General features: G+C 65.4%; 64 protein-coding genes and 1 tRNA gene (1 of these 65 cut by a window edge). 24 read left to right on the forward strand and 41 right to left on the reverse strand.

Annotated features, from left to right (window positions below; genetic code table 11):
* Positions 1-230 (reverse strand): hypothetical protein (locus VGV37_RS05820; RefSeq protein ID WP_326878693.1); only part of this gene is annotated, 230 nt, incomplete at its 3' end.
* 170 nt (positions 231-400) lie between these two features.
* Positions 401-1,387 (reverse strand): aspartyl protease family protein, encoded by a 987-nt coding sequence (locus tag VGV37_RS05825; RefSeq protein ID WP_326878694.1) that lies wholly within the window; start codon positions 1,385-1,387, stop codon positions 401-403.
* 107 nt (positions 1,388-1,494) lie between these two features.
* Between VGV37_RS05825 and VGV37_RS05830 the strand changes: the two genes are divergently transcribed.
* Entirely contained in the window at positions 1,495-2,394 is a 900-nt protein-coding gene (locus VGV37_RS05830; protein ID WP_326878695.1) for a LysR family transcriptional regulator, read from the forward strand.
* Between the two features lie 7 nt (positions 2,395-2,401).
* Here the strand turns inward: VGV37_RS05830 and VGV37_RS05835 are convergent, their stop codons facing one another.
* The gene (locus tag VGV37_RS05835; protein ID WP_326878696.1) at positions 2,402-3,358 is read right to left on the reverse strand and encodes a complex I NDUFA9 subunit family protein; all 957 of its coding nucleotides are present in this window, start codon (positions 3,356-3,358) and stop codon (positions 2,402-2,404) included.
* Positions 3,359-3,548: 190 nt separating this feature from the next.
* On the opposite strand from VGV37_RS05835, the gene VGV37_RS05840 reads away from it, so the two are divergent.
* The 8 genes from VGV37_RS05840 to argB all read left to right on the forward strand — a co-directional run bounded on the left by VGV37_RS05840 (position 3,549) and on the right by argB (position 8,680).
* Positions 3,549-3,635 (forward strand) — tRNA-Leu (locus tag VGV37_RS05840).
* Positions 3,636-3,674: 39 nt separating this feature from the next.
* Positions 3,675-4,325: a ribonuclease D gene (locus tag VGV37_RS05845; RefSeq protein WP_414637931.1), complete on the forward strand. Its 651-nt coding sequence runs from the start codon at positions 3,675-3,677 to the stop codon at positions 4,323-4,325.
* A 149-nt stretch (positions 4,326-4,474) separates the two neighbouring features.
* Positions 4,475-4,609 (forward strand): 50S ribosomal protein L34, encoded by a 135-nt coding sequence (rpmH, locus tag VGV37_RS05850; RefSeq protein ID WP_189043784.1) that lies wholly within the window; start codon positions 4,475-4,477, stop codon positions 4,607-4,609.
* Between the two features lie 22 nt (positions 4,610-4,631).
* Positions 4,632-5,030, forward strand: coding sequence for a ribonuclease P protein component (gene rnpA / locus VGV37_RS05855; protein ID WP_326878698.1), 399 nt, complete (start codon positions 4,632-4,634; stop codon positions 5,028-5,030).
* Between the two features lie 10 nt (positions 5,031-5,040).
* Positions 5,041-5,313: a membrane protein insertion efficiency factor YidD gene (gene yidD / locus VGV37_RS05860; protein ID WP_326878699.1), complete on the forward strand. Its 273-nt coding sequence runs from the start codon at positions 5,041-5,043 to the stop codon at positions 5,311-5,313.
* Between the two features lie 32 nt (positions 5,314-5,345).
* The gene (yidC, locus tag VGV37_RS05865) at positions 5,346-7,082 is read left to right on the forward strand and encodes a membrane protein insertase YidC (RefSeq protein WP_326878700.1); all 1,737 of its coding nucleotides are present in this window, start codon (positions 5,346-5,348) and stop codon (positions 7,080-7,082) included.
* Position 7,083: 1 nt separating this feature from the next.
* The gene (gene yihA, locus VGV37_RS05870) at positions 7,084-7,740 is read left to right on the forward strand and encodes a ribosome biogenesis GTP-binding protein YihA/YsxC (RefSeq protein ID WP_326878701.1); all 657 of its coding nucleotides are present in this window, start codon (positions 7,084-7,086) and stop codon (positions 7,738-7,740) included.
* A 46-nt stretch (positions 7,741-7,786) separates the two neighbouring features.
* A complete protein-coding gene (argB, locus tag VGV37_RS05875) occupies positions 7,787-8,680 on the forward strand; it encodes an acetylglutamate kinase (RefSeq protein ID WP_326878702.1) in 894 nt (297 codons plus the stop codon).
* Between the two features lie 43 nt (positions 8,681-8,723).
* Here argB and VGV37_RS05880 read toward each other — a convergent pair whose 3' ends face one another.
* The 17 genes from VGV37_RS05880 to VGV37_RS05960 form a co-directional block, all read right to left on the reverse strand.
* Positions 8,724-9,635: a class I SAM-dependent methyltransferase gene (locus VGV37_RS05880; RefSeq protein ID WP_326878703.1), complete on the reverse strand. Its 912-nt coding sequence runs from the start codon at positions 9,633-9,635 to the stop codon at positions 8,724-8,726.
* A 134-nt stretch (positions 9,636-9,769) separates the two neighbouring features.
* Entirely contained in the window at positions 9,770-11,539 is a 1,770-nt protein-coding gene (locus VGV37_RS05885; RefSeq protein ID WP_326878704.1) for a hypothetical protein, read from the reverse strand.
* A gap of 24 nt (positions 11,540-11,563) precedes the next feature.
* Positions 11,564-12,358 carry a MinD/ParA family protein gene (locus VGV37_RS05890; protein WP_326878705.1) on the reverse strand — a complete coding sequence of 265 codons (795 nt, stop codon included), beginning with the start codon at positions 12,356-12,358 and terminating at the stop codon, positions 11,564-11,566.
* Complete coding sequence (locus tag VGV37_RS05895) at positions 12,355-13,356, reverse strand: hypothetical protein (RefSeq protein WP_326878706.1); 1,002 nt, start codon at positions 13,354-13,356, stop codon at positions 12,355-12,357. The genes VGV37_RS05890 and VGV37_RS05895 overlap by 4 nt, the downstream gene beginning before the upstream one ends.
* Positions 13,357-13,395: 39 nt before the next feature.
* Positions 13,396-15,567, reverse strand: a complete 2,172-nt coding sequence (gene flhA, locus VGV37_RS05900; RefSeq protein WP_414637932.1) for a flagellar biosynthesis protein FlhA — start codon at positions 15,565-15,567, stop codon at positions 13,396-13,398.
* A gap of 43 nt (positions 15,568-15,610) precedes the next feature.
* The gene (locus VGV37_RS05905; RefSeq protein WP_326878707.1) at positions 15,611-17,032 is read right to left on the reverse strand and encodes a sigma-54 dependent transcriptional regulator; all 1,422 of its coding nucleotides are present in this window, start codon (positions 17,030-17,032) and stop codon (positions 15,611-15,613) included.
* Between the two features lie 10 nt (positions 17,033-17,042).
* Positions 17,043-17,891: a motility protein A gene (locus VGV37_RS05910; RefSeq protein ID WP_326878708.1), complete on the reverse strand. Its 849-nt coding sequence runs from the start codon at positions 17,889-17,891 to the stop codon at positions 17,043-17,045.
* Between the two features lie 22 nt (positions 17,892-17,913).
* Positions 17,914-18,192 carry a flagellar motor switch protein FliN gene (fliN, locus tag VGV37_RS05915; RefSeq protein WP_326878835.1) on the reverse strand — a complete coding sequence of 93 codons (279 nt, stop codon included), beginning with the start codon at positions 18,190-18,192 and terminating at the stop codon, positions 17,914-17,916.
* 47 nt (positions 18,193-18,239) lie between these two features.
* On the reverse strand, positions 18,240-18,980 hold the full coding sequence (locus VGV37_RS05920; RefSeq protein WP_326878709.1) for a FliH/SctL family protein: 741 nt from the start codon (positions 18,978-18,980) through the stop codon (positions 18,240-18,242).
* On the reverse strand, positions 18,980-19,996 hold the full coding sequence (gene fliG, locus VGV37_RS05925; protein ID WP_326878710.1) for a flagellar motor switch protein FliG: 1,017 nt from the start codon (positions 19,994-19,996) through the stop codon (positions 18,980-18,982). The genes VGV37_RS05920 and fliG overlap by 1 nt, the downstream gene beginning before the upstream one ends.
* Before the next feature lie 47 nt (positions 19,997-20,043).
* Positions 20,044-21,726, reverse strand: coding sequence for a flagellar basal-body MS-ring/collar protein FliF (gene fliF / locus VGV37_RS05930; RefSeq protein ID WP_326878711.1), 1,683 nt, complete (start codon positions 21,724-21,726; stop codon positions 20,044-20,046).
* 166 nt (positions 21,727-21,892) lie between these two features.
* Positions 21,893-22,171 (reverse strand): DUF1153 domain-containing protein, encoded by a 279-nt coding sequence (locus tag VGV37_RS05935; protein WP_326878712.1) that lies wholly within the window; start codon positions 22,169-22,171, stop codon positions 21,893-21,895.
* Between the two features lie 147 nt (positions 22,172-22,318).
* On the reverse strand, positions 22,319-23,011 hold the full coding sequence (locus VGV37_RS05940) for a flagellar hook assembly protein FlgD (protein ID WP_326878713.1): 693 nt from the start codon (positions 23,009-23,011) through the stop codon (positions 22,319-22,321).
* Positions 23,012-23,022: 11 nt separating this feature from the next.
* On the reverse strand, positions 23,023-24,567 hold the full coding sequence (locus VGV37_RS05945; protein ID WP_326878714.1) for a flagellar hook-length control protein FliK: 1,545 nt from the start codon (positions 24,565-24,567) through the stop codon (positions 23,023-23,025).
* A gap of 138 nt (positions 24,568-24,705) precedes the next feature.
* Positions 24,706-25,191 (reverse strand): hypothetical protein, encoded by a 486-nt coding sequence (locus tag VGV37_RS05950; RefSeq protein WP_326878715.1) that lies wholly within the window; start codon positions 25,189-25,191, stop codon positions 24,706-24,708.
* Positions 25,191-25,529: a rod-binding protein gene (locus tag VGV37_RS05955; RefSeq protein ID WP_326878716.1), complete on the reverse strand. Its 339-nt coding sequence runs from the start codon at positions 25,527-25,529 to the stop codon at positions 25,191-25,193. The genes VGV37_RS05950 and VGV37_RS05955 overlap by 1 nt, the downstream gene beginning before the upstream one ends.
* Positions 25,529-26,653 (reverse strand): flagellar basal body P-ring protein FlgI, encoded by a 1,125-nt coding sequence (locus VGV37_RS05960; protein WP_326878717.1) that lies wholly within the window; start codon positions 26,651-26,653, stop codon positions 25,529-25,531. The genes VGV37_RS05955 and VGV37_RS05960 overlap by 1 nt, the downstream gene beginning before the upstream one ends.
* A 222-nt stretch (positions 26,654-26,875) precedes the next feature.
* On the opposite strand from VGV37_RS05960, the gene VGV37_RS05965 reads away from it, so the two are divergent.
* The 3 genes from VGV37_RS05965 to VGV37_RS05975 all read left to right on the forward strand — a co-directional run bounded on the left by VGV37_RS05965 (position 26,876) and on the right by VGV37_RS05975 (position 29,247).
* Positions 26,876-27,295, forward strand: a complete 420-nt coding sequence (locus VGV37_RS05965) for a flagellar assembly protein FliX (RefSeq protein WP_326878718.1) — start codon at positions 26,876-26,878, stop codon at positions 27,293-27,295.
* A gap of 209 nt (positions 27,296-27,504) precedes the next feature.
* A complete protein-coding gene (dksA, locus tag VGV37_RS05970) occupies positions 27,505-27,921 on the forward strand; it encodes an RNA polymerase-binding protein DksA (RefSeq protein ID WP_326878836.1) in 417 nt (138 codons plus the stop codon).
* A gap of 105 nt (positions 27,922-28,026) precedes the next feature.
* Complete coding sequence (locus VGV37_RS05975; protein ID WP_326878719.1) at positions 28,027-29,247, forward strand: ABC transporter substrate-binding protein; 1,221 nt, start codon at positions 28,027-28,029, stop codon at positions 29,245-29,247.
* Between the two features lie 39 nt (positions 29,248-29,286).
* Here VGV37_RS05975 and VGV37_RS05980 read toward each other — a convergent pair whose 3' ends face one another.
* The 5 genes from VGV37_RS05980 to flgF are packed head-to-tail and all read right to left on the reverse strand — an operon-like array spanning position 29,287 to position 33,109.
* Positions 29,287-29,766, reverse strand: a complete 480-nt coding sequence (locus tag VGV37_RS05980; RefSeq protein ID WP_326878720.1) for a hypothetical protein — start codon at positions 29,764-29,766, stop codon at positions 29,287-29,289.
* 25 nt (positions 29,767-29,791) lie between these two features.
* Entirely contained in the window at positions 29,792-30,553 is a 762-nt protein-coding gene (gene flgH, locus VGV37_RS05985) for a flagellar basal body L-ring protein FlgH (protein ID WP_326878721.1), read from the reverse strand.
* 26 nt (positions 30,554-30,579) lie between these two features.
* Positions 30,580-31,557: a flagellar basal body P-ring formation chaperone FlgA gene (gene flgA / locus VGV37_RS05990; RefSeq protein WP_326878722.1), complete on the reverse strand. Its 978-nt coding sequence runs from the start codon at positions 31,555-31,557 to the stop codon at positions 30,580-30,582.
* A gap of 25 nt (positions 31,558-31,582) precedes the next feature.
* Positions 31,583-32,368 (reverse strand): flagellar basal-body rod protein FlgG, encoded by a 786-nt coding sequence (gene flgG / locus VGV37_RS05995; protein ID WP_326878723.1) that lies wholly within the window; start codon positions 32,366-32,368, stop codon positions 31,583-31,585.
* Positions 32,369-32,386: 18 nt separating this feature from the next.
* Positions 32,387-33,109 carry a flagellar basal-body rod protein FlgF gene (gene flgF / locus VGV37_RS06000; RefSeq protein ID WP_326878724.1) on the reverse strand — a complete coding sequence of 241 codons (723 nt, stop codon included), beginning with the start codon at positions 33,107-33,109 and terminating at the stop codon, positions 32,387-32,389.
* Between the two features lie 261 nt (positions 33,110-33,370).
* Between flgF and VGV37_RS06005 the strand changes: the two genes are divergently transcribed.
* The 9 genes from VGV37_RS06005 to VGV37_RS06045 all read left to right on the forward strand — a co-directional run bounded on the left by VGV37_RS06005 (position 33,371) and on the right by VGV37_RS06045 (position 42,618).
* On the forward strand, positions 33,371-33,850 hold the full coding sequence (locus VGV37_RS06005) for a flagellar basal body-associated FliL family protein (RefSeq protein ID WP_326878725.1): 480 nt from the start codon (positions 33,371-33,373) through the stop codon (positions 33,848-33,850).
* Positions 33,851-33,959: 109 nt separating this feature from the next.
* Complete coding sequence (locus tag VGV37_RS06010; RefSeq protein WP_326878726.1) at positions 33,960-34,472, forward strand: flagellar basal body-associated FliL family protein; 513 nt, start codon at positions 33,960-33,962, stop codon at positions 34,470-34,472.
* Between the two features lie 58 nt (positions 34,473-34,530).
* Positions 34,531-35,640 carry a flagellar motor switch protein FliM gene (gene fliM, locus VGV37_RS06015; RefSeq protein ID WP_326878727.1) on the forward strand — a complete coding sequence of 370 codons (1,110 nt, stop codon included), beginning with the start codon at positions 34,531-34,533 and terminating at the stop codon, positions 35,638-35,640.
* 4 nt (positions 35,641-35,644) lie between these two features.
* A complete protein-coding gene (locus VGV37_RS06020) occupies positions 35,645-36,286 on the forward strand; it encodes a DUF6468 domain-containing protein (protein ID WP_326878728.1) in 642 nt (213 codons plus the stop codon).
* The gene (locus VGV37_RS06025) at positions 36,283-36,999 is read left to right on the forward strand and encodes a MotE family protein (protein WP_326878729.1); all 717 of its coding nucleotides are present in this window, start codon (positions 36,283-36,285) and stop codon (positions 36,997-36,999) included. The genes VGV37_RS06020 and VGV37_RS06025 overlap by 4 nt, the downstream gene beginning before the upstream one ends.
* Before the next feature lie 144 nt (positions 37,000-37,143).
* Positions 37,144-37,794, forward strand: a complete 651-nt coding sequence (locus tag VGV37_RS06030) for a protein phosphatase CheZ (RefSeq protein ID WP_326878730.1) — start codon at positions 37,144-37,146, stop codon at positions 37,792-37,794.
* Between the two features lie 87 nt (positions 37,795-37,881).
* On the forward strand, positions 37,882-38,556 hold the full coding sequence (locus VGV37_RS06035; RefSeq protein ID WP_326878731.1) for a hypothetical protein: 675 nt from the start codon (positions 37,882-37,884) through the stop codon (positions 38,554-38,556).
* Positions 38,553-39,233, forward strand: a complete 681-nt coding sequence (locus tag VGV37_RS06040; protein WP_326878732.1) for a flagellar motor protein MotB — start codon at positions 38,553-38,555, stop codon at positions 39,231-39,233. Before VGV37_RS06035 ends, VGV37_RS06040 begins: the two co-directional genes overlap by 4 nt.
* A gap of 4 nt (positions 39,234-39,237) precedes the next feature.
* Positions 39,238-42,618: a hypothetical protein gene (locus tag VGV37_RS06045; RefSeq protein WP_326878733.1), complete on the forward strand. Its 3,381-nt coding sequence runs from the start codon at positions 39,238-39,240 to the stop codon at positions 42,616-42,618.
* 110 nt (positions 42,619-42,728) lie between these two features.
* Here the strand turns inward: VGV37_RS06045 and VGV37_RS06050 are convergent, their stop codons facing one another.
* Positions 42,729-42,857 (reverse strand): hypothetical protein, encoded by a 129-nt coding sequence (locus VGV37_RS06050; RefSeq protein ID WP_326878734.1) that lies wholly within the window; start codon positions 42,855-42,857, stop codon positions 42,729-42,731.
* A gap of 21 nt (positions 42,858-42,878) precedes the next feature.
* Here VGV37_RS06050 and VGV37_RS06055 point away from each other — a divergent pair, with 21 nt between their 5' ends.
* Together VGV37_RS06055 and VGV37_RS06060 are read left to right on the forward strand one after the other, a co-directional pair.
* On the forward strand, positions 42,879-43,340 hold the full coding sequence (locus tag VGV37_RS06055) for a PadR family transcriptional regulator (protein WP_326878735.1): 462 nt from the start codon (positions 42,879-42,881) through the stop codon (positions 43,338-43,340).
* Between the two features lie 11 nt (positions 43,341-43,351).
* Complete coding sequence (locus tag VGV37_RS06060) at positions 43,352-43,771, forward strand: hypothetical protein (protein ID WP_326878736.1); 420 nt, start codon at positions 43,352-43,354, stop codon at positions 43,769-43,771.
* Here the strand turns inward: VGV37_RS06060 and fliP are convergent.
* The 13 genes from fliP to VGV37_RS06125 form a co-directional block, all read right to left on the reverse strand.
* Positions 43,750-44,493 carry a flagellar type III secretion system pore protein FliP gene (gene fliP / locus VGV37_RS06065; protein ID WP_326878737.1) on the reverse strand — a complete coding sequence of 248 codons (744 nt, stop codon included), beginning with the start codon at positions 44,491-44,493 and terminating at the stop codon, positions 43,750-43,752. The genes VGV37_RS06060 and fliP overlap by 22 nt on opposite strands.
* The gene (locus tag VGV37_RS06070) at positions 44,490-44,807 is read right to left on the reverse strand and encodes a flagellar biosynthetic protein FliO (RefSeq protein WP_326878738.1); all 318 of its coding nucleotides are present in this window, start codon (positions 44,805-44,807) and stop codon (positions 44,490-44,492) included. The genes fliP and VGV37_RS06070 overlap by 4 nt, the downstream gene beginning before the upstream one ends.
* The gene (locus VGV37_RS06075) at positions 44,804-45,127 is read right to left on the reverse strand and encodes a hypothetical protein (protein WP_326878739.1); all 324 of its coding nucleotides are present in this window, start codon (positions 45,125-45,127) and stop codon (positions 44,804-44,806) included. The genes VGV37_RS06070 and VGV37_RS06075 overlap by 4 nt, the downstream gene beginning before the upstream one ends.
* Positions 45,124-45,276, reverse strand: coding sequence for a hypothetical protein (locus tag VGV37_RS06080; RefSeq protein WP_326878740.1), 153 nt, complete (start codon positions 45,274-45,276; stop codon positions 45,124-45,126). The genes VGV37_RS06075 and VGV37_RS06080 overlap by 4 nt, the downstream gene beginning before the upstream one ends.
* Positions 45,258-46,409, reverse strand: a complete 1,152-nt coding sequence (locus VGV37_RS06085) for a site-specific integrase (protein ID WP_326878837.1) — start codon at positions 46,407-46,409, stop codon at positions 45,258-45,260. The genes VGV37_RS06080 and VGV37_RS06085 overlap by 19 nt, the downstream gene beginning before the upstream one ends.
* Complete coding sequence (locus VGV37_RS06090; RefSeq protein ID WP_326878741.1) at positions 46,315-46,611, reverse strand: hypothetical protein; 297 nt, start codon at positions 46,609-46,611, stop codon at positions 46,315-46,317. The genes VGV37_RS06085 and VGV37_RS06090 overlap by 95 nt, the downstream gene beginning before the upstream one ends.
* Complete coding sequence (locus VGV37_RS06095) at positions 46,611-47,039, reverse strand: hypothetical protein (protein WP_326878742.1); 429 nt, start codon at positions 47,037-47,039, stop codon at positions 46,611-46,613. The genes VGV37_RS06090 and VGV37_RS06095 overlap by 1 nt, the downstream gene beginning before the upstream one ends.
* Positions 47,040-47,086: 47 nt before the next feature.
* Positions 47,087-47,755 (reverse strand): hypothetical protein, encoded by a 669-nt coding sequence (locus VGV37_RS06100; RefSeq protein ID WP_326878743.1) that lies wholly within the window; start codon positions 47,753-47,755, stop codon positions 47,087-47,089.
* Positions 47,748-48,077 carry a hypothetical protein gene (locus VGV37_RS06105; protein WP_326878744.1) on the reverse strand — a complete coding sequence of 110 codons (330 nt, stop codon included), beginning with the start codon at positions 48,075-48,077 and terminating at the stop codon, positions 47,748-47,750. The genes VGV37_RS06100 and VGV37_RS06105 overlap by 8 nt, the downstream gene beginning before the upstream one ends.
* A gap of 687 nt (positions 48,078-48,764) precedes the next feature.
* Positions 48,765-49,448 carry a hypothetical protein gene (locus tag VGV37_RS06110; RefSeq protein WP_326878745.1) on the reverse strand — a complete coding sequence of 228 codons (684 nt, stop codon included), beginning with the start codon at positions 49,446-49,448 and terminating at the stop codon, positions 48,765-48,767.
* A gap of 2 nt (positions 49,449-49,450) precedes the next feature.
* Positions 49,451-49,780, reverse strand: coding sequence for a hypothetical protein (locus tag VGV37_RS06115; protein WP_326878746.1), 330 nt, complete (start codon positions 49,778-49,780; stop codon positions 49,451-49,453).
* Positions 49,777-50,352 carry a hypothetical protein gene (locus VGV37_RS06120; RefSeq protein WP_326878747.1) on the reverse strand — a complete coding sequence of 192 codons (576 nt, stop codon included), beginning with the start codon at positions 50,350-50,352 and terminating at the stop codon, positions 49,777-49,779. The genes VGV37_RS06115 and VGV37_RS06120 overlap by 4 nt, the downstream gene beginning before the upstream one ends.
* A gap of 151 nt (positions 50,353-50,503) precedes the next feature.
* Positions 50,504-50,686, reverse strand: coding sequence for a hypothetical protein (locus tag VGV37_RS06125; protein WP_326878748.1), 183 nt, complete (start codon positions 50,684-50,686; stop codon positions 50,504-50,506).
* A gap of 14 nt (positions 50,687-50,700) precedes the next feature.
* Between VGV37_RS06125 and VGV37_RS06130 the strand changes: the two genes are divergently transcribed.
* Positions 50,701-51,000, forward strand: coding sequence for a hypothetical protein (locus VGV37_RS06130; protein ID WP_326878749.1), 300 nt, complete (start codon positions 50,701-50,703; stop codon positions 50,998-51,000).
* Between the two features lie 62 nt (positions 51,001-51,062).
* On the opposite strand, the gene VGV37_RS06135 is transcribed toward VGV37_RS06130, so the two are convergent.
* Positions 51,063-51,503, reverse strand: coding sequence for a DUF1367 family protein (locus VGV37_RS06135; protein ID WP_326878750.1), 441 nt, complete (start codon positions 51,501-51,503; stop codon positions 51,063-51,065).
* A 2-nt stretch (positions 51,504-51,505) separates the two neighbouring features.
* On the reverse strand, positions 51,506-52,408 hold the 3' portion of the coding sequence (locus tag VGV37_RS06140) for a RecT family recombinase (RefSeq protein WP_326878751.1). The gene runs 210 nt beyond the window's last position; 903 of the gene's 1,113 nt are visible here — the last part of the coding sequence; its start codon lies off the right edge, out of view; its stop codon occupies positions 51,506-51,508.

Below are 52,408 nucleotides of genomic sequence, written 5' to 3' on the forward strand. Positions count from 1 at the left end.
GGATTGGCCTGATCGATCTTGGTGAACTGCAACAGCTTCTGCGCCATGAGGCCGCTCCGATACGCGGTCGAGGAACGCCCGGATGAACCAGGCTCGATCGGATATACGGGAGCAAACCGGCGGTTTCCAAGGAGAAAGGAATGGTAATACCCGGATCGGACCTTATTTCTGCAATGCGGGATGGGAATGTCGGAGCCGTTCCATCGAAATCGCGTGAAACGATCTTTCATTTGTTCCGATTCGGATTTATCGACCTAAAGCGTCCGAGGTGGATGGCGGCTCGAAACTTTTCTCCGTTAGTAGCTTCTTGGACGGTTTGAAAATGTCGTAAGAAACACGACGAAAAAGGGGCCGGAAACGTGCCGGCCCCCCCCGCTTCACCAATGATGTCAGCCGCAGATTATTTAGGCGGCGCTATCGTATAGTAAATCGCGTTCTCGCTGTACGAAATGAACAGATGCAACTTCGTCAGAAAATTCATGCCGACATACACATCCGGCTCGTCTTCGGGACTTTCTTTCAAATGACTCCCGATTTTTTCGACATGCGCTGCCGAGTTGATCGGAGCGATCTCAATTTTGGTATTATGCAGAGTGAGATCACCGAACGTCATGCTTTGAAAGACATGCTCGTATCTATCGAGCTTTACTCCCTCGATGCCGTACGCCTTCCCGACCTTAGGCGTGTCGATGGAACCAAAAGAGAGATCAAACCGGTCCTCGGCCGAGGCCATCCGCATCATGTTTGAGGGAGCCCCGGTGTCGATGATGCCAAGCATATTCTTGCCGTCGATGGCGATATTGATCAGCGGAGTATGGAGGATGCCGCCCACCTGGTAGCGTATCTTGGTCTTGAAGAATTCAGGTGCCCAATAGACGACGCGGTCCGCGCAATGCTCCGGCGAAAAGAGGTTCATCTTGCCGCCGGCGAAGTCGAATTCGACGTCGTAATTCTGGAGATAGTCCGTACCGAACAGCCCGACCGGCTCGCCGTCGGTACCATCGCCGCCACTCGGCATCACGGCGAAATCGGCATTCCGACTGACCGCCTCACCCATCTTCAGCGTAGTCACCCGCGTTTTCTGGTTTATCGCCTTGCCGGTCAGACCGAACAGGACGCTCGGCATTTCTTCGATCGGCATGCCCAGGCGCTCGGCGAATTTTTTGCTCACCATGGAGGCCACACCCCCGGTGTCGACCCGTATCTTGACTGGAACGTCATTGATTTTGACGTCGACAACCAATGTGTTGTAGCGAGTGACCTCAGCCGGAATCGATGCGAGAAGCTTCAAGGTGCAGTCGGTGGCGGCATGACTCGCATCGATCCAAAGACCAGCAACAGAGATCAATGCGCAGCCGAGAATTCTAAAGGTGCAGGGTAAGGTCATGTTCGCGCTCAGGATGATTCCGATGAATATTTTCTAGCATCGAAATCGGCGGCATGCCACAGGGAGCGAGGGCCCGGCGGAACGCGGGCTGAAGGGCGTCGCCAAGAATGAAAGGCCCGGGCTTGGAATGGAACGACATAAGGCTGTTCCTGGCGGTAGCCCAGGCCGGTAGCCTGTCGGCGGCGGCGCGTCAGGAGCGGGTCGGCATCGCTACGGTCGGGCGACGGGTGCATGCGCTCGAACAGGCGCTTGGCCTGCGGCTGTTCGACCGCCTGCCCGAGGGCTATGCGCTGACGGCCGAGGGACGCGATTTCGTGCCGCTGGCCGAGGACATGCGTGGGGCGGCCGAATCGATCCGGCGCCGGTCCGAAGCGACCGAGATCGACGGCGGAACCGTGCGGCTGACCGCGAACGACTGGGATACCCGGTTCCTCTCGTCGCGCTGGGCTCGGCTCGTGGGGGCGCTGCCGGGAATCACGCTCGAATTGGGCCAATCCCACATGCCGACCAATCTCGCCCGGCGCGACGCGGACCTGGCGATCACCACGGCGCTGCCCGCTGCGGGCGACCTGGTAGCACGCAAGCTGAAGCCGTTCGGCTATGGCATCTATGGCGCCCGAAGCTTTCTGGAGGCGCGGCCCGAGGCCCGGGCCTGCCCGCCCGATCCGGCGCTCTGGGTCGGGCTCGACGGGCCGCATCAGTATTTTCCGGTCGCCCGCTGGCTGGCCCGGCACCTTGGCGGGCCGGCACAGGCCAGCCGGACGAGCAACCATCTGGTCATGCAGGACCTGGTCGCGAGCGGTGCCGGCCTCGGATTGCTCGCCTGCTTCTCCGGTGACGCGGATCCCCGGCTGGAGCGGCTGGGCGCGCCGCTCGCGGAATTGATCGAGGATCGCTGGCTGCTGGTCCACGCCGACTTGAAACGTGTACCGCGCATCCGCCGGTCGATCGAGGCGCTCGCCCGATTGTTCCTCGACGAGGCGCCGTCCCTCGCCGGTCGCGGCTGAGCGGCCGTCAGGCCGGCTTGTGCGGGGCGAAGCGCCCACCGATGCGGAACCGCTCCAGGTAGCTCTGCAGGATCACCTCGGGCGCCGTCGGCGTAATCCCGAGGTCGACCAGCGTCTTGGCGCCGGGCGAGACGACATTGTCGCTCTTCAGCAGCAGGACCTGGTCGCGCGTCAGCAACCGGCCGGGCAGATGCTCGAGGATGGCCGCCTGGAAGGTGGCGAGGCCGAAGGGGATCGAGACGAGCGGGAAATTGGGCCGGTCGATCTCGCGCAGCATGATCCGCATCAACTCGGCGAAGCTATAGACGTGCGGGCCGCCCAATTCATAGGTCTGGCCGGCGGTGTCGGGCCGGTCGAGCACCACCATCGCCGCATTGGCGACGTCGCCGACATAGACCGGCTGGAACCGGGTCTCGCCGCCGCCGATCAGGGGCAGGAACGGCGAAAGTCGCGTCATGGCGGCGAACCGGTTGAAGAACTGATCCTCCGGCCCGAACACGATCGAGGGGCGCAGGATGGTTGCGCTCGGAAAAGCCGAGCGGACCGCGATTTCACCCTCGGCCTTGGATTTGGCATAGAGCGAGGCCGACGCCGCATCGGCGCCGATGGCCGAGAATTGGATGAAGCGGTCGACGCCGGCCGACGCAGAGGCGCGGGCGATGCGATGGGCGCCCTCGTGCTGCAGGGCGTCGAAGCGTTGCCGGCCGCTTTGCGCCAGGATGCCCACGAGGTTGACGACCAGCTCCGACCCGCCGACCGCTGCCATGACCAGTTCCTCGTCGCGGATGTCGCCATTCACCAGGACGATCTGGCCGACGTCGCCCATCGGCTGCAGATAGTTGCCGCGTCGCGCATGCCGGCCGACCACCGCGACCGTCACGCCGCGCTGGGCCAGCCGCTTCACGATGTAGCGTCCGATGAAGCCGGTGCCTCCGAAGACCGTCGCGCGGCGAATGGGAGCCATGTTCAGACCTCTCAAAGCGTTTCCGATCAACGAAAACACTAACACGTAAAAAGGCTTGGCGCTCCCAAGGCTCGGCCAATCTTTTGCGGGGCCGCGCGGCGCCCGCCCGGACCGGGCGGTCCGGATGGCGACGTGAAAAGTCTGGTTGACAAGGCCTGCGGGCTCCCTTATCACCCGGCTCCTCACCTAAGCCCAGGTGGCGGAATTGGTAGACGCGCTGGTTTCAGGTATCAGTGGGGGCAACCTCGTGAAAGTTCGAGTCTTTTCCTGGGCACCATAGTGATCCTCCCGTCCGTCTGATCTTGCAGAAGATCGGATGGACGGGGAGGGACCTCTTCTCCGCAGGACACCGCCCGTGACCGTTACTTATCACCGCGGCGATCTGCCCGCCGGCCTTTCCTTCGGAAATTCAGTCGCCATCGATAGCGAGACCATGGGCCTCAACCCGTGGCGCGATCGTTTGTGCGTTGTGCAGCTGTCGGCCGGCGACGGCACGGCCCATATCGTCCAGCTGCCGCTCGGCGAGTATGACGCGCCCAACCTCAAGGCGCTCCTGACCGATCCGGCCGTCACCAAGCTGTTCCATTTCGGCCGATTCGACATCGCCGTGATGAAGCAGTACCTGGGCGTGGTCACGGCGCCGGTCTATTGCACCAAGATCGCTTCCAAGCTCGTACGCACCTTCACCGACCGCCATGGCCTGAAGGACCTGTGCAAGGAGCTGCTGAACATCGAGCTGTCGAAGCAGCAGCAGTCTTCCGACTGGGGCGCCGATGAGCTGACCGAAGAACAGCTGAAATACGCCGCGTCCGACGTGCTGTATCTTCACCAGATGAAGGAAAAGCTCGACGTGATGCTGGCGCGCGAGGGCCGGACCGAACTCGCCCAGGCCTGTTTCGACTTCCTGCCGGCGCGCGCGCTGCTGGATCTGGCCGGCTGGCCGGAGAGCGACATCTTCGCCCATTGAGGGCGGGATGGGCCCCCGGCCTTGGAGCCCTGCGCTCCGGTGCCGGAAGGTCTGTGTGTTTGCCGCGCCGCGGTGAATTGACTTAAGCCGAGGGCTCCTCTATAGACGGGCGCTCGAATTTTGATGCCTAAGCGTTTGGAGTTTTCGTCGTGAAGCGCACCTATCAGCCCAGCAAGATCGTCCGTAAGCGGCGCCACGGCTTCCGCGCCCGCCTCGCCACGGTCGGCGGACGTAAGGTGCTGGCCGCCCGTCGCAGCCGCGGCCGCAAGCGTCTGTCGGCCTAACGGCCGCTTCAAGCGGCCTCCCATGCCCCGTACTCTCGGCCGGATGACAGAGCGCAAGGATTTCTTGCGCGTCGCGGGCGGGAGACGCAAATGGGTGGCCCCCGGCCTGATTCTGCAGGTTGCGCTCAGCGACGCACCTGAGATGGCCGGGCCCCATGCCGAGGGGCGCCGCATCGGTTTTACCGCATCGAAGAAAGTCGGCAACGCCGTCGCCCGCAACCGCGCCAAGCGCCGTCTGCGCGCGGCGGCGCGTGCTTTGGTGGCGGACAACGGCCTGCCCGAACACGACTTCGTGCTGATCGCGCGGCAGGAAACCGGCGGTGTGCGCTACGCGCAATTGCTGGCAGAACTTGAAAAAGCCTTGCGACGGCTCAAAGTCTGGCGCGATGGTCCGGCCGCTTTCTCGGCATCGGCCGAGTAGCGAGGCGATCATGGCGCGTGTGTTGCGGGGGCTAATCTGGCTCTACCGGATGCTGGTCTCGCCATTGCTGGGACCGAAATGCCGATTCGAACCGAGCTGTTCGGCCTATGCCATGGAGGCGATCGGCCGCCACGGCGCCTGGTCCGGCAGCTGGATGTCGCTATGCCGGCTCGGCCGCTGCCACCCCTGGGGCGGTAGCGGCTACGATCCGGTTCCCGAGAATATCGCGCCTGCGCCGGCCGACGGTCGCGCGCATCATACTGGATGTCGGCACGCCCGTTAGGGTGGCGTGCCCTGAGAGGACCCATGCAGGGAATGGAGCAACGCAATCTCGTCGTCTTTATCGCGCTCGCCATCGCGATTCTGCTCGGCTCCCAGTATCTCCTACCGCATCCGCAGCGGCCGGTGCAGACCGCCGAACAGGCGGCTCAGAACAATGCCGCCAACGTTTCGCCGGCCGGACCGAACGCGCCCACCGGCACGCAATTGCCGAACGCCGCTACCGAGGCGGCCGCGACCGAGACGCGCGACCAGGTGTTGGCCGAAACGCAACGCATTGCCATCGATACGCCGAACCTGAAGGGCTCGATCAATCTGAAGGGCGCGCGATTCGACGACCTGACGTTGACGCGCTATCGCGAGACCATCGATCCGGCGAGCCCGGCCATCGTGCTGCTGTCGCCCTCTGGCGCCCCCAATGCCTATCGCGCCTCGCAGGGCTGGATCGCCAAGGACCCGTCGGTCAAGCTGCCGAACGATGACACGGTCTGGCAATCCTCCGGCGGCACGCTGTCGCCCAAGACCCCGGTCGCCCTGACCTGGGACAACGGCGCCGGCCTGACCTTCAAGCGCGAAGTCTCGGTCGACGACAATTTCCTGTTCACGATCAAAGACACGGTCGCGAACGCGGGAACGGCCCCCGTCGCCCTCTATCCCTATGCCTCGGTCGCGCGGACCGGCGAACCGGCGGCGTCTTCGACCTGGGTATCCTACGAAGGGCCGATCGGCGGCTATACGACCGGCGCAGAGGAACTGAGCTACAAGGACGTGGCGGCAGGCAAGACGGTGCCCAAGGAAACGGTCGGCGGTTGGTTGGGCTTCTCCGACAAATATTGGCTGGCCGCGGTGGCGCCGGATCAGAAAACCGCCATCACGGCGCGCTTCTCCCATTCCGGCACTGGCGAGACCCAGACCTTCCAGGCCGACTATCTGGGTGCGGAGACCGATGTCGCCCCCGGTGCGTCGATCGACAATAGCGGCGTCGTCTTCGCCGGCGCCAAGGAAGTGAAGCTGCTCGACCATTACACCAAGAATGCCGGCCTGCCGAATTTCGATCGTGCGGTCGATTTCGGCTGGTTCTATTTCCTGACCAAGCCGATCTTCTACCTGCTCGACTGGCTCTATGCCCAGGTCGGCAATTTCGGCATCGCCATCCTGATGCTGACGGTCGTCATCAAGGGCCTGTTCTTCCCTTTGGCCAACAAGGCCTTCAAGAGCATGGACAAGATGAAGCAGCTTCAGCCGGAAATGGCGAAGCTGAAGGAACAGTGCGGCGACGACAAGGTCAAGCTGCAGCAGGAAACCATGGCGCTCTACAAGCGCATGGGCGTCAACCCGGTCGCGGGCTGTCTGCCGATGCTGCTGCAGATCCCGGTGTTTTTCTCGCTGTACAAGGTGCTCTATGTCACCATCGAGATGCGGCATGCGCCGTTCTTCGGCTGGATCCAGGATCTGTCGGCACCGGATCCGACGACCCTGTTCAACCTGTTCGGCCTCATCCCCTGGACGCCGCCGCAGTTCCTGATGATCGGCGCCTGGCCGGCGATCTACTGCATCACCATGTTGCTGCAGCAGCGCATGCAGCCGACGCCGCCCGACCCGACGCAGGCGCGCATGATGCAGTTCATGCCGTTCGTCTTCACCTTCATGCTCGGCAAATTCCCCGCCGGCCTGATGATCTACTATTCCTGGAACAACATCTTGACGGTCGGCCAGCAGATGCTGATCCGCCGCCGGGGCGCCGCGGCCGCTGCCGCCCGCGCCAGGGCCTGAGATGGACAGCGAACTGGAGCCGTCGCCCGCGTCCCTCGATGCCGGGCGACGGCTGTTCGCTGCCGAATGCGGCTTCACCAACGGATCGACCAAGCTGGAAACCATCCCGGCCGCGACCCTGCCTGAAGTGGCATTTGCCGGACGCTCCAACGTCGGCAAGTCGAGCCTGATCAACGGCCTCACCGGCCGCAACACGCTGGCGCGCACCTCCAACACGCCGGGGCGGACCCAGCAGCTCAACTTCTTCGACCTGGGGTCCCGCCTGGTCCTGGTCGATATGCCCGGCTATGGCTATGCCAAGGCGCCGAAGACCCAGATCGCCGCCTGGAACGGGCTGGTGAATGATTTCCTGCGCGGCCGCTCGACCCTTCGGCGCGTCTGCGTGCTGATCGACGCGCGCCACGGGCTGAAGGACGTCGACGAGCCGATCATGAAGATGCTCGACGGCTCGGCAGTGTCCTACCAGATCGTGCTGACCAAGGCGGACAAGGTCCGTCCGAACGAACTCGCCGCCCGGATGCGCGAGATCGGTGCGGTGCTGGCGACCCACACGGCGGCGCATCCGGTCATTCACGCGACCAGCTCCGAGGATGGTACGGGCATCGCCGTGCTCCGCGCGGCGCTCACCGCGCTTGCAGCGGTAACCTCAGTCGTCTAATCGGGTCCTACGAGAAAGAAACCACGCGGAGCGAGAGGGCCGCCCGATGATCAGTGAACAAGAAATCGCGCTCAAGGCGGAAATCCTGTCCGAGGCGCTGCCCTTCATGAAGCGCTATGCCGGCAAGACCGTCGTGGTGAAGTACGGCGGCCATGCCATGGGCGACACCGTGCTGGGCGCCCGCTTCGCGCGCGACGTGGTCATGCTGAAGCAGATCGGCGTCAATGTCGTGGTCGTCCATGGCGGCGGCCCGCAGATCGGCCAGATGCTCGAGCGGCTGAAGATCAAGTCGTCGTTCATCGACGGGCTGCGCGTCACCGACAAGGAGACGGTCGAGATCGTCGAGATGGTGCTGGCGGGCTCGATCAACAAAGAGATCGTCGGCCTGATCAATGCCGCCGGCGGCACCGCGATCGGCCTGTCGGGCAAGGACGGCGGCCTGATCCGCGCCCGGAAACTGACTCGGACCAAGCGCGATCCGGACAGCAACATCGAGCAGTTGCTGGACCTGGGCTTCGTCGGCGAACCGACGGAGATCAATACCGGCGTGCTGGATCTGCTGACACGCTCCGACATCATCCCGGTCATCGCGCCGATCGGCCTCGGGGCCGAGGGCGAGACCTACAACATCAACGCCGACACCTCGGCCGGTGCCATCGCCGGTGCGCTGAAGGCCTCACGCCTGCTGATGCTGACCGACACTGCCGGCGTGATGGACCAGGACAAGAAGGTCATGCCCGAAATCTCGGTCGATCAGGCGCGCGCCATGATTGCCGACGGCACGATCTACGGCGGCATGATCCCCAAGATCGAGACGTGCCTGGACGCGGTCGACCAGGGTGTCGAAGCGGCGGTCATCCTCGACGGCCGCAAGGCACACGCGATTCTGGTCGAGCTGTTCATCAGCTCGGGTGCCGGCACGCTCATTCGGAAGAAATGACGGGTCCGGCGCCGCCCGATCGGGCGGCGCCGGATTTCCGGAATTACCGAACTCTGCCTGCAACGATATAGAACAGCCCGCCGCCGGCCGCGTGATAGCGCCGTTCGGCTATGGACGCGCTCGCTTGCGCATTGCCGTCGAGCATCGCCTGCCAACCCCTTTCGATCATGAACTCGTCGGCGCCGCCTGCCGCGAGGTCGGCGGCGAACTCGGTCCGGTCGTACGGACCGGAACCTTCCCGCTGCCATCGCTCGATCGCGGCCAGTTGCGCTTGCTGCTCAGGCGGGCCGTAGGGCGGCACGAGGGCCAAGGCCCGGTCGGACAGCCAGACGCGAATGTCCGCCAAGCCCGCCGCCGCGAAGAGGCCGGGCAACAGATCGCCCAGATATTCGCAGCCGAGGCCGCGCCGCCGCCGCCCCTCGACCAGCCGCATGGCGATCGATGCTTCCTCGATCTGCCGATCGAGCGGCATGTCCGCGGTCAACGAAGAGACGGCCATGCGGTTGAACAGGTTGTTCGGCTCGACCGCGACCACCTGACCGCCGGGCCTGGTCACGCGGATCATTTCGGCGATCGCCGACATCGGCTGGGCCAGATGGATCAACAGGGTCTGGCAGGTCGCAAGATCGACGCTCCGATCGTCGAGCGGCAGTGCCGTGGCGTCGCCCTCGACGAAGCGCGTGGACAGGTCCGGCCAGAGTCGTGCGAAACGCTGGCGAGCGCCGGCCACGTTCGCCGGGTCCCGGTCGATGCCGATCATTTCGGCATTGGCCGGCAGATGACGGGCAAGCAGGCCGCCCCAATGGCCGATGCCACAGCCGACGTCGGCTAACACACCGACCCGGTCGAGCCCGAGGCGCCGGGCCAGCAGGTCGAGATAATCGTCATTCCACCAATAATCCCGCTCCTCGCCGAAATAGGCCGAAGAGTGCGGGCGAGACTCGAAGTCGCTCATTTCCCAATTCCTTGAAGACATGCAGAGGCATCCGCGGCGACACGGACGCTGAGAAGTCGAAAAGGCGGGAGCGCTTACATGGGACGAAGTATAGCGGATGCCGACGGGGCGGCAAGCGGCGGCGTCGCGTTGGCTTACGCGCTCAACCCGACCGCGCCGCCATCGGGCTGCAAGGGGATCAGCGGTACCGCTCCGGTGCGGGCATAGCTGATTTCGCCGCTCCAGCCGCTGATCAGCAGCGAGTCGCGGAATGTCCGCTCGACCAGTGCCCGCAGGCCGTCGTCGAGCGATTTTTCACTGCGAAGGACCAGGTCGAAGCGCCGCTCGCGCACCAGGCCGTCCAGCTGCATGGCGCCGAGGCGGACCAGCTGAAGTTCTATGACGAATCGCTCGCCGCCGCCCTTCTCCCGCTCTTCCTCGCCGGGCGTGCGGCGATAGAGGCGCATGGGCTTGGTCGTGGCGAGGCCCAGGTAGGGCAGGATCGTGATGGACCAGTCACCCGGCGGTGCCGGCCGGGTCTGGCCGATCTGGCTCGCGTCGGTGTCGAGCCGGGTCGCGACATCGCTGCGCCCGGCATCGACCAGTGCCTTGCGAATCGGGGGATCGGGCCAACGGAGCGGCGGCGGTCCCATCTTGAGGCCGCCCAGGAAATTGAGGATCAAGGAGGCCAGATGGTCGCTCGGCTGCAGGGAAAGCTGGGCCTGGATCTGTTGGGCCAGCGCCGGCGCGATCGGCGCCAGGATCTGGGCGGCATCCTGCAATGCAGGCTGGCCCTGCCGCGCGTCTTCGACGGGTGTTTTCGGGAGCGCCGGCTTTTCCGACGACACCGGCGGCGCCACCGCGGTGATCTTCAGCTGAATCGCGGCGCCGGTCGCGGGCGGCATGTCCTGAACGGGGATCGACAGAGTGCCGACCGCGGTCTCGACCAGGGTCTCGCTGTCCGACGATGTGGGCAACACCCGTCCGGCGAGGACGGTCGTGAGCGCCGTGAAGTTGGCGAGGTCGAGCGGCTGCGCCGTCGGGGCCGTCCCCGCCGTCGCCGGCGGCTGGGGCAGGGTCGGTGCCGCGGGGTCCGCCGCGCCTTCTGTACCATTGTCCGTCGGCAGGTTGGCCGGCTCATCCGAATCGACCGGAGTGGGCGGCACGGTGCCGAGCGGGTTCCGGGCGTCGATGGTATCCGCCGGCTCCGACTCGACCGTGCCAATCGACAGCGTCGCAAGATATCGGGTGCCGGCCGCGATCGGCGCGCTGCCGAGGCGCGCCGGGGCCGGACGGAGCAGGGTGGCGATCACGCTTTGGGCATCGGCCTGCACCACGTCGCCGGCGGCCTGGGTCGCGAGCGACGTCACGCCGCCGTCGCCCGACAAGGCCGCTTCGATCGCCACTTCGTCTTCGAGGCTGATCGCCGCGAACAGGGTCGACGCCAAGGTCGCCGGCAGCACGGGGAGGGTGCCGGCTGCCAGCGGTGGCACCATGGTGGCGGGAGCGGGCGGTGTGCCGGGCTGGGGTGGTACGACCGTGCCCGTCAACTGGCTGCTGACCAGCTTGCCATCGACCGTCAGGACCGCGACTTGAGGGGTCGGCGAGATCGACACGATGCGCACGGCGACGGCGCTGCCGACAGTCAGCGGCAATTCCGGCGGATGATGCAGCACCAGTTCCGGGCCGGCCTTGGTCTGCAGGGCGAAGGTGCCGTCGGCGCGGACGTCGGTGACGGTGCCCGTGACGATGCTGCCGGGGCCGGCGGCGTCCTGCAGGGTCTGGACCAGACCATTGCGCACGGCATCGCCGCCATAGGCTCCCAGCACCTGAACGACGACGACCTGGGCCGGTCCGGTCGCGGTGCCGGCTGCGGCAGCAGCCTGGCTGACCGAGCTGGTCGGCGTCGCGCTGGTGACGCTCATCGCGCGGCCCCGATCGTCGCGTGCCTAGAAGGTTTCGATCAGGCGCTGCGCGATCGCCTGGATGTCCTGGGCCGCCTCGGTGTTGGGATAGCGGGTCAGGAGCGAGCTCTGCTTGCGGATCGCCTCGCGGACATGCTGGTCCCGCCGGATGATGCCGCCCAGTTCCGGCTCGATCTTGAGGAACTCGCGGCAGGCCTTCAGCAGGATCCCGTAGGTGCGCTCGCCCTCGCGGATCGAGGAGGCCATGTTGACCACGATGCGCAGGTCGGCGTTGGGCCGTTCCATCGCCGTCACCTTGATGAAGGCATAGGCGTCGGTGATCGCCGTCGGCTCGTCGGTCGTGACCACGATGCAGGCGCGGGCTTGGGTCGCGAACGAACGGACCGTGCGCTCGATGCCGGCGCCCATGTCCATGATCACGAAATCATAGCCGTTCGACAGCAGGGCGAGGTCGTTGCGGAGCGCTGCGAGCTTGCTCGGCGGAATCTGCGCGAGCGAGCCCGTGCCCGACCGGCCGGCGATGATGTCGAAGCCGCCGGCCGGATAACGGGTCGCGGCCTCCGCCAGCGTGGTCTGGCCGGCCAGCACGGTACCGAGGTCGCGGTGGGGCATCATGCCCAGCTGCACGTCGACGTTGGCCAGGCCCAGATCGCCGTCGAACAGCAGCGCCTTGCGGCCGGCCAAGGTCAGGGCATGGGACAGGGTGATCGAGAACCAGGTCTTGCCGACGCCACCTTTGCCCGATGCAACGGCGAGGAGGTTGGTGCGCTGGTTCGCGGAATTCGGCGCCGTCTGCCGGAGGTCGAGCGGGACGATCATGGGCGGGCACCTTGAGAAACAGATTGTGTAAGCGTAACGGCGGACGGTTCGGGCATCAACATGCGGGCGAGACCCATGGGATCGAGCGGGTTCAAACCATCGGCAACCGATGGCGTCATGCTGTAGTCGGCGAAGGCGACCGCCGCGGCATCGGCGGCGGCAAGCATGCTGCCGAGCCGGCGGACCATGTCGAGCCGCGTGACCAGCACGCGGCCGACGCCCAGCCGGGCGAATTCATAGGATTGCTCCATCGCGTCGACCACATCGCCGCCGCCGGCGATGACCAGCAGCGGCTCGACCGAGATCGACCTTGCCAGGCCCTGGATCTCGGCCATGTCGCGCGGTGCGTAAGGGTTCACACCCGGCGTGTCGATCAGGATGTAATCGTCGGGCGCCGCGGCTTCGATCAGGCGAACCAGCTGCTTTTCGGTCTCGGCCGTCTGCAGCGGCAGCTTCATCAGGCGGGCGAAGGCGTCCAGCTGCTCGATGCCGCCGGCCCGGATCGTGTCGGTGGTGATGAGGCGCACCGATCGTCCAGCCATCACCGCGCGGAACGCGAGCTTCGCGACGCCGACCGTCTTGCCGGCCCCGGGTGCCCCGACCAGCATCAGCGGCTGGTTGATCCGCTTGTCGATGATCAGCGGCTTGAAATTGAACGTGCCGGCGAGCGCGCCTGCGAGCGCCTCCAGCGGGTCGTCGGCACCGACCAGGAAGCTCGCGTCGATCAGGCGTTCCAGCAGCCGGTTCGGCAGGCCGTGTGCCATCAACGCCTCGTGGACCAGATCGATCGGGTCTTCGTCGGAGGCATGGCCGTAGGTATCGAGCGAGACCTGACCGACCGTCGGCAGGTCGTCCTCGACCTCCTCGATCGCGGCGACCAGTTTGACGCCGTGCTCGGTCGTCTCCGAAGACACGATGATCGCATCTTCGCCCAGCTCGCGGCGCAGCATGTCCATGGCCTGGACCATGGTGGGGGCGATGAGAGTCCTAAGACGCATCGCCGGCTATCCGTGCTGGGCTCGGTTTGAAGGTGCTCATCAGATGTGTCCCAGCGTTTTGATCCGGGCCTTCGGGTGAACTTCGTTTTGCGACATGACCACGGTGGCCGGCCGAAAGCGCTCGATGATCGACCGAACGTAGGGCCGGATCGCCGGGCTGGTTAGCAGAACCGGGGTCTCTCCTACCATATTGAACCGCTCGAAGGCTTGACGAACCGCGACGATGAATTCCTGGAGCCGGCTTGGCGCCATCGAAAGCTGCTTATCGTCGCCGTGGCTTACGATCGACTCGGCGAAAGTCTGTTCCCATTGCGGTGACAAGGTTACCAAGGGAATGTACCCGGCTTCACTGATATTCGCATCGCTGATCTGCCTGGCGAGCCGCGCACGCACATGTTCGGTGATATTCGTGATGTTGCGGGTATATCCGCAGGCTTCAGCGATGCCTTCGAGCGCGGTCGGCAGATCGCGAATCGAGACGCGCTCCTGTAGCAGGTTCTGCAGCACGCGCTGCACGCCGCCGGTCGAGATCATCGAGGGGATCAGTTCGCCCAGCAGTTTCTGGTGGTCCTTGTCGACGTCGTTCAGCAGCTTCTGGGTCTCGCTGTAGGACAACAGCTCCGGCATGTTGTCCTTCATCAGCTCGGTCAGGTGGGTCGTGATCACGGTCTGCGGGTCGACCACGGTCAGGCCCCGGAACGTTGCCTCCTCGCGCAGATGGTCGGCGATCCACATGGCCGGCAGGCCGAAGGTCGGTTCGACCGTGTTCTCGCCGGGGAGCGTGATCGGCTCGCCGCGCGGATCCATCACCAGCAGCATGGTTGGCCGCAGTTCGCCGCGCCCGGCCTCGATCTCCTTGACGCGGATGACATAGGTATTGGCCGCCAGTTGCAGATTGTCCTGGATGCGCACCGAGGGCATGACGAAGCCCATGTCGGACGCCAGTTGCCGGCGCAACGCTTTGATCTGGTCCGTGAGGCGCGACGAGCGCTCGTCGTTGATCAGCGGCAGCAGGCCGTAGCCCAGTTCGAGCCGGACCAGGTCGATTGCGAGCGCGGTCGAGATCGGCTCTTCCTTGGGCTGCGGCTTCGGGAGTGCGGCATCGAGCATCGCATCCTCGGCCGCGACCTTCGCCAGACGCGCGCGCGGCAGCGCGTAGGCGCCCCAGCCGGCCAGGATCGAAAACGCGATGAACGGGATGAACGGGATGCCGGGTACGATGGACAGCGACCCGGCCAGGAACGAGACCATGCCGAGCGCGGTCGGGTAGGCCGACAGCTGGCTGAACAGCGCCTGGTCGGCCGAGCCCTGGATGTTGCCCTTCGACACCATCAGGCCGGCCGCGGTCGAGACGATCAGCGCCGGGATCTGCGAGACCAGACCGTCGCCGACGGTCAGGATCGTATAGGTATTGAGCGCCTGCATGAACGGCAGGTCGCGCTGCACGATGCCGATGACCAGGCCGGCGGCGATGTTGATGCCGGTGATGATGAGCCCGGCGACCGCGTCGCCGCGCACGAATTTCGAGGCACCGTCCATGGCGCCGAAGAAGTTGCTCTCGCCCTCGAGATCGGCGCGCCGTTTCTTCGCGGTCGTCTCGTCGATCAGGCCCGCGCCCAGATCGGCGTCGATCGCCAGCTGCTTGCCGGGCATGCTGTCGAGGGTGAAGCGCGCGGCCACTTCGGCGATACGGCCGGAGCCCTTGGTGATGACCACGAAATTCACCGTCACCAGGATCGCGAACACGATCACGCCGATGACGAAATTGCCACTCATGACGAAACCGCCGAAGGCCTGGATGACCTTGCCGGCCGCGGCCGTGCCCTCGTGACCGTGGCCCAGGATAAGCCGGGTCGACGCCATGTTGAGCGCCAGGCGCAGCATGGTCGACATCAGCAGGACGGTCGGGAACGTCGAGAATTCCAGCGGCTTCTGGATGAACAGCACGACCATCAGGATGAGGACCGAGAGGGTCATCGACATGGCGAGCGAGATGTCGAGCAGGAAGCTCGGCATCGGCAGCACGAGCACGGTCAGCACGGCGACCACGCCCAGGGCCAGCGCGATCTCGCCGCGCAGCAGCGAGGTCGACAGGCGCTTGCCCAGGCCCTGGAAGCCGCCGGCCATGGCGAACGCACCCGTGCCGGCCGTGCCCGAAGGGCCCGGTGCCGACGTGGTCTGGATCGCTTGTGGGCTGGAAGTATCGGCCATGGTTTAGCGGTTCTGTCTCATCTGTTGGTGTGGGGCGATCGGATCAGGCCCGGGCCTCGACGTCGCCGGGCAGGGGCACCGACAGGCCCTCCTGCTTGTACTGCTGCAGCTTGTTGCGCAGCGTACGGATCGATATGCCCAGAATGCCGGCGGCATGGGTCCGGTTGCCCAGGCAATGCTGCAAGGTTTCGATGATCAGGTCGCGCTCCACGTCGGCCACGGTCCGGCCGACCAGCGTGCCGACCGGGGCGCCGCCGCCGGCACCCGGCGGCATGGCGCTGGCGCCGGCACCGGCGGGGCGCGGCGGATGGGCCGGGGCGATGACGAAGCCGGAATTCTGCGGGGCTGCCGGTTCGGGGCCAAGCCGCATGCCGGTCAGCATGATCGCGTCCGTATCGATCTGGCCGCCGTTCGACAGCAGCACGGCGCGATGGATCGTATTCTCCAGTTCGCGCACATTGCCGCGCCAGTGATGGCGCACCAGCATCGCACGGGCCGCGTCGCTCAGGCCGTGATAGTCGACGTCGTTCAGCTCCGAATATTTCTTGGCGAAATGCTCGGCCAGGGCCGCCACGTCGGCCGGCCGCTCGCGGAGCGCCGGCAGGCGCAGGGTCACGACGTTCAGGCGGAAATACAGGTCGTCACGGAACTGGCCTTGGCGCACGGCCTCCTCCATGTCTCGGTTCGAGGTGGCGATGACGCGGATATCGATCTTGACCGGCTGGCTGCCGCCGACCCGATCGATTTCGCGTTCCTGGATCGCGCGTAGCAGCTTTGCCTGCAGGCGCGGGTGCATTTCGGTCACTTCGTCGAGCAGCAGGGTGCCGCCATGGGCTTCCTCGAACTTGCCGAGACGGCGGGCGACGGCGCCGGTGAAGGCGCCCTTCTCGTGGCCGAACAGCTCGGACTCGAGCAGCTGCTCGGGAATGGCGGCGCAATTGATCGAGATGAACGGCTTCTCGGCGCGCCGGCTCTTGCGGTGCAGGTGGCGCGCCATGATTTCCTTGCCGGTACCGCTCTCGCCGGTGATCAACACAGAAGCGTCCGATGGTGCGATCTGATCGGCCAGGCGCAGGACCTGCCCCATGACCGGATCGCGGAACACGAGCTGGTGGCTTTCGGCGGCGACCGCTTCGAGGACCGAGGCGATCAGCTGGGCGTCCGGCGGCAGCGGGATATATTCCTTGGCGCCGGCCTTGATGGCGCGCACCGCGGACTCGGCATCGGTGCCGACGCCGCAGGCGACGACCTGAATATGGATCCGTTCGGCCTTGAGCGACTGCACCATCCGGCCGACGTCCAGCTTGACGTCGATCATCACCAGGTCGGCGCCCTGGCCGGCGCGCAGCGCCGCCATGGCTTTGTCGATGTCGTCGATCTGCGCGACCTTGGCGCCGCGCGACAGCGCGATCTTGCCGGCGGCGCTGATGTAGCCCGAGAGCGGTCCGACGATGAGAAGACGCATATCCGAATTCCTAGTCGAAGTAGCTGATGCGCTCGGCCGGCGGCAGGATGCCGTTCAGCATCACTTCCAGCCGGCGCGGGCTTTCCTGGCGCGCGATGGCATTCGCCGCCAGGATGGTGAGGTTATGGACGAGGGCCTCGGCATGGTTGTTCCGGTCGAGCTTGGCCGCGAGCGGCAGCAGCACCATGTTCGCCAGCACCGCGCCATAGAGCGTCGCCAGGATCGCCACGGCCATGGCCGGGCCGATGGTCGTGGGGTTGTTGAGGTTCGACAGCATCTGCACGAGGCCGACCAGGGTGCCGATCAGCCCCATGGCCGGGGCGACTTCGCCGGCACGGCGCAACATGTCGCCGCCGACCCGATGGCGGGCGAGCATGGCCGACAGCTCGGCGCGCAGCTGCCGCTCGATCTCGTCGGGCGGCGTATTGTCGATGACCAACGCGAGTGCCTTGATCAGGAACCAGTCGTCCTTGAGTTTCGGCAGCAGGTCTTCGAGCGCCAGGAAACCCTGGCGCCGCGAGGCTTCGGCCAGGGCGACCAGGCGCGACGCGGCATGGTGCGCCGCCGGCACCCGCCGGATCGTCGCGGTGGCGAGGGCCGAGGGCAGGCGCTTCAGATCGTCGAAGCCGAAGCTGATGGTGGTTACGGCGAGCGTACCGCCGACCACCATCATGAACGCGGGGAAGTCGACGTAGGCCGCGAGCGATCCGCCGAGCAGCATGGCGAAGACCAGCAGCGCCAGACCGAGGCCGAGCCCGAACAGGGTGGCGCCGTCACGCGTCCCCCCGATCGGGTCCGGCAGGATCCGCGATGGCGGCGCCTCGACCTTGATGTCCCGTTCCAAGTCGTTCACGGTCATTGCCCGTCCAGCCCCGCCTGCCTCAAGACCGTTCGGACTTGACGATTTCGGTCATGGTCACGCCCAGGCGGTCGTCGACCACGACGACTTCGCCGCGGGCGACCAGGCGGTTGTTGACATAGATGTCGATCGCCTCGCCGACCTTGCGGTCGAGCTCGACCACGGCGCCACGACCCAGCTTCAGCAATTGGCTGACCTGCATGGTCGCCTTGCCGAGTACGGCCGAGACCTGGACCGGGATTTCGTAGACCGCTTCCAGTTCCTTGGCATTCTGGGGTGCCTTGGCATCGGGTGCCGGCATCCGGGTGTCGGCATCGAGCTCCGCCAACTGCAGCATGTCGTCGTCGTTCATGGCCGAACCTCCTCAAGGGCACCGGAATTTCCGGCGCCGTCAGAACCGAACCGTCGATCGAAGTCCTCAAGACCCCGGGCGACAGCCGATTCAATCTCTGTCATCAGGCGCCCGGACTCCCGGTCCAGGCCGCCTTCGTTCCATTCGATCCGGCAATCCGTCTCGCTCAACTCCGGATCGCCACGCACCGCCAACCGGCCTTCGAAGCCGCTGCGCGCCGCGGTCTGGGTCAAGATCGGCTCCAGCGCCCCGATCATGTCCGGTGCGCAGCGCAGGGTCAGCTTGGGCTGTTCCATCGCCAGGCTGAGTGCGTCCGCGATCAGTGCCGCGATCTCGACCGTGCCGCTGCGGGCGACGAAGGCCGGAAACAGTTTGCGCACCACATCCACGGCCAGCGCCGTCGCCTGACGCTCGATCCGGCCAAGGGCCGCCTGCTGCGCCTCGCCCAGGTTTTCGAGGTCGTGCGCCAGCCGTTCGACGGTATCGGCCAGCCGCCGTTCGATGCGCTGCATCGCGTCGGTTTCGCCGATGGTGCGTCCCTCCATCAGGCCCAGGTGGCGCGCCGCGTCCAGTTCTTCCTGCCCGAAGGTCGGTGCCGGCGGGGGCGGGGGTGCCTCGGGCTCCGGTTCCGGCAGGATCTCTGGTGCGGGTGCGGGCGTCGCTGCCGCCCGAGCCGCACCCCGGGCATTGGGTGGGTCGAACGACAGGCCGAACTCGAATTTCCGGGCGTTCTTCATCAATAGACCAGCTCGTCGTCGTCCTTGTTGTCGGCCATGACGATTTCGCCCCGGGCCGCGAGATCCTTGGCCATCTGGACCATATAGGTCTGGGCCTCGTCGACTTCGCGTAAGCGGACCGGACCCATCGCGGCCATTTCCTCGCGCATGATCTTGGCGGCGCGCTCCGACATGTTGGAAAAGAACAGGTCTTTGAGACCGTCCGACGCACCCTTGAGCGCGATCGGCACCTTGTCCTTCTCGGCATTCCGGAGGACGGTCTGCACCGCCATCGGATCGAGCTTCGACAGATCCTCGAACGTGAACATGAGGCTCTTGATGCGTTCGGCCGAATTGCGGTTGCGTTCCTCGAGCGCGGTGAGGAAGCGGTTCTCGGTATTGCGGTCGAGGTTGTTGAAGATCTCGGCGATGAGCTCGTGCGCATCGCGCCGGTTGGTGCGCGCCAGGTTCGACATGAACTCGGTCCGGAGCGTGCGCTCGACGTCGTCCAGCACGTCCTTGTTGACCGCCTCCATGCGCAGCATGCGCATGACGACTTCCATGGCGAAGCCTTCGGGCAGCTGGGACAGCACGCGGGCGGCATGGTCCGACTTGATCTTGGACAGCACGACCGCGACGGTCTGCGGATATTCGTTCTTCAGGTAGTTGGCCAGCACCACCTCGTTCACGTTGCCGAGCTTGTCCCACATGGTGCGGCCCGCGGGACCGCGGATCTCTTCCATGATGAGATTGACGCGGTCCTTGCCCAGCACCTTGTTCAGCAGGCGCTCGGTCGATTCGTACGAACCGACGAGCGAGCCGGTCGCCGAGATCTGCTCCGAGAAATCGATGAACAGCCGCTCGACGAGGGACGACGAGACCGTGCCCAGGTTGGCCATGGTCTGGGAGATTTCCTTGATCTCCTCGTCGTCCATCAGCGCGAACAGCTTGGCGGCATGTTCCTCGCCGATGGCGAGCATCAGGATCGCGGCCTTCTCGGGGCCGGCAAGGGTGCGGAAATCCTCGCGAACGCGCATTCTCTAGCTCCGCCCTGTCGTCGTCTTGTGTGCGATCGTCATCATCATCAGGTGGCCTGGTACATCCAGCTGCGGATGATCGCCACGGCTTCTTCCGGATGCTTCTCGACGATCTCGCCGATCTTCTTCATGGACGAGGCGCGCACGCGGCCTTCGACCTGGCTGATGTCGATCATGCTCTCTTCCGACATTTCGTCCATGGCGGCGAGCCCGGTGCCCGGCGTGCCGCCGGGGCCGGTCAGCGCGCCCATGCCCATCGGCCCGGCCAGCGCCTCGGTGCCGCCCATCGCCTGTTCGGTCAGCGCCCGCTGCTGCGCGAGGGCCGTTTCGCGGGCGCTTTCGAGCGCCCGGGTGAGCAGCGGCCGCACGACCAGCAGGACGACCAACACGGCGACGATCCCCATCACCAGCGTTTCCGAGGCACGGAACAGGTCGGCCTTGTTCAGGCCCATGAAGATCGCCGGGGGTTCGGTGACTTCGTCGTCCGGTGCGGCGAAGCGCAGGTTCACCACCTCCACCTTGTCGCCGCGCTTGTCGTCGAACCCGATCGCCGACTGGACCAGCTTGGTCAGTTGCGCCAGCTCCTCGGGGCTGCGCGCCTGATAGTCGCGCACGCCTTTCTCGCCGGGCTTGTAGGTGCCGTCGACCAGCACCGCGACCGACAGGCGCTTGACCACGCCGGCCTCGCGCGTCTGGCTCGTCGTCTTTTTGGTGATCTCGTAGTTGGTCGTTTCTTCGTTGCGATTGTGCTTCGACTTCGTGCCGGCCCCGGCGCCGCCCTGGGCCTGCTGCCCGTCGGGCAGGTTGGTCTGCACGGTGACCGGCTGGTCGCCGGCGTCGCTGTCCTGGTTCTGTTCGGTCATGGTCTGGGTCGAGCGCACGACCTGACCATCCGGGTCATAGCTTTCCTGATTGGTCGTGACCCGGTCGAAATCCATGTCGGCATTGACGTCGACCCGGACGTGGCCGAAGCCGATCGACCGGTCCAGCATGTCCTCGACCGAGCGGGACAGGCGGTTCTCATAGGCGACCCGCTGCTCTTCGGCCGTGGACGATCCGCTGAACGCCTGGTTCGGATCGTCGGTGCCGCGCGCCAGCAGGTTGCCGTTCTGATCGATGATCGAAATGTGGTTTGGCTTCAGACCCGAGACGGCGGTCGCGACCAGGTTCTGAATCGCGGCGATCTGGCCCTTGGCCAGCGTGCTGTTGCCGCGGACCTTGAGCACGATCGAGGCCGACGGTTCCTGACGGTCGCGGGTGAACAGCTCACGCTTGGGCAGCACCAGGTGGACCCGGGCGGCCTCGACCACCGAGATCGTGCCGATGGTCCGGGCAAGCTCGCCCTCGAGCGCCCGCATCTCGTTGATGCCCTGGACGAAATTCGTGGTGCCGAGGCCTTCCGGCTTGTCGAACACTTCATAGCCGATCGACGCGCCGTGCGGAATGCCGGTCTCGGCCATGGTCAGGCGCAGGCGGGCGACCTGGTCCTGGGGAACCATGATGCTCGTGCCGTCGCCTCGGAGTTCGTACGGCACGTTCATGGCGTCGAGCTTGGCCACGACCTGGGCGCTGTCCTTCACGTCGAGGTCGCCATAGAGCAGGCCCATCGACGGCGTGGTCAGCCGTGTCGCGACGAAGATGAAGAACCCGATGACGAGGAGCAGCGCCAAGGCGATGGCGCCGAGCCGAACCGGACCGAGCTTCTGCAACGTCTGAAGAAAGGAACCCACGGGCTGGTCTCTCCGCTCCCATGCCGATCCGCCTCGTCGTTTGCTGAAAATCAGCGGCGGTCCATCGGCAGATCATGCGAAAAGAACGTTAACCCTTCTAGGTAAACGGGACATTAATCTCGGCAAAATTTGCCTAGCAATCGTAACTGATTGGATTTGAGGCGAATTAGTCGCTCTTGTCGCCCGCCGGGCGATAGTCCTGAAGGCGCGTCGCGCGCAGCCCGGCCATGCCGTGGCTCTCTATCAGCCGCTGCCAGGACAGAAATTCCTCCATCGACAGCTTGTAGCGGCGGCAGGCCTCTTCGAGGCTGATCAGGCCGGATCGCACGCCGGCGACGACTTCGGCCTTGCGGCGGATCACCCAGCGCTTGGTCGTGGTGGGCGGCAGGTCGGCCATGGTCAGACCGCCGAAGGCGCGACCGGAGGGCGCGCGGTGGAGGGGCATCGGCAGGCTTTCCGCGCTGACCGAAAGGAGCTTTGAAGACGGGTTCGACATAGCGCCCGAGTGTGTGTCGGGACCGCTTAACGAACCGCTAAAGTACGTGGGGCGCAAAGGTTTCCGCTCCTTCAACAAAGTTCATGAACAGGCTCGTCAGGACACGACTTGCACCACGTTGGCCGCCGGAACCGTCAGGTTGCCCATGTGGAGGGTGACGACGCCGCCAGTCGTGTCGACCCCCGTCACCTCGCCGGTTTCGTAGGTCGTGGCCGCGATGGCGGTGCCTGTGCTGTCGGCGGCCTTGATCGTGAAGGTATAGGTGCCGGCCGGCAGATGCTGACCGCTCGCATCCTCGCCGTCGAACGTCTCGCTATGGTCGCCGGCGTCGGTCGAGACCGAGATCTCCCGAACCGTCTGGCCCGTGCTGTTGACGATGTCCATGACCGCGGTATTGGCCTTGGCCGGCAGCGTATAGCTGAGCGAGGCGGAGTCGCTGCTGGTGCCGGCGAGGGTGAAGCTGTTGCCGGTCGCCTGGACCGTATGGCCGAGGTAGCCGAGCGCGCCGCCGATCTGGCTCTGCGTCTGGCTGGTGACCAATTGCTGAAGCAGCGAGTTCGTCTGCAGGTTCTGTTCGAGCGACGAGAATTGCACGAGCTGGCTGGTGAACTGGTTCGTGTCGAGCGGCGAGGTCGGATCCTGGTTCTTCAACTCGGTCGTGAGGATCGTCAGGAACGTGTTGTATTCCGACTGGACCGACGCGGAGACGGCGCTGGAATCGCTGCTCGATGTGGAAGTGCCGCTGGTCGAATTAGTGGCGCCGGTACCGACGCCGCCGATGTTGCTCATGATGGGCTCCGTCAGGCCTTGATATCGTAGAGGCGATGGCTGGCGATCGTCGGTTGCTCGACCGCGTCCGCACCGTTGTCGAGGGCCGCTAAACGGCCGGTCTGGCTCCCGGGCGTGCCGGTCTGCTGGTTCTGGGCCTGGCCCATGTTCGGGTCGCGCAGCGAGAAGCTGAGCGAGGCGCCGTTGGTGTCAACACCGGCATTCTGCAGCGACTGCACCAGTTGCTGGGAATCCAGCTTCAGCAGGTGCAGCGTCTCGGCATGCTCGACAACGAAATTCGCCGTCGTCTTGCCCTTGGCATCGACCTGCAGCCTGACCTCGACCGAACCGAGTTTTTCCGGCGACAGGCGGATGGTGAAGTTCTGGCCACCACCGACGCCGGCATTGCGGGCGATCGCGACGGCGAGTTGCTCGGCCGGCAAGGGTAGCGGGGTCTGGCTGTTCTGGTTGCCAGGTGTCGTGTCAGAAGCGGTTTCGGCGCGCGAGACGGCGGTGCCGGCATTGACCGTGGCGAAACCGGCCATGGTCGGCGTCGCGCCGTTGCCGAGCGCCGAGGGCGCCGTCGTGGCGTCGCCGCCTTGGGCGAACAGCGAGGCATGCTGATCGGCCCCGGCGGTCGTCGTCATGGGGGGCGGCTCGGTCGAAACGATCGTCGTCGCTGCCGCGGTCAGGGCAGCCGCCAGATCGACGGGCGCAGGATCGGTTAACGGCGGGGCTGCAGCATCCTGGACCGCCTGGTCGGTCGCTGCTGCGGCAGCCGAGGCGGCGTTGGTCGATGCGGTGGTGGGGCTGGCGACCGGCGCCGCGGCCGCGGCCACCGGCTCCGCTGTCTGGCCGTCGAGGTCGAGCGGCAAGCCCGTGGTGAGCGACCCCAGCTTCACCGCCACCGGCGCCTTCGTCACCGAGACCGTGACCGCTGAGGCCGTCGCCTTGCCGTTCGCCGGCGCGCCGCTTGTGCCGATGCCGGGCGCCGCGCCGCGACCGAGCCCTAGCGCGGCCAACGTCGCGAGAGACGGGGCGGCGATCGTCGTGTCTGCGAGGGTCGAGGTACCGGGGCCACTGACCGCCGGGTCCGGGGTCGCATCGGCGGCCGTCGCCGCCGGACCGGCGGCCTGCGTCGTGGCGGCCGCCTGCGCCGTCGCACCATCGCCATCGGCGTCGGTCGCATCCGTCGTGGCGGGGGCGGCAGCGGTCGGGGTGGGCGCCGGCAGCGGGGAGGGTGGAATGACGATCGGTGCCGCCGACTGGGCATCGGCCGTGGTCACTTCGTGGTGGCCGGCACGATGTCCGTCGTGTGTCTTGTCCGTCGTATCGTCGTTCGGCGCGGCCTTTGTCGGGCTGGGCTTGGCGGCGGTGCTTGCCGCATGCTTGGCGGCCTGCGGCGGGGCGGCCGGTGCCGACGCTGCGGCCTGCCGCTGCTTTTCGATGGTGTTCTGGGTCTGGGCGTCGTTCAGCAGCCGCGCGAAGTTGCCGTCGGCCGTACTCTTGGCGGCCACGGCGCCGATCTGGGCCGCGGCGCCTTTGATGCTGTTCGGGTCGAACTGGGCGATCGACATGCCGTTTCTCCATTGTCCTCAATCGATCTCTGCAAACTCGAGGCCGCGAGAATATCGATCCTAGGCATTTGATTTCGTTGTATTAAATCACGAGGCGCGAACATTGGGCCCTGCCGGCCGGCAAGATTTGCCGGGTCGTCAGAACACTCGGTTGACCGCGACTGGAGGCGAGGCGAACTGGGCGCGGATCCCATGACCCAGCCGCGTGCCGCCATAGCTGAAATTCGGTTTGGCCGCGGTCGTCGCCGCCTTGGCGATCAGGTCGAGGATCCGGCGATTGGCCGTCATCTGCAGGCGCAGCGCTTCGGCATTCTCGCGGGAGACGCCGTCGAGGCGGCGGACCGCCAGGGCCAGCCGTTCTACGATGTCCGGGTCGGCCTTGATTTCTTCCTTCGGCCGCTTGCCCAGGGCACGAACCATCGTGTCGTAGTTGGTCGCGAGCTTGCTCTTTTCCGGTCCCAGCCGCTGGACGTCGGCGAAGCGGGGGATCTTGAGCGCGTCGGTCTCCTCGGCGACGACCTGGGTCAGGCGCTCGGTCACGCGCAGCAGCGCATCGACCAGGCTGCTGGTGGTCGGGGCCGGAACGTCCGGTGCCGCCAGAGCGTCGACCATCGGGTCGTACATCAGTGAGCCTCCTGAAGATGGAGCATCTCGCGCTTGATGGCGTCGGCGATGCCGAGCGTGCCCCGGGCGGCGACGGCCTTGCCGTATTCCTGGTTCAGCAGGCTGCGGTACATTTCCTCGGCCGAGCCGCCGCCGAACATTTTGTTGGTCTTGATCCCGGCGAACATGCTTTCCAGCATCGCGCTCACGAAGCCCGCCTCGTATTCCTTGGCGGTCTTGTCGATCGTTGCCATCTGCGCGCCGGAGACCTTGTCGCCCGGGCCGGCGATGGCGCCAGTCCGGCCATAGGTGCCGAGGGCCGTCGAGGCTGGCGGCAGGATGCTGTCGGTGGCGTTCATCAATGCACCTCCAGATCGGCCTGCATCGCGCCGGCCGCCTTGATGGCCTGCAGGATCGAGATCATGTCGCGCGGACCGATGCCCAGCGCATTCAAGCTGTTGACCAGTTCCTGGATGGTGATGCCCTGGGGCACGACCGCCAGGCGGCGATCCTTGCCGGTATCGACCTGGATGTCGGTCCGGGGCACGACGGTGGTGGTGCCGTTCGACAGCGGACCCGGCTGGGATACCTGCGGCGTCTCGGTGATCTTGACGGTCAGGTTGCCCTGGGCGACGGCGACGGTGGAGATCTTGACGTTTTCGCCCATCACGATGACGCCGTTGGCATCGTCGATGATGACCTTGGCGACCTGGTCCGGTTCGATGCGCAGTTGCTCCAGGCGCGTCACAAGGCCGACCACGTCGGAGCGCATGGCGGCCGGGATCGCCAATGCCACGGTGCCGCTGTCGGTCGCATGGGCCAGCGTGCCGCGCATGTAGGTGTTGATCGCCGTCGCGATGCGCTCGGCCGTGGTGAAGTCCGGATTGCGCAAGGCGATGTTCATCGTCTGCATCTTGGCCAGGTCGAAGGCGATCTCGCGTTCGATGATGGCCCCATCCGGCACCTTGCCGGCGGTCGGCACGCCCTGGCTGATCGAGGTGCCGGCGCCCTTGGCGGAAAAGCCGCCGACCGACACCTGGCCCTGGGCGACCGCATAGACCTCGCCGTCGGCGCCGAGCAGCGGGACGCCCACCAGGGTGCCGCCCTGCAGGTCCTTGGCATCGCCCATGGCCGAGACCGATACGTCGATACGGCTGCCCTGCCGTGACGAGGAGGGCAGGGTTGCCGTCACCATGACCGCCGCCACGTTCTTGGTGCGGACCGTCAGCTGGGCATCGCGGGCATTGACGCCCAGGCGATCCAGCATGCCGATGACGCTTTCCCGCGTGAAGATCGACTTGGTCACGTCGTCGCCCGTGCCGTTCAAGCCTACGACCAGGCCGTAGCCGACCAGAAGGTTGTCGCGCGAGCCCTCGAAATTCACGATGTCCTTGAGTCGCACGGCTGCGTCTGCCTGGACGCTGCCGATTCCGGCGGCAAGGAGGGCGATGAAGGCGAGGAGGGGGCGGAAGATCGTGCTCATGCCGATCTCCTAGCGAGCGCCGTGCCAGCCGCAAACTGCGGCTAAGTCGTTGTTTTTATCCGGAACTGCTGAAAAGCATCGGGATCGGGATGGATCAATTACTGCCTAATGACGCCTGGGCGCGGCAGTTTTTGCCTGGCATCGAGGGTTGGAGTTAGTCAAATCTAAAGACGGACCGGTGCTATATAGTGGTCACCGGTTTCGAGGAGTGACGTACCCGCGATGAAGATCGAGTCCAACCGCCCCGTCGGCCCTGCCGGCATCCGCAAGGATGGCAAGCGGAGCGGTTCCAGCGGCTTCGCCGACGCTCTGCGGCCCGGAGAGGAGACCTCGGCGCAGGCCGTATCCGGTCCGGCCGTGCTGAGCGGCATCGACGGCCTGTTCGCGCTTCAGGATGTGCCGGACGCGATGGGCGAGCGCAGCCGCGCCTTTGCCCGCGCGGACGAGATGCTGGAGCGGCTGGAGGATCTGAAGCGCGGGCTGTTGCTGGGATCGATCGGCCCGGCGAAGCTCGCCGATCTGGCGCGCCTGGCCGGCGAGGGATCGAGCCAGATCTCCGACCCCAATATCCGCGAAGTGCTGCAGGACATCGAATTGCGCGCCCGCGTCGAACTGGCCAAGCTCGAACCGCGCGACGACTGAATTCATGCCGCCCGAACCGATTCGGCACGACCGTTCGACCGGAAAACCTTCGACCAGTCCATTCCCACCATTTCCGACCCCCGAAAATCCCAGGATTTGCGCGGCTTTCAATATTCGTAGGGCGGGAACCTCACGCGCACTTGCTGCTGTCAGGTTCGATTCATATACTCCGCCCGCATTTTGACCTTTCGGGGTGCACGGAGTACGTGATGCGGCCTACGCTTTCACCCGATTATCGACCGTCTGACGACGAAGAGTTCATGAGCCCGGCGCAGCAGGAATATTTCCGGCAGAAGCTGCTGCGCTGGCGCGCCGAACTGCTTGCGGAATCGTCGGAGACCTTGTTTCACCTCAAAGAGGAAAGCCTGTCGGAGCCGGATATCACCGATCGGGCGACGCTGGAGACGGATCGCTTTACCGAGCTCCGGACCCGCGACCGGGAACGCAAGCTGATCGCCAAGATCGACGCAGCCCTGCAGCGGATCGAGCTTGGCACCTACGGCTATTGCGAAGAGACGGACGAGCCGATCGGCGTGCGCCGCCTCGAAGCCCGGCCGATCGCGACTTTGAGCCTGGAAGCCCAGGAGCGGCACGAGAAAATGGAACGGACGCACCGCGAGGATTAGCGGCGCGTCCGGACGAACGGCCGCGGCCTTTTGTTTTGCGGCTTCCGGCGCCTCCGCCGATGTGATTTTGTTTCGGGCGAAATCAAAAAGCGGGGGAAACGATCCATGCGCAAACGCGCGCGTCTCAAACACATGCTGTCGAACGGTGCCGCGGTGGCGGCGCTGTTTGCTGCCGGTGCCGCGATGGGCGGCCAGAACGCCATCAAGATCGGCGTGATGATCGACGGGTCCGGCTTCGCGCAGGATACCGGCGGCGTGGGTGCGGTCACGGCCGCCGAGATGGCGGCGGCGGACTACGGCGGCAAGGCGCTGGGCAAACCGGTCCAGATCGTTTCCGCCGACATGCAGAACAAGCCCGACATCGCCTCGTCGATCGCCCGCCAATGGTTCGACCAGGACCAGGTCGACGCGATCACCGACCTGCCGGTCTCTTCGGTCGGCCTCGCGGTCCAGCAGATCGGCAAGGAAAAACACAAGGTCCTGCTGATCTCCGCCGCGGCGACGACGGAGCTGACCGGCGCGCAATGCTCGCCCTATTCGATCCAATGGGCCGACGATACCGCGGCGCTGGCCAATGGCACGGCAAGGGCGGTGGTCGCCAACGGCGGCAAGAAATGGTTCTTCATCACCGCCGATTTCGCTTTCGGCACGGCGATGGAGGGGGCCGCCAGCACGGTCATCAAGGCGTCGGGCGGCGAGGTGGTCGGCGACATCAAGCATCCGCTCGGCACGACCGACTTCTCGTCCTACCTGCTGAAGGCCCAGTCGTCGGGTGCCAATGTCGTCGGCCTGGCCAACGTCGGGCTCGATTCGATCGCGACGATCCGGCAGGCGGGCGAATTCGGCCTGACCCAGGGCGGCCAGCAGCTGGCCGGCTTCATCGTCTTCATCTCGGACATCCACACGCTCGGGCTCAAGACCGCCCAGGGCACCTATGTCACGACCGGCTATTATTGGGACGACAGCGACGGGACGCGCGCCTTCGCCAAGCGCTTCTTCGACAAGCGGCAGCGGATGCCGACGAAGGAACAGGCCAATACCTATGCCGCAGTGCTGCATTACCTGAAGGCGATCGACGCGGCCAAGACCGACGACGCGGAGAAGGTGACGGCCCAGATGAAGTCGATGCCGACCGACTATTTCGGGCGCAAGGGCTCGATCCGCGAGGACGGGCGGGTGCTGTACGACCTGGCGCTGTATCAGGTCAAGAAACCCGAGGAATCGAAATATCCCTGGGACTATTACAAGAAGATCCGCGACATCCCGGCGGGCGAGGCGTTCCGGCCGCTGGCCGACGGCAACTGTCCGTTCGTCAAGAAGAACTGAGCCGCGAGATGCTGGTCGTGAGGGTGCCGGTGGGCGCCATCACGACCAGCGCATGCGAAGGGTCGACAGCCGCGTGACGATGGCGATGGGCAGCCCGAACGAGAACAGGTGAATGACCATGCTGCCCATGATCATCGACCAGACGGTGGTCTGCGAGAAGGTTAGGGTCGAGAACGGGATCACCACGAAGTTCGTCACGGCATAGCATAACAGCCCGTAGGCGATCCCGGCGGACAGGTACCGCTCGATCAGGATCGGAAAACGGCGGCTGGCCACCACGAAGACGCCGGCGGCGACGAGCGATATCACCAGTAGCATCGCCCCACCGAGCGTGGCGCTGGCCAGGCCGCCGGCATAGGCGTCGCGCCCTTCGACGCTGCTCGCGATCGACTGCAGGAGTTGCAGGGGCGAGGCGCCCCGGGCGCCCTGCACGATCAGCGCCGGCAGGAATTCCAGCAGCGCTGCGGTGAGGCCCGCCAGGATCGTCGTCGAGACGATCCGTGATTCCTTCGATTTCATGGCCCTGTCCATCCTCGGATGCTGGCTAGAACGGGTTGACGATATCCAGCAGCTGAGTGCCGTAGTGGGCCTGCTGGATGTCGCTCTGTCGGCCGCGGCCGCCGTAGGAAATGCGCGCTTCGGCGATCTTGTCGTAGGACACGGTGTTCAATTGGTCGATGTCGGTCGGCCGGATGATCCCGGTCATCTGCAGTTCGCGCACGTCGTAGTTCACGCGCACTTCCTGCTTGCCGACGATGACCATGTTGCCGCTGGGCAGGATCTGCGTGACGATCGCCGCGAGCGTCGTGGTGACCTGTTCCTGCCGATTGATCTGCGCCTTGCCGTCGCTCGCGTTGACCGTGCTCGTGTTGATGAGCGAACTGGGCGTCGCGGCCTTGGGCAGGATCTTGGCCAGCTGGGTCTCGAAGCCCAGGAAGTTGGTGATGCCGGAATTGTTGGTGTCGTTACGATTGTCCTGCGTCTCGTTCTGCAGCTTTGCGCTGTCGTTGATCGAGATCGTTACGGTCACGACGTCGCCGACCGCCTTCGCGCGCTGGTCCTTGAAGAAGGCTCGGGCACCGGTTACCCACAGCGAGCCCGACTGGTGCACCGTCGGCTCGTTGGTCGGCGCCGGCATGCTGACCGGCTGGTAGCCCGGTTCCTTGGTCGGGTCGGTGATCTTGGTCATGGCCGGCACCTCGCCCAGCTCGGCGAGGCGGGTGGCGGCATTGGTGGTGCAACCACCGAGGACGAGGGCGAGCAGGGCGACCGAGGTGAGGCTGGACGCGCTGATGTGGCGGGGCATCGAGGCTGTCTCCGAACGAAAATCGATCAATTCTGGGCTTGCTGCATGCCAGGTGCGCGGACCGCGACCTGGCCGGCTCCAAGCACCACCGCATCGACGGTTCGCTTGGACTGGGTATTGGTGACGCGGATCACCGTGCCTTTGCCGCCATCCTCGAGCGCGCGGCCTTCCGCCGTCAGATAGAGGCCCGGTCGCTCCAGTACGATCAGCACCAGTTCGTTGCGCTTGACCACGACCGGCACCTGCAGGTCGCCGACCCGCAGCGGCTGTGCGGCGCGCAATGGATGGCGCGGCGTCTGGCCGATCAGCTCGTGCGGATCCATGACGCCGCCGGCCTGCAGCTGGTCGGTACGATAGTCCCCGGTCGTGATGTCGCTGGACTGGACGATTTCGCCGGGCATCATCGGCCGGGCCAGCACCGGGATCGTGATCAGGCCGACGATCCGGCCGCTGACATGCACCGGCACCGCATCGGGATCGGCAGCGAGCACACGCACCTCGGCCGAGAAGCGACCGGTCTCCTGCTTGATGTCCAGCTTCTGGATCGAGATGTCGGTCGGTGCGCCGACCGGGACGAACAGCCGAAACTGGGCGTCGAGTTCGACCCGGCGCAGACCGAGCGACGAGGGCAGCTTGTCGGCCAACTGCTGCGCCAGCGCCGTCGTGTCGATCATGGTGGCGTTGCGCTCGATCCGGATCGCGCTCGAGGTCGAGGGCGGTTGCCAGTTGAGCCCATGGGCCCGCGCGGTCGAATAGAGCCAGCCGACATCGAACATGGTGCTGGCGCCGGGCGCCGGCGATTTGGCCACGACGTCGTCGGCCCGGGCACCGGCACCGTCGAACAGGTCGCCCAGCCGGATCGTGCCGTCGTCGACCGCCGCGTTCGCTTTCAGCGAAACGAGCGGCGCCGGGGCGGCCGCCTGGGTCACGCCGCTGGTTGCGGCATGGGCTGCGGGGGCGAGGCAGAGGGCGACCGCCAGGGCGGCGGCGAGGGACTTGTTCATGACCGGATTCCTTTAAGGATCTAAATCAGCGCAGGTTGGTCAGCGTCTGCTGCATCTGGTCGGCGGCCTCGATCACCTTCGAGTTCATTTCGTAGGCGCGCTGGGCCGTGATCAGGCTGGAGATTTCGGTTACGACATTGACGTTCGACGTCTCCAGGAACCCCTGCTGGATCGTGCCGGCGTCGTTGACGCCCGGGTCGAGCGTCTGGGGGTTGCCCGACGCCTCGGTTTCCTGCAGCAGGTTCTGGCCGAGGGCGGCCAAGCCGGGATCGTTCGGGAAGATCGCGAGCTGCAGCTGGCCGACCGTCTGGGGCGTGGTCGAGCCGGAGACCTTGGCCAGCACCTGGCCCGACGCGTTCACGCTGATCGAGGTCGTGCTCTGCGGAATGGCGATGGTCGGCTGGACCAGATAGCCGTCGGCGGTGACGATCTGCCGGGAATTGTTGAGCTGGAACGAACCGGCGCGGGTATATGCGGTCGTGCCGTCGGGCAGCAGGACCTGAAAGAACCCTTTGCCCTGGATCGCCAGGTCGAGCGGGTTCTGGGTCTGGTTGAGGTTGCCTTCCTCATGGATGCGGTAGACCGCGGCAGTCTTGACGCCGATGCCGACCTGCACGCCGACCGGGACCACGGTGCCGGCATCCGACGAGGTGTCGCCCGGGCGCTTGATGCTCTGGTACAGCAGGTCCTGGAATTCGGCACGCTGGCGCTTGAAGCCGGTCGTGTTCAGGTTGGCGATGTTGTTCGAGATGACTTCGACGTTGAGCTGCTGGGCCTGCATGCCGGTAGCGGCAATATCCATCGCGCGCATGGTGTTCTATTCCTTTGATCAGGACGACTTGGACAGCTTGTCGATGGCATTGCGCAACCGCGTATCTTCGCCCTCGACGATGTTCTGGGCGGTCGTGTAGGCGCGCTGGACGTCGAGCATCTGCGTCATTTCGAGGATGGGTTGGACGTTGGAATCCTCGAGCATCCCCTGGTGCACGGTCGAGGCCGTGTCCGGGGTCGGCGTGGCGGAGGTCGCATAGAGGCCGTTGCCGGCCGGGACCAGATCCTGCTGGTTGGCGAAGGCGGAGACGGCGATCTTGTTGACCGGGCCGGTTTCGGTCGCGATCGAACCGTCGGAACCGATCGAGATCGAGGTGGAGCCCTGCGGGATCGTGATCGGCTGGCCGGTCGCGTTCAGCACCTGGTAGCCCTGGGCCGTCACCAGGGTGCGGCCGCTGTCGAGCTGGAACCGCCCATTGCGGGTGAAACGCGGGCCGTCGACCGTGTTCACCTGGAAATAGCCGTTGCCGCTGATGCCGACGTCGAGCGGGTTGCCGGTCCTGGCCAGATCGCCCTGACGGGCATCGCGCACTACGCCGGCATCGCGGACATAAGCGATGGTCTGGCCCCGCACCGGGCTCGGCTCCAGATATTCCTGGAACAGCTGCTTCTCGTTCTTGAAGCCGGCGGTCGACATGTTCGCCAGGTTGTTGGCGATCACATCCAGCTGCCGGCCCAGAACCGCCTGCCTGGAGAGTGCAACGTAAGTTGCCGTCTGCATCTCGATCACTTCCCTCAATGCCCCGGCAACGGCGCCGAGTGACCGTTGCCTTGCGGCTCCCGTGCCAACGGAGGAAGTTCATGGAAATCAATTGCTTGATCGGTAGAAGCTTAACGGAGCGGCGGGCTTTGCCGGGACGTTCGGGGATTGCCCGGCAGAAATTTCCGACCCGCAGGCGCCAGGGGCCGACCGGTCTTGCCATCGTCGTGCGGCGGGGCTATCCCTCGGGGCTCTCGGGATGGCAGCAGGTGGGATCGAGCAATGCGACGCGGCATGGGCGTGCTGATCCTGGTGGGCGGAATCGTGCTGGTTGCCGGCGCCGGCGTGGCGATGACGGTGACCGGTTTCCTGCCGAAGCTCCTGGGCATGAAACCACCGGAGGGCACCATCGCCGCCGAGCAGGAAAAGGCGAAGCCCGTGCAGCCGCTCACGCCCGAGCGCTATTTCGATCTCCGGCAGCCGATCATGATCGCGCTCGATACCCAGGGGCATGGCAATCGCGTCCTGCAACTCGGCATCAGCCTGCTGATGGAGACGCGGGAAGATGCGTCGGCCGCGCGCGACCTGACGCCGCGGGTGATCGACGCGATCCAGGTCTATGTCCGGTCCTTGCCGCTGTCGGAGTCCGGAAGCGTCGGCAAATTGAGCGCGCATCGCGGCGATCTGCTGGCCCGGATCAATGCGGCGATCGCACCGCTGAAGGCCGACGAACTCAATCTGTCGGTGGTGCAGCAACAGTAGCGGTGGCCGGCATACGCCCGCGACTAAAGGACTTATTAATCAAGTTTGGTCACGTTCATCTCATCCCGGGAGCATTTGGCCGGGACTTGAGATTTACGGGATCCGGGCAATGGCCGAAGAGGCGATCGACGACGGCGCGGCTGGCGGACGCAAGCGCGGCAGCAAGCGGTTGATCATCGTCGGGCTCGCGGCGCTGCTCTTGATGGTCGGCACGGCAGCAGCCCTCTATTTCAGCGGCATCGCCTCGACCCTGCTCGGCAAGGGCGAGGAAAAGGTCGAGAAGAAGGTCGAGGCACCGCCACCCGCGCCGAAGGTGGCGGTCTTCTACGACGATCTTCCGGACATGCTGGTCAACCTCAATACCGGCACGCGGAAGTCGAGCTTCCTCAAGCTCCATGTCAGCCTCCAGATCGAGGGCGAAGAGGACAAGGCCAAGATCAAGCTCGTGCAGGCGCGGATCATCGACACGTTCCAGACCTACCTGCGCGAACTTCGGCTGGAGGATCTCAAGGGATCGGCGGGCCTGTACCGGCTGCGCGAGGAATTGTTGATGCGGGTCAACGCGGCCGTGGCACCCGTCAAGGTCGACGATGTGCTGTTCACGGAAATGCTTGTACAGTAAGGACTTTGTCTAAAACCTTCTGGGCGTCGAGTGGGACGCTGGGGCGCTGATACGAGCGATGTCGGACGTAACGAAGGAAGATGAAGAACGCATGGCGGCCGAGTGGGCCGCGATGGCGGGCGGTGACGACGGCGCCGGCGGTGGTGGCGACGGCGACGACGATATGGCGTCGGCCATGGGCCTGGGCGGCGGCGAGGCCTCGACCCGCGTGCTCAACCAGAACGAAATCGACAGTCTGCTGGGCTTCGCCGATGGTGCCGGACGCGATCGGGACACGTCGGGCATTCGCGCGATCATCGATTCGGCGCTGGTCTCCTACGAACGCCTGCCGATGCTCGAGGTGGTGTTCGACCGCCTCGTCCGCATGATGTCGACCAGCTTGCGCAATTTCACCTCCGACAACGTCGAGGTTTCGCTCGACAGCATCACGTCGACCCGGTTCGGCGACTACCTGAATTCGATCCCCTTGCCGGCGATGCTGTCGGTGTTCAAGGCCGAGGAGTGGGACAATTACGGCCTGCTGACCGTCGATTCGGCGTTGATCTACTCGATCGTCGACGTGCTGCTGGGCGGCCGGCGCGGTACGGCCGCGATGCGCATCGAAGGCCGCCCCTACACGACGATCGAGCGCAACCTGGTCGAGCGCCTGGTGACGGTCGTGCTGGGCGACCTTTCCGCCGCATTCGATCCGCTGTCGCCGGTCGACTTCCGCTTCGAACGGCTGGAGATCAATCCGCGTTTCGCGACCATCGCACGCCCCGCCAACGCGGCGATCGTGGCGCGCTTGCGCATCGACATGGAGGATCGCGGCGGCCGGTTGGAGCTGCTGTTCCCGAACGCCACGCTCGAGCCGGTCCGCGAATTGCTGCTGCAGATGTTCATGGGCGAGAAGTTCGGCCGCGACTCGATCTGGGAGACCCATCTGGCCGGCGAGCTGTGGCACACCGACGTGCAGATCCGCGCCGTGCTCGACACGATGAGCCTGTCGCTGCGCGACGTGCTCCACTGGAAGGTCGGCACGCGCCTGCCGCTGAATGCCGTTGCGGATTCCGACGTGGAGCTGCTGTGCGGCGATCTGCTGATGTTCAGCGGCAAGATGGGGCGCAAGAGCGGAAACATGGCCGTGCGCATCGACGAGAAGATCGACGCCAAGTCCAAGGAGCGCTGACGGGATGCTCATTTCCCTGATCATGGACGCCGTCGTCGCGGGCCTGTTGATCGCGACGATCTGCTTTGCGGTCAAACTCAACGGGCGGCTGGCCGCATTGCGCCGCGACAGCGAGCGCCTGCAGGGCCTGATCAAGGATCTCCAGGGTGCCTCCGGCATCGCGGAAGATGCGGTCGCCGCCCTCCGTCAGACGGCCGGCGACGTCGGGCGGACGCTGCAGGGCACGATCGATGGTGCGAAGACCCTGGATGCCGATCTCCGCTTCATCACCGAGCGCGCCGACGAAGTGGCGAACCGGCTCGAAGCCGGCCTGCGCATCCAGCGCGATCAGCAACCGACCCTGTCGGTCGGCGGACCGTCGCCGACCCAGCAGGCCGCGGCCGAAGCGTCCGCCAAAAGCAATCAGAGCCGTCTCGCCATGCTGTTGAAGCAGGCCGAGGCATCGGAGCCGTCCGGCCGGATGGAACCCACGCTCGATGCGCCCCGGACCAAGGGCCGCGCGGGCGCTCCGGCCCGGGAGACGGCCCCGCGCGACGTTCCCCGGCCGTCCAATCCGCGACCGGCCGAAACGCGCGATGACACGGCGCCGCAGTCGCGGGCGGAGCGGGACTTGCTGCGTGCCCTGGAAGCGAGAAGCCGGCAATGAGACTGAAGCCCCGCCTGCTCCATCTGCTGATCGCTGCCGCCGGCATCATGCTGGCGGTCAAACTCGGCGCTGTCTGGCACGAAGCCGGCATTGCCTTCGCCCAGACGCCGGCGAGCCAGAAACCCGCCAATCCGACGCCGGCCAGCGAAACGCCCGCCAAGGCGCCCGCGCCCGGTGCCGCACCCGCCGGCACGGCCGCTGCCGATGCCGAACCGCTCAACCCGGCGCCGCCCAAGGCGCCGCCGCCGCGAACCTATACCGATGCCGAGGTCAAGCTGCTGCAGGAATTGGCCAAGCGCCGGACCGAGCTCGATCAGCGCGCCGACGAGCTGAGCCAGCGCGAGACCCTGCTGAAGGCGGCCGAACAGCGCGTCGACGAGAAGATCGACCAGCTGAAGCAGATGCAGGCGACGGTCGATGCCAGCCTGGGCAAGGTCGACGCCCAGGAAGATCAGCGATTGAACAGCCTCGTCTCGATCTACACCAACATGAAGCCCAAGGAAGCGGCGCCGATCCTGTCGGAACTCGACATGCCGGTGCTGCTGCAGATCCTGACGCGGATGAAGGATCGGACGACGTCGGCCATCATGGCGGCGATGGATCCGAAAAAGGCGCAGGCGATCACCATGGCCCTGGCCGAACGGCGCCAGTCGTCGACCACGGCGGGTCCGACCGGGGATGCCGCGGGCGCGCCGGCGAACCCGCAGAACTGACGACAGGGCACGCGAAGCCGCGCGCCTTGAACATCAATAGCTTGCAGATGTTTTGTTTGGCCATTAGCACATTCCAGGGGGCTCGCGCGGAAGGCCGTGCCGCTGCCACGGAATACCGCTAGGGATCGATCCTCGGAGGGACCCATGGGAAAGCTCGCGATCGCCGACGACCTGACGCGACGCCTCGACGGAATGCGGGGACAACGCCCTGTCGTCGACCCGGCGCAAGTCACCGCTGCCGTCGAAGAGGTCGTGGCGAGCCTGACCGGCTCGCTGTCGCTCTCCGAGATCAAGCTCTATCAGGAGCTCGAGACGCTGGCCCGGGTCATCCAGGCGGCCAAGCGCGAGATCGCGTCGGTCCAGCCCCACGACATTCCGCACCATCACATTCCGCTCGCGACCGACGAACTCGACGCCGTCGTCGCCGCGACCGCGGCCGCCACCGGCGTGATCCTCGACGAAGCGGAAGTGCTGGAAAAGCTGGGTGCCACCCTGCCGCCCGAGGTCCAGGCCAAGATCACCGAATCGGTGACCAAGATCTTCGAGGCCTCCAACTTCCAGGACATCACGGGGCAGCGCATCACCAAGGTGGTGAAGACGCTCCGCTATATCGAAACCAAGGTTCACGGCCTGTTGGAAGCGTTCGGCGATCAGGTCGAGCAGTTCGCCCCGCCGCCCGAGCCGGAGCCCGAGACCGAAGAGGACGCCGACAAGAAGCTGATGGCGGGGCCGCAGATGCCAGGCAACGCCAACAGCCAGGCCGATATCGACGCCATTCTCGCGGGGCTGTTCTGACGCCGATCTCCCCATCATCGATCGTCCGTGCGCCGCGCGACGGCGACGGCCCGGGGCCGCGCGATGGCGACGGCCTGGGATCCGGCCATGGATGAGGAAGGTTCGATCCAGGCGCCGTCGGGACCCGGTGGGGTCGCGGTGGCGACCTATGTCAGCCTGTTCCTGCTGCTGTTCGTGTTCTTCATCGTGCTCGTCTCGATTTCGGAGGTGCAGCGCCCGCGCGCGCGGGTCGTCCTCGACTCGATCGATGCCGCGTTCGGCCATCTGCCGTCGTCGCTGGGCATGATCCAGCCACCGACCGTGCCGCGTCCCGAAACCGGCGATGTCGAAGGTTTCGCGCGCGATGTCAGCGGCCTCCTGACCGGCTTCGCACCGCTCGCGCGCACCAGCCAGGTGGCGCCCAGCGACAGTTTCCTCGAAATCGTGCTGCCCGAGCAATCGGTGTTCGAGAAGGGCAGTGCCACGCCCAGGTCCGAAGTGCTGCCGACGCTCGATCGCCTGGCGCTCATGATGCAGAAACGGACGACGGGTCCCGGCGTGCGGATGACCTGGCGGATCATGCTGCCGGCCGATGCGCCCGACGGCGGGGCCGCCGAGCGTCTGGCCGGGCTGCGTGCGGCGACCGTCGTCGCCCGGCTCTATGCCGAGGGCTGTCCCGGCGATGCGCTCGCCATCGCGGTCGATCGCGGTGGCGGGCCAGCACTCCGGCTCGACTTCTCGATCATCGACAGCGACGTCCCCGGCAAGGCGGTGGCACCATGATGCCGTTCGATGGGCGGCAGGACCAGCCGCCGGCCCGTCCACGCTCGCCGGGTTGGATGATCACGTTTGCCGATCTGATGTCTCTGCTGGTCTCGTTCTTTGTGCTGCTGTTCGCCACGACCACGGTCGAGCGGCGGGATTGGGAACGGGTCGTGCTGCCGATCTCCGAATACCTGACGGGCCATCGGCTCGAGGGCAAGGGTGCTGCCCAGGTGCCGACGCCGGGCCGTGCGCGCCTCGATCTCGGCTATGCCGCGGCACTGTTGGACAAGCTGGTGACCGACGAGCCGGCACTCGCCGGGTCCGAAGTGCGGCGCCAGGAACATCGGCTGGTCCTGGAGTTGCCGGCGACGCCGATCGCCCATTGGACGGACATGGACAAGCCGCCGTTGCTGGATCTGGTCCGTCTGCTGACCAATTTCGAGAACCACGTCGCGATCATCGCCCATCGGGCAGTCAATCCGGCGCCCGGGGCGGACCCGACGCGTGACTGGATTACGGCGCTGGGTGCCGGCAACAGCGTAGCGTCGGCGCTGCGTCATCAGGGCTATCCGCGGCCCTTGTCCGTGACGGCAATGATCGACCTCGCCGACGGCGGCCAGACCCGGATCGAGATCGCCATCGAAGACAAGGCCGCCGACGCCGCGAGCCCCGCGGGCGACCATGCGGCGCCCTGAACACATGGCACGTCTGGCGCTCATCGGCCTGGCCTGCGCGCTGGCCTGGCTGGGTTCCGCCCAGGCACAGGAACCGGCGGCGACACCGCCGGCGGTATCCTCGGCACCGACGCCCGCGCCACCCGCGCCACTCGCGAAGATGCGGCTCGACACGCGCGCTGCCGTCCATCCGGGCTTTGCCCGCCTGGTCTTCGCCGGCACCGGCGGCGCGGCGGCGGTGCCGTTCAAGGCGACGGCGACCGACGACAATCTGACCATCCGCTTCGACCGTCCCGTCGCCGTCACGGTCGATCAGATCCGGCGCTCGCTTAGCACTTATTTGGATCAGGTCGAAGCAGCACCGGATGGCTTGACCGTGACCGCCCATCTGAAGCGGCCGATCGCGGTGCAACAGGCCTCATACGACGCCACGACCTTGGTCGTGGACCTCGTCGACAAGCCCAAGCCGGCGGCGACGGCGGACGCGAAGCCCGCGCCGAAAGCCGAGGCGGAAGCGAAACCGGCGCTTGAGCCGAAACCCGCTCCGGTCGTCAAGCCGGTGCCAGTCTCCGTGCGTGTCGGCGTTCATGACGGCATCGACCGGTTGGTGTTCGCCTGGCCGAAGAAGGCCGACTACAAGCTGGCGCAGGGCGACGGCAAGCTGCAGATCGCCTTCGGCCAGCCGGTCGCGATCGACATGGCGCGGCTCGCCCGGGCGCTGCCGGCGGCGCTGAAGCCGGCGAGCCTGTCTGCCGATGGTACCCAGGTCGAATTCGCGCTGCCGCCGGGCCATCAGGTCAATGATATCCGCCAGTCCAATCTGATCATCCTCGACGTGGTGCCGGGGAAGCCAGCAGCACCGCCGGCACCGGTCGCCGCAGTGCCGCCCCCCGCGCCGGCTGCCGTGCTCGCCGTGGCCCCCGCGCCGGCTCCGCCCGTCGTGAGCGAGGCGCCGGCAGCGCCGACCCGGCCGGCTGTGGCGCCGGCCGATGCCGAGCAGGATGCGCCGGTGCCGACCAACCAGGTTTCCGGTACTTTGGGATCGGCGGCAGAGAACGGGCTGCAGATCCGCTACACCCTGATCGACGATGGCGTGTCGCTGCGGTTCGAGTGGCGTCAGCCAGCGGCTGCTGCGATCTTCCGGCGCGGCAACGCGGTCTGGATCGTGTTCGATCGCGCGCAGAAGATGGATTTCGGCGATTTCCATGCCGCCAACTGGCCGGTGCTGACGTCGATCGCCCAGGTCCCGAGCCGCAGCGGCACCGTCCTGCGGCTTGCGGTCTGGGCCGGGTTCAACCCCAGCGTCCGGCGCGCCGGCACTGCCTGGATCGTCGAACTGCGCAACCAGCCGCAACGCGCCGACGCGCCGGTCCAAGGGCAGGTGCGCAGCGACGGCCCCAATGCCTCGATGATCTTCCCGGTCAGCGAGCCGTCCGGGCCGATCAGCGTGACCGATCCCGATGCCGGCGACGTTCTGGTCGCGGTGCCCCTGCCGCAGATCGGCCAGGGATCGGACCTGGGTTCGGAATATCCGGATTTCAGGGTGCTGCCGAGCGCACAGGGCCTGGTGTTCCGGCCGACCAGCGATCAACTGGCGATCCGCGCCCAGCCGAGCCTGGTCGAGTTGAGTGCCCCCGGCGGACTGGCGCTGTCGTCCGATGCGGATCGTCATGCGGAGCGCGCCGGCAAGGCCGACGAAAACCGTGTGTTCGATCCGACCGGCTGGCAAGGGCAGGGCGAGGAATTCACGGCACGACGCCAGGCCTTGATGCAGACGATCGCCGGCGCGTCGCCCGAAGACAAGAACAACGCCCGGATCGACCTCGCACGCTTCTTCTTCGCGAATGCCATGGGACCGGAGGCGCTGAGCGTGCTGCGCGCCGTCGAGCGGGACGCGCCGGCGATGTTCGACGATCCGAACCTGCGGGCCTTGCGCGGCGCGTCCGAGGAATTGGCGAACCAGTTCGATACCGCACTGGCCGATCTGGGCGATCCATCGCTCGACGAACGCCCCGACGGCCAGCTGTGGCGCGCGGCGCTCGCCGCCGACCGGGGGCTCTGGGCCGATGCGCTCAATGCCTACGTCAAATCCGGCAACGTGCTGAGGAATTACCCGGAGGCGCTGCGCAACCGTCTGTCGATCAAGCTGGCCGAGGCGCTGCTGAACGCCGGCGACCGTGACAAGGCGGCGGCACTGGCGGCCGACGTGCTGGCCCATCATCCGAGCGGCTCGGAATCCGATCAGGCCAAAGTGCTGCAAGGCCGCATCCTGGCGATCCAGGGCGACACGAAGCAGGCGGTCGCGCTGTGGCAGGAGGTTTCGAAATCGCCGGACTCGAGCCTGGCGCGGGCTCAGGCGACCTATGCCATGACCCTGACCAAGCTCGATGAAAAGGAGATCGACCGCGCCGACGCGATCGCGGCGCTCGATCGCCTGCGGTTCGTCTGGCGCGGCGACGATTTCGAAATCCGCGTCCTGCGCAAACTGGCCGAACTGCAGATCGCTGACGGCGACTACCAGTCGGGCTTCCGGTCGCTGCGCCAAGTGCTGGCGAGTTATGGCGACAATCCCGCGTCGCACGGCGTGGCCGACGAAATGCAGCAATATTTCATCGATCTGTTCCTGGGTAAGGCGGCCGACAACGTGACGCCGCTCCGACAGCTCGGCCTGTACGATGAATTCAAGGAATTGACTCCGGCCGGCTCGGTCGGCGACGAGATCATCCGCAAGCTGGCCGACCAGTTGGTCAAGGTCGACCTGCTGGATCGCGCGGCCGACCTGCTGGACACCCAGGTGAAGACACGCCTGAACGGTGTCGACCAGGCACGGGTCGCGACCCAGCTGGCGCTGGTCCGGCTGCTCGACCGGCGGCCCGACGATGCGATTTCGGCGCTCGATCTGCCGGTCATCCCCGACCTGCCGCCGGAACTGGTCCGCCAGCGGCTGGAACTGAGGGCCCGGGCCCTGGCCGAGCAGAATCAGAATCCCGAGGCACTGAAACTGCTGACTGGCGACGATTCGGCCGACGCCGACCGCCTGCGCGTGGACATCCTGTGGAAAACCCAGAACTGGGGCGCCGTCGTACCGGTGCTGCAGCACGGGCTGAAGCCGCCCGCGGCCGGCAAGATCGACGAGGACACAGCCCGCGCGGTGCTGAAGATTGCGACCGCCATGGTGCTGGGCAAAGACCGGACCGGCCTGACCGTCCTGCAGAAGCAGTATGGCGCCGCGATGGACAAGAGCGCGCTCAAGGACGATTTCCGCGTCGTCGCCGGTAACAGCTCGTCGACCAGCGGCGACTTCAAGTCGCTGGCCGACCGGGTCGCCCAGATCAGCGACCTGCAGGGCTTCATGACGACTTATCGCCAGCGCCTGGCCACCAACGAGCTTTCCAAGATCAACTGACCGGACGGTGCGGGATGAGAATCTTTCGCAAAAGCCTCTTGCATAAAAACGGTTTCGATATATCTTAGACAAGTCGAAACACACACAAGAGAGTTACTATGTTTGGAAGATCACGACATCGCGACCATGGCCACTGCCATGGAGAGAGCCACGGAGATGATGGCGATCGCCGCTTCTCCCGGGGCGACTTCGGATTCGGCGGACGTCACTTCGGCGGGCACCACGGCGGTGGACGCCATGGTTGGGGCGGCGGCGGGCGCATGGGCCGGCTGTTCGAGCAGGGCGACCTGCGGTTCCTCATCCTCAGCCTGATCGAGGAAAAGCCGCGTCACGGCTACGAGATCATCAAGGCGATCGAGGAAAAGCTCCACGGCCTTTACAGCCCGAGCCCCGGCGTCATTTACCCGACGCTGACCCTGCTCGAGGAAATGGGCTACGCCACGGTCGCGCAGGCCGAGGGCAACAAGAAGCTCTACGCCATCACCGACGAGGGGCGGGCGTTCCTGGCAACGAACCAGTCGATCATGAAGGTCGTCCTGGAAAAGATCGCCGCCGTGAAGCGCCGCTTCGCCGGCGGCACGCAGCCGCAGATCCAGCGGGCCATCGAAAACTTCAAGCTGGCCCTGCAGATGCGCCTCGATGCCGGCGGGCTTACCGACGACCAGGTCGCCCGCATCGCCGCCATCATCGATGCGGCCGCGACCGACGTCGAGCGGGTCTAGAGGGCGTGCGGATGATACCGACGTCCTTGCGTCGGGTCTGGGGGCAGGGGGCGGCGACCGCTCCCGTCGCCCTCGATCCCCGATCGGCACCGATGCCGGCCGACACCGATCCAACGCCGGCGAAATGGGAAACGGACGTTCTGTTCGTCTGCCTGCGCTGTTCCACCAAGCTGCCGGACGGCCTGGCACCGGACGGGCGAACCACGCTGCGGCAATGGTTCAAGGACCGCCTGGGCTCCGTCGGCCGGGGCAAGGCGCTGCGCGTGGTCGAGACCTCGTGCCTCGGCCTCTGCCCGGAGCAGCGCATCGCTGTCGCGATCGGTCGGGAACTGGCTGCCGATCCGGCCATCATCCGCTCGGTCGCGACCGAGGCGGACCGCGAGGCGATCTATCGGATGGCCGTGGGCGATCAGCCCGGCCCGAAGCTCTGAATGAGCGAGCCGCACACCAGGTACCAGCCGTCGATCAGCACGAAGAAGATCAGCTTGAACGGCAGCGAGATCACGTTCGGCGGCAGGCTGACCATGCCCATCGACATGACCAGCGACGCGACCACGATGTCGATGATCAGGAACGGCAGGAACAGCAGGAAACCGATCTCGAAGGCCCGGCGCAACTCGCTGATCAGGAAAGCCGGGACGAGCGCCCGGAACGGGGTGTCGTCGGGCGTCGCCACGGCCGGAATCCGGCCCAGGCCCATGAACAATTGCAGATCCTGGTCGCGGACATGGGTCTGCATGAAATCGTGGAACGGCTTGGCGGTCCGGTCGAATGCCGTCTGGTTGTCGATCTTTTCCGCGATCAGCGGCGCGATGCCGTCATTGTAGGATCGTTCGAGCGTCGGCCCCATCACGAAGGCCGAGAGGAACAGCGCCAGGCTGATCAGCACCGTATTGGGCGGCGTCTGCTGGATGCCGATGGCGGTGCGCAGGAACGACAGCACGACGACGATGCGCGTGAACGACGTGACGGTGACCAGCAGGCCCGGCACCACGCTCAGCACCGTCATCAGCGCGACGAGCTCGACGATCCGGCCAGTCGTCGAGCCGCCGCCGTCGCCCAGGTCTAGCGACAGGCTCTGGGCCGCGGCAGGGCCGGCGAGCACCGCCAGCAGGATCGCAACGATGCTCCCTTTCACGAGCGCGCGGATCACGCGTCCTCACGCGGCAGATGGGCGACGAAGCTCGGCTCGGCCCGACCGCGCTGTGTCGTTTCTGCGGCGATCGTAATGCCGGTCTCAATGACCAGGTCGCGCGTCCCGCCGATCAGCAGCAGGTGTTCGGTCTGATCGCGCCGTACCAGCAGCAGCCTGCGGCGGGAATCGATGGCGATCGACTCGACCATGCCCAGGCGTCCGGCGCGACCCAGCCGCATGGCGGGGCCGAACCTGCGCACCAGCCAGGCGAACAACCCGATGAGGGCCAGGACGAAGACTAGGGCGCCGACGAGCCTGGCGATGTCGGTCATGCTTTCGATTTGGGGGCTCCCGCTGTCGCGCGATAGACGGCACTCGCCTGCTTGGGGCTGGAGGTCCGTTCGGTCTCCGGGGTGACGTTGGCCAGGCGCTCGCGCAGATGCCGCTCGATCTCGTCAAGCTTCTGGGTCAGGCGCAGCAGCCGGTCGGCCGCATCGCGGCGCCGGCTCTCGACCGCCTGCCGACAGATCGTCTCGATGCGCGGCGGCAGGTCGGCGAGGTCGATCAGGTCGCCGGCCGTCAGGGCGACCAGCGCCGCCTCGAGCTGGGCGTCGGTGTCGTCGAGCAATCTGTCGAGGGCGGTGTCGGTCATGGCGCGGCGTGCTCGGGCGAAGATCGCTGCTGAAGCTCCCAGCGATAGTGACCGAGATCCAGGATTCCTGCGGTGTCCAGGGTCCGGTTGTCGATAGTTGGAAAACCGGTTGGAAACACCGCTTCCGCCATCATTTTTTCCTGATCCATTCCACGTTCTCGCCCGAGACTTCCGGGTTCAGATGGGCCGCGAGCTTGCGATAGGCGGCGTGCGCAAGGCCGCGTGAGCGCTTCGTATATACCTCGAAGGATCCATCGCCGCTATTGCCGATCGAATGGCCGGATATGCTGGCCGCCTGGGCATTCGTGCAGTCGGCGTCGAGCAGGTCCTGTACGCACTGCCGCCGGATGTCGTGGAAATGGATGTCGGCATCCAGCAGCCCGGCGCGCTCGAGCCAGAGATACCAACGGCAGTTGATGTTGTGGACTGTCCAGGGGATGCCGGCGTCGATCGTCAGCATGCGATCGGTCTCGTTGCGCCGGGGCATCTCTTCAATGAGTTGCTTGAACTGCGGGATGGCGAAGGTTGGATAGTAGCTCGTCGCCTTGGTGGTCTTGGCGGTCTTGCTGTGCAACCATTCGATCCAACCGTCGGCGTCCATGTCGTCCCAGCTCACCCGACACAGGTCCGACTTCCGGATGCCGGTCAGCCGGGCGAATTTATAGAGCCGGATCTCATCAGGCTTGCCGGTCGCCAGCAGCTTGGCATCCTCTTCCGGCGATATGCCGCAGCCCTCGCGGCTCCGCTTGTTGGCGAGGCGCGGAATTTTCTTGCTGTGGTCATATTCGAGCTTGCCGCGGTCGTATGCCCACGAGATCAAGCGCTGCAGCGTCGAGACGTTCTTGTCGGCCATGGCCGGCGTCGCGCTGAACTCGTCGCGCCAATCGAAGATCTCGCCGCGGAACTGGCGGACCGACATGTGTCGCCCCTCGTATTCTCCCCAGCGATGTCGGATCTGCTTGAAGATGGTTTCTCGGGTCAGACGCGTCTTGGGCGCGCAGTCGGCATGTTCCGGGGATTTTTCGAACAGGTCGCACAGATCTGAGAGCGTCTCGCGCTTGACGGCCGGCTGCGGTACGACGTGATCGGCGCGCTGGGCCTGGCGGTTGAACGCAGCGGTTCCCGGCTCACCTTCGATCCGCGTCCGCGTCGTCTTGTGGTAGAAATACCAGGTGACCGAGCCGTCGCTAAGACGCTTTGAGGTCGCGCTGACGCCTGGCGGCAGCTTTGGCCCTGACCACTTCATAATCATCCGCCCCTTCGGCGATCCCGAGCTCGGCATCGGCAATCATCTCAAGCGCGCGCCGGTCCCATGTCAACTTGCCACCGCGCTCGCCACGCGGGATGCCTGGCGGCCACTTACCTTTGCTGACCTCCGCATCGAACGTGTTCGGGGAGACGCCGACGAAAGCGGCAGCCATGTCCCGGCCGAGGAAGCGCGGCCAGTAGGGCAGCCTTTCCGCAGACAGGGCAGGTCGGGTCATCACGCCCCGTCCTTTCCGTCTTCGCCATCTGCCCGCGGGCCGGCGATGGCAGGAAGCATGTCGGTTGCGGAAATCCGCTCCAACACCGTCTGGCCGTTCGGAAGCATGATCTGACCGAGAAATGCGCCTTCAAAGGTCAGCATGCCAATTTCCACGGCCGTCACCTGGCCCTTTATCCAGTCCCGCAGGATCGAATATACGGCGATGTTTCCGACGGAGAGGGCTTTGCGTTCGTGCTCGATCCTGCTGGACCGGCTGCGGTGCGACCAGGGGTGCTCGCGCAACCATGCGGCGGCATAGCCCTTGGCGTTGGCCTTGATCGTCACCCGGCGCTGGTGCCATTCGAACTGCACCGTCAGGTCGCCCTGGTGGAAGTCCTCCATGAGACCGAAGCTGCCGGCGCCGAAGCCGCGCAGGATCTTCTGCATGTCGGATACGGCAGCCTTCCCGCTGGTGGCGTTCTCATATGGAAGGGTCACTCCTCCACCTCCAAGCCCGGGATCGTGCGCAGGGCTGCTTTCATGGCTGTTCGAAGATTTCCAAAAGTGAGGCGATACGCATCCATCGCCGTCTCGATCATCTCCCCCGTCACCCTCACCTTCGCTCCGGCGAGGATGCCGGCTGAGGCGAGAGCGTCCAGGATGGCATGAACCTCGCGAGGGTGGACGTGATGGTCGGTCGCCTCGCGGATGACTTGGAACCCGGGCCGACCGCTGACGATGTTGTCCACTCCATGCTCTGAGGACTCGGGTGGGAGGATGGAGAGGAGGTCTTCGTTGAGAACCCACCGTCCGTTTGGAGATGACTTGGTCGCAGTTCTGCAACGCATGACCCTACTCGAGAGCGAATCATCATCAACCCCGACAACTCGCTCCTCGCGCCGGCTGCTTCCTCGTTGCACCATCACCCGATCCCCGACCTTCGCCCGCTTCCAGGGAGGGTCTTCGGCTGCGACTTGGAACTTTGCATCGAAGAAAGTCACGTGCTCCGACATGATTTCCTCAGCGGTCATCGGCCGCACGGAACCGTCTTTGCCGACTACAACGTTGCTGAGCTCGTCGCGTTCCTCCAGCTTGCGCACCCGTTCGGCCAGGTACTGGAACTCGGCGATGGTGGGGGATGTGGTCATGTTTTTGTCAGGCATTTTCTTTCCTCAACCGCTGAACTTCGCGTTCAAGCGCCTCAATCCGAATTCGGGCTACCGCGACTAGGCCTCTGAGGTAAATCTTATCCGCCTTGCTATTATTGACTTCGGCGTCCAACTCAAAAATACGCGTTCGGTAGGCATCCCTCTGCGCCGTGACCTTCTCTAGCGCGGCTTCGGCTGCCTCGGCGCGGGTGAGAGCGGCGTCTAGCTCCCGCAGCGCTGTCGGGAACTCCGTGCGGAAGGTTTTTACGATGTCCCAGCACCCAGGCGTCGCCTTCTCGCACAGCGCCAGCAGCGCGGGGATATCGAGGGTGGTCATGGCTGATCCCGCTGCAAAGCGGCTAGACCAAGAACAACCGCCAGACCCGCGCACACGGCATTTTCATAGGGCGACCCTCCTGGACCCAAGTAAAGTGCGACTTGAAATCCGCACCCAATGATGACGAAAAATCTCATTGTGCTCATGCTCGTTCTCCGGACGGAGGGGCGGGGATGGGCGGAAGCGGTGTCCAGTGCGTGTGGTAGCCGGGCCAGCCGCCGACCATGACGCGCGCCACGAGCCCTGAGTGAGCGTGCACCTCGATCGTTTGGCCCAGACAGAGCGGCGATCCAACCCATGGCGCCTCAGTGATCGGGAATTCCCACCACAGCACGTCGCCCATATCTTCATGCCACTCGTCGAGCGGTCGGGCGAGAGGCGGCTCCGATCCCCCATGAGGCACAGCGGATAGGGCGGCGCGGGCCGCTTTGCACGAAGCCTGTCGTCTTTCGTGGAAAGAGAGGACATCCGCTCGTGTCGGGATTGGATAATCATCGGCCCATGCTTCGGGGTCGATCGCCCTGGCCACCGCCTCTACATCCTCCTCCGATGCCTGGAGGCGTGGGGATGGGAGGGCGGAGAGGTAGGCGCGGATGGCGGCCGCGGTCCTGTTTCGCATTGACCAGCCAACAGCTCTCGTTGCTACGCTGATCGCCGCTTCGAACGCCGTCTCGTCCAAGGGATGGGTCATGGCTTCAGATCCTGCACGGCCTCGATATCGATCATGCGGTTAACCAGATCGAGCGCCGATTGCTGGAGGGCTTTACGGGTGGAAGCGAGCGCATCCCACGCCGCAGCCCCCGCCGCATCCCACGCCGCATCCCACGCCGCATCCCACGCCGCATCCCACGCCGCATCCCGCGCCGCATCCCACGCCGCATCCCACGCCGCATCCCACGCCGCATCCCGCGCCGCAACCCGCGCCGCAGATGCGTCCTTCCGGATAGCGTTCAGAGCGGGCATCAGCGACGGACATGCGGCGAAATCGATTATTTCTGGAAGAGCCCGCAGCGTCGCGCCCTGCTCTTTCAGACCGGCCAATTCTAGCCATGCCGTTGTGTGGGACCGGATCAGCCAATCCGCCGCCATCGTCGATCGCCTCTTTTCGACCTCTGGTGTTGACTTGGTGCCGACGAGACGGGGGATCAGACCGCGCAGCAACGCGTCGCGCTCGTCGTCTGGCAGGCTGTCGTTCCACGATCGCAGGAACGTCGAGATCACCGGGCATGCACAGACCGGGTTGTCCGACCATGGCTCTCCGGCAACGAAGGCGACCGCTTCCATGACGTAGATGCCGTCTTCAAGATCGTCGTGCGATCCGCTCGACAGCGGAGGAAGTTCGGAAAGCCGGTGGATATTGGGAAGTGACATGATTATTTCTCTCCAGAGGGCGGCAGGGGGAGCCATTCGGACGGGCGTTGAATCGAAGGCGAATGATCTCGATAGGATAGCCCGGTGTCTTCGAAGGTCATCCCGCGCCCTAGCGACATGCGGTTGTATCCAGTGACGAATTCTCCGAACCCTTCATGCCAAAACATCGCCAGCGCATCGTCGCCGACGCGTCCCCAGAATTTCTGACCATCCTTCGGCGCGCTCTCGATCGGCCGCCACGCCACGACCTCATCGATCGCCTTCGCCAATGCGCCCCAGTCCGTTAGCATCTCGGAGCGGAAGCGCGAGACGATCGTCTGGCCGGGGGTCATGGCTTCGGCTCCTTGCCAATTTGAAGAGTAGGATCCCCCTCGATCTCCATTCCGCTAAGCTGCGGGAACAGCATTGGCCAGTCTGCATTGTCCTCATCGAACTCGTCCGGGCGTGCAGCAAAAGCTACAAACTCGACAACCCCATGCGGATCGGTATCGGCACCCTCAATAATCGCCGCTACCCGGATAATATTCGTCGGGCAAGTATGCTCGTTCACCCAATATCGCTGGTGCTCAATCCACTCTTCCATGCTTTCTGGCGGTCCGTCTCTGGTATAGATCTGGTGCTCCACGATGAACCAGACCGGCGACTCGGTCTTTTGTGCCAGGCGCAACAGCATGTACCCATTAACCGGTTTGGGCCGCGCAACAATGCTCGTTATTTCAACCGTCTGATTTTCGGAGGACCAGAGGAAGTTAACAACAGTGCCGCATTCTTCGCACTGCCACGGGCCGGCGCACGTGTCTCGCTGATTAGCGAGAAAGTGCGTGACTTCGTGCGCTTCGTCATAGCCGCAGGACGGGCAGGCAAAATATAGCCGCGGGACTGTCTTCATGGTGGCGCGGGTCATTCTTCGGCTTCCTCGCTCAGGTCGATTTCTTCGACGCCGGAGCCGTTGCAACGCTTGCAAGTCTCCTCGAAATGGCCTTGCAGCAAAGGCGTGCGCCGAACAACGTGTGTCCAGCCGTTGCCATCACACCACGGGCATTCTCGATCCATAATCACGAAGCCCTCCTAAGATCCGCGAGCGCGCGTGTCAGATCCATGCTCGACCGGCGGACGGAGCCGGAGAGCTTCGTGCCAACGATCCACTCGTATTCATGCGGGCTCTCGATGAGTCGTTCCGCCGCCAGGATAAACCGACGCGCCTCGGTCAGGGCGACTTGTAGGGAGTCTTTGGTCATGAAATCCTCCGGTATTGAGACGCCCTGAAAACCACCCGGCGCATACCATCCGCATCGCCACGCTCAGACCACAGGGCCGACGCCACAGCGCGACCGTCGATGCCGCGCTCGGCCAGATATTCTTCCTCGCCGCCGTGCTGGTGCAGAGCGTCGTGGCACCGCAGGCAGAGGGGCAGGCACCACCGGTCCGCATTCTTCATCCCCATGCCACGGCTGGACGGATCGACCCGCAGCAGATGGTGGGCCTGGATGTTCACCTCCGATGCACACAGGCAGCACGGGAGATTCCTGACCATGGCGAGGTGGGTTGGTGACATGCCTTCGCGGGCCTGGCGGATGCTGGTCTGGACGGAGCGGGAAATCCTGGGTGCAGGCATCAGGCGACCCTCCTGGGCTGGTCGAGCATCTGGTGCACCTCGGCGACCAGATCGTCCGCGGTCATGCCCGACAGCAGGTGCTGGCAGATCAGCCCGACGGCCTGGTCAAAGAATCTGCGGAAATCGTCCTGCGGCATCGAGGCGAAGGAGATCGAATTCGGAACCGGCACCGTCGATCCGTTCGGCATGCGCATGATGTCGTAGAAGCCGAGAGCGATCTTGAGTGCGACGAGCAGCTTCTCCGGCGTTTCGAATTCTGTGGCGCCGGCGACCTTGGTCAGCAACGCGAAGAAAAGGCGGTGCTGGTCGACCGATCGGGGCCGGTGCAGTTTCACCAGCACCCGATCGCCGATCTTGACCTTCGCCAGAAGGTCGGAAGCGTGCCCATCGACGGGGATCAGCCCCGCTTCCGTGCGCTTCATGACGAGGGTCGTTTCCATGGTCAGGGCGCCAGCATGATCGCGGCCTGGCGCTTGGCGAAGGCATCGCGCAGCTCATCGGCCATCTTGAGCGACTTGGCGTTCAGCGCCGCGAGATTGGCCTCGTTGTCATGGTCGAGGGATGCGAGTGAGGAGATGTCGCAAGCCTCCTCGATCCGGGCCTTCATGGTGTCGAGCCATCCCTTCCAGCCGAGCGGCTTCGGGTCGATCGTCAGAGACGGCTGACGCCAGAAATCATCGGGCTTCCCAGCGTCCGTTGCTTGTGCGTGGGTGGCTTGGTCCTTCGCCTTGATGGCGCTCTGGTATAGATCTTCGAGCTCGCCGATCGAGATGTTCGATGCCGCCATTTGGGCCAGCGCGTCTTCGTTGTGCTCGAACACGGCGACGATGACATCGTCCGACTTGCCGCGCATCAAACCGCCCAGCATCGCTATTGCGCGCGGTGCCGGCCATTCCCCGGCAATCTCCCCATGCTCGTCGATGATGGTCAGCGTCGGATACGACGGCGCCGTGTTGTCGACGAAATCGGAGCGCTGCGGACGAGCAACCGCCTGTTGGGCACCGGGCGAGATGTCGATAATCTTTTCGGCTTCATCCGGATCCATGATGCCGGCGAAGCCGAAGGCGACGCGCGCGCACTGGATCAGCGCCTTATGCCGAAGCATCCGGTTCGCCATCTTCCACGGCTCGGTTTGGCGCACGCATTCCGACAGGTATTCCGTGACGATGGTCGGCCTGCTGCGGTCCTTGCGCCAGATCGTGCAGGTGCAGGAGAACAGCTTCTTCTGATCGTCCAGATCCTCGCGGAATTCCATGCCGTCGAACTGCGGATGCTGGTTCACCTTCTTGATCCACCCGTCGACACTGACGATCGGCTGAATGCCGCCGCCGCGCTTCGGGTAAGC

The sequence above is a fragment of the Aliidongia sp. genome, assembly GCF_035943795.1.
Classification (GTDB): domain Bacteria; phylum Pseudomonadota; class Alphaproteobacteria; order ATCC43930; family CGMCC-115725; genus Aliidongia.

What these genes read in the sequence shown, in the direction of transcription:
- VGV37_RS06060 (WP_326878736.1), top strand. Translation starts at nt 43,352, where the DNA reads ATGATACCGACGTCCTTGCGTCGGGTCTGGGGGCAGGGGGCGGCGACC.
- VGV37_RS06085 (WP_326878837.1), bottom strand. Translation starts at nt 46,409, where the DNA reads ATGCCGAGCTCGGGATCGCCGAAGGGGCGGATGATTATGAAGTGGTCA.
- VGV37_RS06035 (WP_326878731.1), top strand. Translation starts at nt 37,882, where the DNA reads ATGGATGAGGAAGGTTCGATCCAGGCGCCGTCGGGACCCGGTGGGGTC.
- fliG (WP_326878710.1), bottom strand. Translation starts at nt 19,996, where the DNA reads ATGCGCGTTCGCGAGGATTTCCGCACCCTTGCCGGCCCCGAGAAGGCC.
- yihA (WP_326878701.1), top strand. Translation starts at nt 7,084, where the DNA reads ATGGACAGCGAACTGGAGCCGTCGCCCGCGTCCCTCGATGCCGGGCGA.
- VGV37_RS05965 (WP_326878718.1), top strand. Translation starts at nt 26,876, where the DNA reads ATGAAGATCGAGTCCAACCGCCCCGTCGGCCCTGCCGGCATCCGCAAG.
- VGV37_RS05845 (WP_414637931.1), top strand. Translation starts at nt 3,675, where the DNA reads ATGGACGGGGAGGGACCTCTTCTCCGCAGGACACCGCCCGTGACCGTT.
- VGV37_RS05960 (WP_326878717.1), bottom strand. Translation starts at nt 26,653, where the DNA reads ATGAGCACGATCTTCCGCCCCCTCCTCGCCTTCATCGCCCTCCTTGCC.
- VGV37_RS06005 (WP_326878725.1), top strand. Translation starts at nt 33,371, where the DNA reads ATGCGACGCGGCATGGGCGTGCTGATCCTGGTGGGCGGAATCGTGCTG.
- fliN (WP_326878835.1), bottom strand. Translation starts at nt 18,192, where the DNA reads ATGCCGGCACCCGATGCCAAGGCACCCCAGAATGCCAAGGAACTGGAA.
- VGV37_RS06020 (WP_326878728.1), top strand. Translation starts at nt 35,645, where the DNA reads ATGCTCATTTCCCTGATCATGGACGCCGTCGTCGCGGGCCTGTTGATC.
- dksA (WP_326878836.1), top strand. Translation starts at nt 27,505, where the DNA reads ATGCGGCCTACGCTTTCACCCGATTATCGACCGTCTGACGACGAAGAG.
- VGV37_RS05885 (WP_326878704.1), bottom strand. Translation starts at nt 11,539, where the DNA reads ATGAGCGTCACCAGCGCGACGCCGACCAGCTCGGTCAGCCAGGCTGCT.
- flgH (WP_326878721.1), bottom strand. Translation starts at nt 30,553, where the DNA reads ATGCCCCGCCACATCAGCGCGTCCAGCCTCACCTCGGTCGCCCTGCTC.
- VGV37_RS06030 (WP_326878730.1), top strand. Translation starts at nt 37,144, where the DNA reads ATGGGAAAGCTCGCGATCGCCGACGACCTGACGCGACGCCTCGACGGA.
- VGV37_RS05890 (WP_326878705.1), bottom strand. Translation starts at nt 12,358, where the DNA reads ATGATCGTCCCGCTCGACCTCCGGCAGACGGCGCCGAATTCCGCGAAC.
- VGV37_RS06040 (WP_326878732.1), top strand. Translation starts at nt 38,553, where the DNA reads ATGATGCCGTTCGATGGGCGGCAGGACCAGCCGCCGGCCCGTCCACGC.
- yidC (WP_326878700.1), top strand. Translation starts at nt 5,346, where the DNA reads ATGGAGCAACGCAATCTCGTCGTCTTTATCGCGCTCGCCATCGCGATT.
- VGV37_RS05945 (WP_326878714.1), bottom strand. Translation starts at nt 24,567, where the DNA reads ATGTCGATCGCCCAGTTCGACCCGAACAGCATCAAAGGCGCCGCGGCC.
- VGV37_RS05910 (WP_326878708.1), bottom strand. Translation starts at nt 17,891, where the DNA reads ATGACCGTGAACGACTTGGAACGGGACATCAAGGTCGAGGCGCCGCCA.
- VGV37_RS06095 (WP_326878742.1), bottom strand. Translation starts at nt 47,039, where the DNA reads ATGCAGAAGATCCTGCGCGGCTTCGGCGCCGGCAGCTTCGGTCTCATG.
- VGV37_RS05935 (WP_326878712.1), bottom strand. Translation starts at nt 22,171, where the DNA reads ATGCCCCTCCACCGCGCGCCCTCCGGTCGCGCCTTCGGCGGTCTGACC.
- VGV37_RS05975 (WP_326878719.1), top strand. Translation starts at nt 28,027, where the DNA reads ATGCGCAAACGCGCGCGTCTCAAACACATGCTGTCGAACGGTGCCGCG.
- VGV37_RS06045 (WP_326878733.1), top strand. Translation starts at nt 39,238, where the DNA reads ATGGCACGTCTGGCGCTCATCGGCCTGGCCTGCGCGCTGGCCTGGCTG.
- VGV37_RS06070 (WP_326878738.1), bottom strand. Translation starts at nt 44,807, where the DNA reads ATGACCGACATCGCCAGGCTCGTCGGCGCCCTAGTCTTCGTCCTGGCC.
- argB (WP_326878702.1), top strand. Translation starts at nt 7,787, where the DNA reads ATGATCAGTGAACAAGAAATCGCGCTCAAGGCGGAAATCCTGTCCGAG.
- VGV37_RS05980 (WP_326878720.1), bottom strand. Translation starts at nt 29,766, where the DNA reads ATGAAATCGAAGGAATCACGGATCGTCTCGACGACGATCCTGGCGGGC.
- VGV37_RS05880 (WP_326878703.1), bottom strand. Translation starts at nt 9,635, where the DNA reads ATGAGCGACTTCGAGTCTCGCCCGCACTCTTCGGCCTATTTCGGCGAG.
- VGV37_RS05955 (WP_326878716.1), bottom strand. Translation starts at nt 25,529, where the DNA reads ATGAACGCCACCGACAGCATCCTGCCGCCAGCCTCGACGGCCCTCGGC.
- VGV37_RS06105 (WP_326878744.1), bottom strand. Translation starts at nt 48,077, where the DNA reads ATGACCACCCTCGATATCCCCGCGCTGCTGGCGCTGTGCGAGAAGGCG.
- flgA (WP_326878722.1), bottom strand. Translation starts at nt 31,557, where the DNA reads ATGAACAAGTCCCTCGCCGCCGCCCTGGCGGTCGCCCTCTGCCTCGCC.
- VGV37_RS06075 (WP_326878739.1), bottom strand. Translation starts at nt 45,127, where the DNA reads ATGACCGACACCGCCCTCGACAGATTGCTCGACGACACCGACGCCCAG.
- VGV37_RS06090 (WP_326878741.1), bottom strand. Translation starts at nt 46,611, where the DNA reads ATGACCCGACCTGCCCTGTCTGCGGAAAGGCTGCCCTACTGGCCGCGC.
- VGV37_RS05920 (WP_326878709.1), bottom strand. Translation starts at nt 18,980, where the DNA reads ATGAAGAACGCCCGGAAATTCGAGTTCGGCCTGTCGTTCGACCCACCC.
- VGV37_RS05895 (WP_326878706.1), bottom strand. Translation starts at nt 13,356, where the DNA reads ATGCGTCTTAGGACTCTCATCGCCCCCACCATGGTCCAGGCCATGGAC.
- VGV37_RS06025 (WP_326878729.1), top strand. Translation starts at nt 36,283, where the DNA reads ATGAGACTGAAGCCCCGCCTGCTCCATCTGCTGATCGCTGCCGCCGGC.
- VGV37_RS06100 (WP_326878743.1), bottom strand. Translation starts at nt 47,755, where the DNA reads ATGCCTGACAAAAACATGACCACATCCCCCACCATCGCCGAGTTCCAG.
- VGV37_RS06135 (WP_326878750.1), bottom strand. Translation starts at nt 51,503, where the DNA reads ATGGAAACGACCCTCGTCATGAAGCGCACGGAAGCGGGGCTGATCCCC.
- flgG (WP_326878723.1), bottom strand. Translation starts at nt 32,368, where the DNA reads ATGCGCGCGATGGATATTGCCGCTACCGGCATGCAGGCCCAGCAGCTC.
- VGV37_RS05940 (WP_326878713.1), bottom strand. Translation starts at nt 23,011, where the DNA reads ATGAGCAACATCGGCGGCGTCGGTACCGGCGCCACTAATTCGACCAGC.
- VGV37_RS06115 (WP_326878746.1), bottom strand. Translation starts at nt 49,780, where the DNA reads ATGACCCCCGGCCAGACGATCGTCTCGCGCTTCCGCTCCGAGATGCTA.
- VGV37_RS06125 (WP_326878748.1), bottom strand. Translation starts at nt 50,686, where the DNA reads ATGACCAAAGACTCCCTACAAGTCGCCCTGACCGAGGCGCGTCGGTTT.
- VGV37_RS06080 (WP_326878740.1), bottom strand. Translation starts at nt 45,276, where the DNA reads ATGGATCAGGAAAAAATGATGGCGGAAGCGGTGTTTCCAACCGGTTTT.
- yidD (WP_326878699.1), top strand. Translation starts at nt 5,041, where the DNA reads ATGGCGCGTGTGTTGCGGGGGCTAATCTGGCTCTACCGGATGCTGGTC.
- flgF (WP_326878724.1), bottom strand. Translation starts at nt 33,109, where the DNA reads ATGCAGACGGCAACTTACGTTGCACTCTCCAGGCAGGCGGTTCTGGGC.
- VGV37_RS05825 (WP_326878694.1), bottom strand. Translation starts at nt 1,387, where the DNA reads ATGACCTTACCCTGCACCTTTAGAATTCTCGGCTGCGCATTGATCTCT.
- fliM (WP_326878727.1), top strand. Translation starts at nt 34,531, where the DNA reads ATGTCGGACGTAACGAAGGAAGATGAAGAACGCATGGCGGCCGAGTGG.
- VGV37_RS06010 (WP_326878726.1), top strand. Translation starts at nt 33,960, where the DNA reads ATGGCCGAAGAGGCGATCGACGACGGCGCGGCTGGCGGACGCAAGCGC.
- VGV37_RS05905 (WP_326878707.1), bottom strand. Translation starts at nt 17,032, where the DNA reads ATGCGTCTTCTCATCGTCGGACCGCTCTCGGGCTACATCAGCGCCGCC.
- VGV37_RS06110 (WP_326878745.1), bottom strand. Translation starts at nt 49,448, where the DNA reads ATGTCACTTCCCAATATCCACCGGCTTTCCGAACTTCCTCCGCTGTCG.
- flhA (WP_414637932.1), bottom strand. Translation starts at nt 15,567, where the DNA reads ATGGCCGATACTTCCAGCCCACAAGCGATCCAGACCACGTCGGCACCG.
- VGV37_RS06120 (WP_326878747.1), bottom strand. Translation starts at nt 50,352, where the DNA reads ATGACCCGCGCCACCATGAAGACAGTCCCGCGGCTATATTTTGCCTGC.
- rnpA (WP_326878698.1), top strand. Translation starts at nt 4,632, where the DNA reads ATGCCCCGTACTCTCGGCCGGATGACAGAGCGCAAGGATTTCTTGCGC.
- VGV37_RS05835 (WP_326878696.1), bottom strand. Translation starts at nt 3,358, where the DNA reads ATGGCTCCCATTCGCCGCGCGACGGTCTTCGGAGGCACCGGCTTCATC.
- VGV37_RS05830 (WP_326878695.1), top strand. Translation starts at nt 1,495, where the DNA reads ATGAAAGGCCCGGGCTTGGAATGGAACGACATAAGGCTGTTCCTGGCG.
- VGV37_RS06050 (WP_326878734.1), bottom strand. Translation starts at nt 42,857, where the DNA reads ATGGCGTCCACCGCCGTGGTGCCCGCCGAAGTGACGTCCGCCGAATCC.
- VGV37_RS05950 (WP_326878715.1), bottom strand. Translation starts at nt 25,191, where the DNA reads ATGTACGACCCGATGGTCGACGCTCTGGCGGCACCGGACGTTCCGGCC.
- VGV37_RS06055 (WP_326878735.1), top strand. Translation starts at nt 42,879, where the DNA reads ATGGGCCGGCTGTTCGAGCAGGGCGACCTGCGGTTCCTCATCCTCAGC.